Source organism: Solirhodobacter olei, assembly GCF_004010155.1.
GTDB classification, from domain to species: domain Bacteria; phylum Pseudomonadota; class Alphaproteobacteria; order Rhodobacterales; family Rhodobacteraceae; genus Solirhodobacter; species Solirhodobacter olei.
This window is the reverse complement of the sequence record NZ_RRYH01000013.1, coordinates 57,032-113,330: the sequence shown is the minus strand read 5'-3', so window position 1 is coordinate 113,330 and position 56,299 is coordinate 57,032. Positions and strand designations below refer to the sequence as shown.

The 56,299-nt window shown below is 64.4% G+C and carries 55 protein-coding genes and 2 pseudogenes (1 of these 57 only partly in view); 30 read left to right on the top strand and 27 right to left on the bottom strand.

The features are described 5' to 3' along the window. Nucleotides 1–55: 55 nt before the first annotated feature. Nucleotides 56–691 (bottom strand): sulfotransferase family protein, encoded by a 636-nt coding sequence (locus EIP85_RS11360; protein ID WP_127902299.1) that lies wholly within the window; start codon nt 689–691, stop codon nt 56–58. A gap of 113 nt (nt 692–804) precedes the next feature. Between EIP85_RS11360 and EIP85_RS11355 the strand changes: the two genes are divergently transcribed. From EIP85_RS11355 to EIP85_RS11285, 15 genes and pseudogenes are all read left to right on the top strand, one after another. After that, on the top strand, nt 805–1,776 hold the full coding sequence (locus tag EIP85_RS11355; protein WP_127902298.1) for a LysR family transcriptional regulator: 972 nt from the start codon (nt 805–807) through the stop codon (nt 1,774–1,776). A 371-nt stretch (nt 1,777–2,147) separates the two neighbouring features. Continuing rightward, nucleotides 2,148–2,585, top strand: a complete 438-nt coding sequence (locus tag EIP85_RS11350) for a hypothetical protein (protein ID WP_127902297.1) — start codon at nt 2,148–2,150, stop codon at nt 2,583–2,585. 555 nt (nt 2,586–3,140) lie between these two features. Then, nucleotides 3,141–3,434, top strand: a complete 294-nt coding sequence (locus EIP85_RS11345; RefSeq protein ID WP_127902296.1) for a hypothetical protein — start codon at nt 3,141–3,143, stop codon at nt 3,432–3,434. 552 nt (nt 3,435–3,986) lie between these two features. Next, nucleotides 3,987–4,304: an H-NS histone family protein gene (locus EIP85_RS11340; protein ID WP_127902295.1), complete on the top strand. Its 318-nt coding sequence runs from the start codon at nt 3,987–3,989 to the stop codon at nt 4,302–4,304. Between the two features lie 441 nt (nt 4,305–4,745). Next, nucleotides 4,746–6,086 (top strand): RNA polymerase factor sigma-54, encoded by a 1,341-nt coding sequence (gene rpoN / locus EIP85_RS11335; protein ID WP_127902294.1) that lies wholly within the window; start codon nt 4,746–4,748, stop codon nt 6,084–6,086. Nucleotides 6,087–6,316: 230 nt separating this feature from the next. Continuing rightward, nucleotides 6,317–7,831, top strand: coding sequence for an ABC transporter substrate-binding protein (locus EIP85_RS11330; protein WP_127902293.1), 1,515 nt, complete (start codon nt 6,317–6,319; stop codon nt 7,829–7,831). Between the two features lie 24 nt (nt 7,832–7,855). Further along, nucleotides 7,856–8,863: an ABC transporter permease gene (locus EIP85_RS11325; RefSeq protein ID WP_127902292.1), complete on the top strand. Its 1,008-nt coding sequence runs from the start codon at nt 7,856–7,858 to the stop codon at nt 8,861–8,863. Beyond that, nucleotides 8,860–9,753, top strand: a complete 894-nt coding sequence (locus EIP85_RS11320) for an ABC transporter permease (RefSeq protein WP_127902291.1) — start codon at nt 8,860–8,862, stop codon at nt 9,751–9,753. Before EIP85_RS11325 ends, EIP85_RS11320 begins: the two co-directional genes overlap by 4 nt. Continuing rightward, a complete protein-coding gene (locus EIP85_RS11315) occupies nt 9,750–10,766 on the top strand; it encodes an ABC transporter ATP-binding protein (protein WP_127902290.1) in 1,017 nt (338 codons plus the stop codon). Before EIP85_RS11320 ends, EIP85_RS11315 begins: the two co-directional genes overlap by 4 nt. Then, nucleotides 10,759–11,775 carry an ABC transporter ATP-binding protein gene (locus EIP85_RS11310; protein ID WP_127902289.1) on the top strand — a complete coding sequence of 339 codons (1,017 nt, stop codon included), beginning with the start codon at nt 10,759–10,761 and terminating at the stop codon, nt 11,773–11,775. The genes EIP85_RS11315 and EIP85_RS11310 overlap by 8 nt, the downstream gene beginning before the upstream one ends. Then, on the top strand, nt 11,772–12,863 hold the full coding sequence (locus EIP85_RS11305) for a C45 family autoproteolytic acyltransferase/hydrolase (protein WP_127902288.1): 1,092 nt from the start codon (nt 11,772–11,774) through the stop codon (nt 12,861–12,863). Before EIP85_RS11310 ends, EIP85_RS11305 begins: the two co-directional genes overlap by 4 nt. A gap of 14 nt (nt 12,864–12,877) precedes the next feature. Further along, entirely contained in the window at nt 12,878–13,885 is a 1,008-nt protein-coding gene (locus EIP85_RS11300) for a sigma-54 interaction domain-containing protein (RefSeq protein WP_241559973.1), read from the top strand. 152 nt (nt 13,886–14,037) lie between these two features. After that, on the top strand, nt 14,038–15,417 hold the full coding sequence (locus tag EIP85_RS11295; RefSeq protein WP_127902287.1) for an acyclic terpene utilization AtuA family protein: 1,380 nt from the start codon (nt 14,038–14,040) through the stop codon (nt 15,415–15,417). A gap of 13 nt (nt 15,418–15,430) precedes the next feature. Continuing rightward, nucleotides 15,431–15,757, top strand: coding sequence for a DUF4387 domain-containing protein (locus tag EIP85_RS11290; RefSeq protein WP_127902286.1), 327 nt, complete (start codon nt 15,431–15,433; stop codon nt 15,755–15,757). A 259-nt stretch (nt 15,758–16,016) separates the two neighbouring features. Further along, nucleotides 16,017–16,393, top strand: a pseudogene (locus tag EIP85_RS11285) (DDE-type integrase/transposase/recombinase); the annotation flags it as partial. A 56-nt stretch (nt 16,394–16,449) separates the two neighbouring features. Here EIP85_RS11285 and EIP85_RS11280 read toward each other — a convergent pair. From EIP85_RS11280 to EIP85_RS11250, 7 genes are all read right to left on the bottom strand, one after another. Further along, nucleotides 16,450–17,883 carry an amidase gene (locus EIP85_RS11280; protein WP_127902285.1) on the bottom strand — a complete coding sequence of 478 codons (1,434 nt, stop codon included), beginning with the start codon at nt 17,881–17,883 and terminating at the stop codon, nt 16,450–16,452. Nucleotides 17,884–18,031: 148 nt separating this feature from the next. Further along, complete coding sequence (locus EIP85_RS11275; protein WP_206615509.1) at nt 18,032–19,060, bottom strand: serine hydrolase domain-containing protein; 1,029 nt, start codon at nt 19,058–19,060, stop codon at nt 18,032–18,034. Nucleotides 19,061–19,287: 227 nt separating this feature from the next. Further along, nucleotides 19,288–20,316, bottom strand: coding sequence for an extracellular solute-binding protein (locus tag EIP85_RS11270; protein ID WP_164871707.1), 1,029 nt, complete (start codon nt 20,314–20,316; stop codon nt 19,288–19,290). 45 nt (nt 20,317–20,361) lie between these two features. Then, nucleotides 20,362–21,174, bottom strand: coding sequence for an ABC transporter permease (locus EIP85_RS11265; RefSeq protein WP_127902284.1), 813 nt, complete (start codon nt 21,172–21,174; stop codon nt 20,362–20,364). Further along, the gene (locus tag EIP85_RS11260; RefSeq protein ID WP_127902283.1) at nt 21,167–22,096 is read right to left on the bottom strand and encodes an ABC transporter permease; all 930 of its coding nucleotides are present in this window, start codon (nt 22,094–22,096) and stop codon (nt 21,167–21,169) included. Before EIP85_RS11260 ends, EIP85_RS11265 begins: the two co-directional genes overlap by 8 nt. Continuing rightward, complete coding sequence (locus tag EIP85_RS11255; RefSeq protein ID WP_127902382.1) at nt 22,096–23,214, bottom strand: ABC transporter ATP-binding protein; 1,119 nt, start codon at nt 23,212–23,214, stop codon at nt 22,096–22,098. The genes EIP85_RS11260 and EIP85_RS11255 overlap by 1 nt, the downstream gene beginning before the upstream one ends. Before the next feature lie 109 nt (nt 23,215–23,323). Then, the gene (locus EIP85_RS11250; RefSeq protein ID WP_127902282.1) at nt 23,324–24,994 is read right to left on the bottom strand and encodes an amidohydrolase; all 1,671 of its coding nucleotides are present in this window, start codon (nt 24,992–24,994) and stop codon (nt 23,324–23,326) included. A 122-nt stretch (nt 24,995–25,116) separates the two neighbouring features. On the opposite strand from EIP85_RS11250, the gene EIP85_RS11245 reads away from it, so the two are divergent. The 8 genes from EIP85_RS11245 to EIP85_RS11210 all read left to right on the top strand — a co-directional run bounded on the left by EIP85_RS11245 (nt 25,117) and on the right by EIP85_RS11210 (nt 34,355). Further along, nucleotides 25,117–26,148, top strand: coding sequence for a histone deacetylase family protein (locus EIP85_RS11245; protein ID WP_127902281.1), 1,032 nt, complete (start codon nt 25,117–25,119; stop codon nt 26,146–26,148). A 914-nt stretch (nt 26,149–27,062) separates the two neighbouring features. Then, nucleotides 27,063–27,188 carry a hypothetical protein gene (locus tag EIP85_RS23400; RefSeq protein ID WP_277749299.1) on the top strand — a complete coding sequence of 42 codons (126 nt, stop codon included), beginning with the start codon at nt 27,063–27,065 and terminating at the stop codon, nt 27,186–27,188. After that, the gene (locus EIP85_RS11235; RefSeq protein ID WP_127902280.1) at nt 27,188–27,565 is read left to right on the top strand and encodes a hypothetical protein; all 378 of its coding nucleotides are present in this window, start codon (nt 27,188–27,190) and stop codon (nt 27,563–27,565) included. The genes EIP85_RS23400 and EIP85_RS11235 overlap by 1 nt, the downstream gene beginning before the upstream one ends. Then, complete coding sequence (locus EIP85_RS11230) at nt 27,562–28,674, top strand: sulfotransferase (protein ID WP_127902279.1); 1,113 nt, start codon at nt 27,562–27,564, stop codon at nt 28,672–28,674. Before EIP85_RS11235 ends, EIP85_RS11230 begins: the two co-directional genes overlap by 4 nt. After that, nucleotides 28,671–29,942: an arylsulfotransferase family protein gene (locus EIP85_RS11225; protein WP_127902278.1), complete on the top strand. Its 1,272-nt coding sequence runs from the start codon at nt 28,671–28,673 to the stop codon at nt 29,940–29,942. The genes EIP85_RS11230 and EIP85_RS11225 overlap by 4 nt, the downstream gene beginning before the upstream one ends. A 689-nt stretch (nt 29,943–30,631) precedes the next feature. Further along, complete coding sequence (locus tag EIP85_RS11220) at nt 30,632–31,861, top strand: efflux RND transporter periplasmic adaptor subunit (RefSeq protein WP_206615508.1); 1,230 nt, start codon at nt 30,632–30,634, stop codon at nt 31,859–31,861. Between the two features lie 10 nt (nt 31,862–31,871). Then, nucleotides 31,872–33,983, top strand: a complete 2,112-nt coding sequence (locus EIP85_RS11215; protein WP_127902277.1) for an ABC transporter permease — start codon at nt 31,872–31,874, stop codon at nt 33,981–33,983. A 135-nt stretch (nt 33,984–34,118) separates the two neighbouring features. Further along, a complete protein-coding gene (locus EIP85_RS11210; protein ID WP_127902276.1) occupies nt 34,119–34,355 on the top strand; it encodes a hypothetical protein in 237 nt (78 codons plus the stop codon). Nucleotides 34,356–34,612: 257 nt separating this feature from the next. Here the strand turns inward: EIP85_RS11210 and dmdD are convergent, their stop codons facing one another. The 3 genes from dmdD to EIP85_RS11195 all read right to left on the bottom strand — a co-directional run bounded on the left by dmdD (nt 34,613) and on the right by EIP85_RS11195 (nt 38,212). Beyond that, complete coding sequence (dmdD, locus tag EIP85_RS11205) at nt 34,613–35,419, bottom strand: methylthioacryloyl-CoA hydratase (RefSeq protein ID WP_127902275.1); 807 nt, start codon at nt 35,417–35,419, stop codon at nt 34,613–34,615. Nucleotides 35,420–35,491: 72 nt separating this feature from the next. Next, nucleotides 35,492–36,592 (bottom strand): dimethylsulfoniopropionate demethylase, encoded by a 1,101-nt coding sequence (locus tag EIP85_RS11200; protein ID WP_127902274.1) that lies wholly within the window; start codon nt 36,590–36,592, stop codon nt 35,492–35,494. Continuing rightward, a complete protein-coding gene (locus EIP85_RS11195) occupies nt 36,593–38,212 on the bottom strand; it encodes an AMP-binding protein (protein ID WP_127902273.1) in 1,620 nt (539 codons plus the stop codon). A 152-nt stretch (nt 38,213–38,364) separates the two neighbouring features. Here EIP85_RS11195 and EIP85_RS11190 point away from each other — a divergent pair, with 152 nt between their 5' ends. Next, entirely contained in the window at nt 38,365–39,270 is a 906-nt protein-coding gene (locus EIP85_RS11190) for a LysR family transcriptional regulator (protein ID WP_127902272.1), read from the top strand. A 436-nt stretch (nt 39,271–39,706) separates the two neighbouring features. Further along, nucleotides 39,707–40,147: a hypothetical protein gene (locus EIP85_RS11185; protein ID WP_127902271.1), complete on the top strand. Its 441-nt coding sequence runs from the start codon at nt 39,707–39,709 to the stop codon at nt 40,145–40,147. 77 nt (nt 40,148–40,224) lie between these two features. Here EIP85_RS11185 and EIP85_RS23450 read toward each other — a convergent pair whose 3' ends face one another. The 3 genes from EIP85_RS23450 to EIP85_RS11170 all read right to left on the bottom strand — a co-directional run bounded on the left by EIP85_RS23450 (nt 40,225) and on the right by EIP85_RS11170 (nt 42,822). Then, nucleotides 40,225–40,545, bottom strand: a complete 321-nt coding sequence (locus EIP85_RS23450) for a dihydrofolate reductase family protein (protein WP_127902270.1) — start codon at nt 40,543–40,545, stop codon at nt 40,225–40,227. A gap of 724 nt (nt 40,546–41,269) precedes the next feature. Continuing rightward, a complete protein-coding gene (locus EIP85_RS11175; RefSeq protein ID WP_127902269.1) occupies nt 41,270–42,193 on the bottom strand; it encodes a hypothetical protein in 924 nt (307 codons plus the stop codon). 416 nt (nt 42,194–42,609) lie between these two features. Continuing rightward, nucleotides 42,610–42,822, bottom strand: coding sequence for a hypothetical protein (locus EIP85_RS11170; RefSeq protein WP_127902268.1), 213 nt, complete (start codon nt 42,820–42,822; stop codon nt 42,610–42,612). A gap of 17 nt (nt 42,823–42,839) precedes the next feature. Between EIP85_RS11170 and EIP85_RS11165 the strand changes: the two are divergent. From EIP85_RS11165 to EIP85_RS11150, 4 genes and pseudogenes are all read left to right on the top strand, one after another. After that, a pseudogene (locus EIP85_RS11165) lies at nt 42,840–43,013 on the top strand (IS5/IS1182 family transposase); the annotation flags it as partial. A 120-nt stretch (nt 43,014–43,133) separates the two neighbouring features. Then, the gene (locus EIP85_RS11160; RefSeq protein ID WP_127902267.1) at nt 43,134–43,373 is read left to right on the top strand and encodes a type II toxin-antitoxin system VapB family antitoxin; all 240 of its coding nucleotides are present in this window, start codon (nt 43,134–43,136) and stop codon (nt 43,371–43,373) included. Beyond that, nucleotides 43,373–43,789 carry a type II toxin-antitoxin system VapC family toxin gene (locus tag EIP85_RS11155; protein WP_127902266.1) on the top strand — a complete coding sequence of 139 codons (417 nt, stop codon included), beginning with the start codon at nt 43,373–43,375 and terminating at the stop codon, nt 43,787–43,789. Before EIP85_RS11160 ends, EIP85_RS11155 begins: the two co-directional genes overlap by 1 nt. Before the next feature lie 33 nt (nt 43,790–43,822). Continuing rightward, nucleotides 43,823–44,200 (top strand): LysR substrate-binding domain-containing protein, encoded by a 378-nt coding sequence (locus EIP85_RS11150; protein WP_338325349.1) that lies wholly within the window; start codon nt 43,823–43,825, stop codon nt 44,198–44,200. A gap of 40 nt (nt 44,201–44,240) precedes the next feature. Here EIP85_RS11150 and EIP85_RS11145 read toward each other — a convergent pair whose 3' ends face one another. The 4 genes from EIP85_RS11145 to EIP85_RS11130 all read right to left on the bottom strand — a co-directional run bounded on the left by EIP85_RS11145 (nt 44,241) and on the right by EIP85_RS11130 (nt 46,389). Further along, a complete protein-coding gene (locus EIP85_RS11145; protein WP_127902264.1) occupies nt 44,241–44,885 on the bottom strand; it encodes a 4-hydroxyphenylacetate 3-hydroxylase N-terminal domain-containing protein in 645 nt (214 codons plus the stop codon). A gap of 145 nt (nt 44,886–45,030) precedes the next feature. Further along, nucleotides 45,031–45,303, bottom strand: a complete 273-nt coding sequence (locus tag EIP85_RS11140; RefSeq protein WP_127902263.1) for a hypothetical protein — start codon at nt 45,301–45,303, stop codon at nt 45,031–45,033. A 61-nt stretch (nt 45,304–45,364) separates the two neighbouring features. Beyond that, the gene (locus EIP85_RS11135) at nt 45,365–45,742 is read right to left on the bottom strand and encodes a hypothetical protein (protein WP_127902262.1); all 378 of its coding nucleotides are present in this window, start codon (nt 45,740–45,742) and stop codon (nt 45,365–45,367) included. Nucleotides 45,743–45,807: 65 nt separating this feature from the next. Beyond that, the gene (locus EIP85_RS11130; protein ID WP_127902261.1) at nt 45,808–46,389 is read right to left on the bottom strand and encodes a hypothetical protein; all 582 of its coding nucleotides are present in this window, start codon (nt 46,387–46,389) and stop codon (nt 45,808–45,810) included. Nucleotides 46,390–46,758: 369 nt separating this feature from the next. Here EIP85_RS11130 and EIP85_RS11125 point away from each other — a divergent pair, with 369 nt between their 5' ends. Then, nucleotides 46,759–47,559 (top strand): tetratricopeptide repeat protein, encoded by an 801-nt coding sequence (locus EIP85_RS11125; protein ID WP_241559971.1) that lies wholly within the window; start codon nt 46,759–46,761, stop codon nt 47,557–47,559. On the opposite strand, the gene EIP85_RS11120 is transcribed toward EIP85_RS11125, so the two are convergent. The 9 genes in view from EIP85_RS11120 to cpaB are tightly spaced (at most 17 nt apart) and all read right to left on the bottom strand, a layout consistent with a single transcriptional unit that may run on beyond the window. Next, a complete protein-coding gene (locus EIP85_RS11120) occupies nt 47,556–49,295 on the bottom strand; it encodes a TadG family pilus assembly protein (protein WP_127902259.1) in 1,740 nt (579 codons plus the stop codon). The two genes, EIP85_RS11125 and EIP85_RS11120, sit on opposite strands and share 4 nt — an antisense overlap. After that, on the bottom strand, nt 49,285–49,710 hold the full coding sequence (locus tag EIP85_RS11115; protein ID WP_164871706.1) for a TadE/TadG family type IV pilus assembly protein: 426 nt from the start codon (nt 49,708–49,710) through the stop codon (nt 49,285–49,287). The genes EIP85_RS11120 and EIP85_RS11115 overlap by 11 nt, the downstream gene beginning before the upstream one ends. Nucleotides 49,711–49,720: 10 nt before the next feature. Beyond that, a complete protein-coding gene (locus EIP85_RS11110) occupies nt 49,721–50,662 on the bottom strand; it encodes a type II secretion system F family protein (RefSeq protein ID WP_127902257.1) in 942 nt (313 codons plus the stop codon). Further along, a complete protein-coding gene (locus EIP85_RS11105; protein ID WP_127902256.1) occupies nt 50,663–51,616 on the bottom strand; it encodes a type II secretion system F family protein in 954 nt (317 codons plus the stop codon). It lies immediately after the preceding gene. A gap of 1 nt (nt 51,617) precedes the next feature. Beyond that, nucleotides 51,618–53,153 (bottom strand): TadA family conjugal transfer-associated ATPase, encoded by a 1,536-nt coding sequence (locus tag EIP85_RS11100; protein ID WP_127902255.1) that lies wholly within the window; start codon nt 53,151–53,153, stop codon nt 51,618–51,620. After that, a complete protein-coding gene (locus EIP85_RS11095; RefSeq protein WP_127902254.1) occupies nt 53,150–54,310 on the bottom strand; it encodes a CpaE/TadZ family protein in 1,161 nt (386 codons plus the stop codon). The genes EIP85_RS11100 and EIP85_RS11095 overlap by 4 nt, the downstream gene beginning before the upstream one ends. 10 nt (nt 54,311–54,320) lie before the next feature. Further along, complete coding sequence (locus EIP85_RS11090) at nt 54,321–54,848, bottom strand: CpaD family pilus assembly lipoprotein (protein WP_164871705.1); 528 nt, start codon at nt 54,846–54,848, stop codon at nt 54,321–54,323. Further along, a complete protein-coding gene (locus EIP85_RS11085) occupies nt 54,848–56,158 on the bottom strand; it encodes a type II and III secretion system protein family protein (protein WP_164871704.1) in 1,311 nt (436 codons plus the stop codon). The genes EIP85_RS11090 and EIP85_RS11085 overlap by 1 nt, the downstream gene beginning before the upstream one ends. Before the next feature lie 17 nt (nt 56,159–56,175). Then, nucleotides 56,176–56,299, bottom strand: the 3' portion of a protein-coding gene (gene cpaB, locus EIP85_RS11080) for a Flp pilus assembly protein CpaB (protein WP_164871703.1). It continues 773 nt past the right edge of the window; the window shows 124 of its 897 coding nt (coding positions 774–897); its start codon lies off the right edge, out of view; it ends in the stop codon at nt 56,176–56,178.

Below are 56,299 nucleotides of genomic sequence, written 5' to 3'. Positions count from 1 at the left end.
AGCCGTTCCCGGCCCGCACCGGGATTCGCTCGTTGTTTGACTTCGCGGGATGCGTTCAGCTGGAGGCTTCTTCGACGCCGGACTTCACTGAAGCGAAGAACTCGGCACGGGGATTGGTCTTTGGATAGGGTTCGTCCGGCATCTCGACGCCCAGGAACCGGCAGAGCGGCCCCCAGCCGTCCCGCGCGCGGAACACCAGGGCGCGCCCCTCGGCGACAAGCTCGTGCGCCGCTGCCGCGTTCCCGCGGTAGGCAGCGAGGATGCCCTCGCGGTCACTCCGCCCACCAAGCGCCTTTCCGACAATCACGCGATCGATCATCTCGAACCAGGCGCGGCGGTCGTCCGGCCACGAAGTTCTGTCGAGGATGAGCGGCAGGATGGTCTGCGAGAAGCTTCCATACCAATCCTCCGGATCGCGGTCGGACAGAATGACCTTCGCACTGGGGGTCACCGCCAGGATGTCCTGCCAATAGGCCGATACCGGAAAGTCAACCGCCGAGCGGAAGCCGGCGAATATGCGAGCGTAGTCCGGGTGGCCCTCCGCAGCCTCGTTCCAGAGTCTTATCTGCACGGGATCGCCGATCACCTCCGACATGTGGTGGCAAGGCCCGAAACCCAGACGCTCGAGCGCCGCCTTCAACGAAAATGTACCGGTCCGTCCGAACCCGGCGCCGATGATTTCAAGTGCCATAGCCCCGGTTCTCCTCTATGAATGGGATCTATCGAGATTGCCTAAATGGCCTTTTATGGGATGATGATGGCGCTACATGCCTGCCTAAGTCGAACGAAACGTTTTCATAACTCATGAATGAGATTGATCTACATAATGTCGATCTCAATCTCCTCGTCGTCTTCGAGGTGCTCATGGAGACGCGGAGCGTCACCGCGACCGCCGAAAAAATCGGGCGCACACAGTCGGCCGTGAGCCATTCGCTTGCCCGACTGAGAGACCAGCTCGGGGATCCGCTGCTCGTCCGCGTCCGCGGGACCATGCAGCCGAGCCCGTTTGCCGAAATGATCATAGAGGACGTGCGCCCAATCCTTCGGAGCATACGCCGGGTGATCGCGCCGAGGACCCTGTTCGACCCGGCGACGAGCGACCGCGTCTTCCGGATCGCCATGCCGACGCTCACGAAGGTCATCGCGGAGGTCTCGACCCGGGTTGAGGCGGAAGCACCTAACGTGAAGATCGAATGGCTTCCCGCGCATCACGATGTCTACACCGCCCTGAGCGAAGGGCTTATCGACCTTGCGCACCTTGGCGGCGAGCCGCGCCTTCCAGAGGGCCTGGAGGAGCAGGTGATGGATCCGTTCTCCTGGGTGACCTTCGCCCGGCGGGATCACCCGGCTTGTGATGCCTGGGGGATAGAGGCATGGCGTCGCTACCCGCACCTGATGGTCAACGTCACCCGGTCCACGCAGAATCCGTTCCCAGTCGCCCCTCGGGGCGATGCCGGTGCACGACGCGTGAGCGCAATGATCGGGGATTCAGCGGGCGTCGCATCGCTTCTGGCGAAGTCGGACTTCCTGGCAACCTTCCCAGCCATATTGCTGGCCTGGGACATGGATGCGTTCGGTCTTCGCGCGATGAGGCCACCGGTCGATCTCGGCCCGGTCCTGGTCCGCTTCTTCTGGAGCGCGCGGCTTGCCAACGATGCCGGCGGGAGCTGGATCCGGTCCATCGTGATCGAGACCTATCGCCGTCTCCATGCCGAGGCGGAAGGGAAGCTGCATCCGGATGCCTTGATTCAGTCTTCGCCAGGCGTCGAACCGTAAAGACATGGCAGCAACACTGCGTGTTCCGGTCAGGCCGCCTTAAACCGGGGGGCCCAAAACGTCGACACTGCAGGCCTTGGTATCGAACCGGAGAACGGCAGTCCCCGCCCTTTTGGCCGTTCCTGACGACCTTTGCAAACGACAGCTTCCGGGCACTGCGCTACAGCACTCGGACGACCGGGATCGGGGCGCTTAATTGTCGCTCCGTCGACCTGAACGCCACCGCCCGAGGGCTGCCGAATCGGGCAGTTCACGCCAGATCACGGACTCGCGCGGAGTGTTTTTCCCCTGTGCCTTGATCGTGTGCGGAGGTCTTCCGATCTACGCCGCGGTGGCTGGAGGTCCGGCCGCCCGATGAGTGGAGAACGATCATGACAAGCATTCGAACTGCCGTCGCGGTCATGTCCGCTACGGTGCTGGTCGGCGCACCTGCCTTCGCTGATACATCGACGATCCAGCAAATCAACGTCGTCAATGAGCTGGGTGGCCCCGCCCCCAATACGAGTGAATGGGGCGCGGTATCGGGCGCGTTGAATGATGCGCTCGGCGCGAAGCTGGCCGGCTTGCAGTCGCCACACGGCAACATCTTGGAGGTTCGGATCACGGGACTTCGTGTCGCCGCTGCCGGCCCCTCGGAATTGACCGCTAGGGTCCTTCTGGAGGAACCGGCGTTTACCGCGGCCGGGAGCGGTGACACGATCCCCTCGGTCACGCAGGCCTACGACGTTAACGTACAGGCGAGTGGCGGAATGGCCGCGCCGCGCGACCTTGCAAATTCCGTGGCCAACTACGTAGCTGCTCACCTCTGATTGCTTAGACACGAACTGGGCGGGGGCCACTCACCAACCTCCGCCCAGCCCGCCCAAACGGGGATTGCCAAGCTGTTTGGCCGAAATCGGCATGGGCCTGAGAGGCGTTCGTCTGGTGCTCATTTCGAGGGTATCGGCGCCCCGTAGATCGAAGGCATCGGATCGGGCGTGTCGCCAGGAGAGAGCGGAGAGACGATAGCGGCAGGGTGTCAGGCATCTACATCCTCGTCACCTACGACAACGCCACCCCAGGAACAACTTGGCAATCCCGGACAGCCTGTTAGGCGCCTCGAACCAATGACCGTCGACCGTGGAGGGCCGTTCCGCAAGGTTGAGGGGCTTTTCGCCCCGCCTGTCGCGCGCAACTTGGTGCAACGGGCGGAGTCTCCCCTATTGAGAAGCTGCCGAGGTCGCCACTTGTCCGGTCCCGGTGGCCGAGCGTTCACCCCCCTGCCCTCTTACCACGCCCGCTTCCAGCGCCGCTTTGGAGGGTGTTTCTTGATATTGTTCTTGTTATGTTCTATACCTCTGGCAGAGCAGCGGAGGAGGATCACCATGGATGAGAGGCCCTTTCCCCTGCCCGTCACCGCCCGGCAGATCGCCTACGCGCGGTCGCTTGCGCTGCGCAACCGGACTAACCTCCCCTGGGAGGTTCAGCAGGATCGCCGCAGCCTCAGTGCCTGGATCGAGGATCAGGTCAAACTGCCGCCTGCGCCAATCAACCACCTGCCAAGTTCAAAGCAAGTGGCCTTTGCCGAACGCCTCGCCCGGATCAAACGGCGCACCGTCCCGGACGAATGCTTCCGCGATCGAGGGCTCATGTCGAAATGGATCGACGGGAATAAGTAGCCAAAGCGTCGAGGGGCCGATTTCAGGCCGCGGCGGGCTGGATCGCCGCGGGAATAATCACGACCAACCGAGTGGATAGCACCCTTCTAATTGCGCCGTCGGTACCGTTGAACTTCGGATCAGGCCAATCAATCGGCTGACGCTCATTTGAAAGGTGCGCGGATTTCACATCGTTCCTGCCCGTGATGGTGCAACGCGTCCGCGCTCGAGCCGCGGTGCCCTTCGCACAGGAAGGGCCAAGGCACGACCTCCCAGACTTATCCTCAGCTGTCATCAGGCCCAGAGATTGCGGGCGATCCGGGCGAAATACTTCAAATACCAGACCTTTGGCCTTGATGAGGCATTGTACGGCGCGCGACCGGGCGCTCGGCAGAGTTGGCGGCAGATGCGAAGTCTTCTGAAGGCCTATTGCCCGCTGCCCGCCTCGATCCAATTCCAATATCGCCGCCTGCAGTTTTCCACCGATCGGCGATTCATCGCAGTCGCACCTCAATCCGATTGCAGAGTCAGACGTTCACAGATAGGACAGCGAAATTCAGCCTGGAGACTCCTATGTCCAAACTCGACCTCAATACCCTCGATCTGCCCGAACTGAAGCAACTTCAAAAAGACGTTGCCAAGGCGATCGATAACTTCGAAAGCCGCAAGAAAGCTGAAGCCGTCGCCGCGCTTGAAGCGCAGGCGAAAGAGCTCGGCTTCTCCCTCGCCGATCTTGCCGGTGTGACCACAGGCAGGAAGCGCGGCGCTGGCGCTCCGAAATACCGGCATCCCGAAAATCCCGACCTGACCTGGACCGGTCGCGGCCGGAAACCCAAATGGATCGAAGCGCACATCGCCGCCGGGAAAGATATCAAAGAACTCGAAATGTGACAGAGCGTGGAGCGATGCGGCGCGTGCCCCTCTAACCGGGCGCGCGCCCGAGGGCCGTGCCGCATCTCGCGGCACGGCCAATGCATCGGGCCAAGACGCTGGGGAAAGACCGGCCTTCCAGGTTCTGATCAACCGTAGAGACACTTCTAATTGTCATGCCATTGACTTCTAATCATCATGCCCCCTGGTTCTGATGATCAGAGGGCGGTGACAGGCAGGTTCCGGTAAGAAGCCCGGCGAAGCGGTCGTTATTCGCGGTGGCGAATACCGTGGTGGCCCGGTCTGAAGCTGACTTTCGTGATGGTTGCCTAGGGGGTTAGCAAGGATTATCGGGCGGCGTAGAACCGGCGAAGGGAACCGCTGGGGTCGCGCCCCTCTGTGGCTTCCAACCCGCCCATCTGACAGCTACCCTGTGCCGGCGCTGACAGGAGGGGGCACCACATGGCTATGACGCCCTCACTGGGCATCTCGCAACGACGGACGCTGTCGATGACGACTTCGCTTCGTCAGGCAATCGGCCTGTTGAAATACAACAACGCCGAACTCCACACCTTTCTGGCCAAGACGACCGAGGCCAATGTCTTCCTGGAACTGACCCCGCCACCTGTGACGCCCCCTCGCCGGCCCGTCGATCCGGGGGGCCGGGCGATCGGGCGCAAGGTCTGGAACGGGACAGGCAGCGATGGCATCGACCTTCTGGGGCGTCCCGCGGCAAGCCTCGTGGAGCATGTCGCGCAGCAGATCTCCCTGTCGCTCGCCGATCCCGGGGACCGGCACATCGCCTTTGGTTTTCTGGAAGCTCTCGAACCCTATGGTTGGCTTGGCGAAACCGCCGAGGAGATAGCCGAGGCCCGCGGATGCAGCGTCGAGGCCGCCGAGCGGGTTCTAGATCGCCTACAGCTGTTCGAGCCGTCGGGCCTCTTCGCGCGGTCGCTAACGGAGTGTCTGCGCCTGCAGGCCCGCGACAAAGGCGTACTGAGCGATGACCTTGCGCAGATCCTCGACAATCTCGCGGTCCTTGCCGAGGACGGTCCGGACCGACTGGCCGAGGTGTGCGGCATCTCCCTTGAGGCCGTTCAAGACCACCTCGCAATCGTGCGCAGCTTCGACCCCAAGCCGGGCGCGCGTTTCCTCGAAACCGGAGAAGCGCCGATACGCCCCCCAGATCTCCTGACGGAACGCACGCGCGACGGCTGGCGGGTCGAGTTGAACGGCACCACCCTGCCCACGATCGTTGTGCGGGACGACCGGGCCACTGACAAGGAAACACGCACCCCCACCGAGGCCGAGGCCCTGACCTTCGCGCGAGACTTGAAGCGGGCCGTGGACCAGCGCAATGCGACGGCCCTTCGCGTCGCTTCCGAAGTGGTGCGGCGGCAATCCGCGTTCCTCTCCGATCCGCAGGCACCTCCGGCCCCCCTGTCGTTGCAGAACGTGGCAGAAGCCATCGGTATGCACGCCTCCACCGTAAGCCGCATCGTTCGGGGTATGACCATCGACACTCCGCGCGGTCTTCTGGAGTTACGCCGGTGCTTCGCGCGCGGCCTTCCTGCGGAGGATGGAAACAGCGCGTGGTCGATCGGGGCGCTCAAACGCCGTATCGGGGAGATGATCGGGGCCGAGGACAAGACCCGCCCGCTCAGCGACGCCGCGCTTTGCGCGGCGCTCCAGGCCAACGGCATCCGGGTCGAGCGGAGAACCGTCGCCAAATACCGTGACGAGTTGGGGCTGCCCTCTTCGGTCGCGCGCGCCGCAGCGGCGCGGCGGAGACCCCGGGCCTGACGCGTGCGTTTCGTTCATCTGGCGTGATACTCACGCAAGAGGTCGAAAGCGACCGGCGAGACTCCGCCGACATCCCTGCAGCCGCCCTGAGATGATTGGTTTTTTTAGCCGCCGCCTGTGGTTTGAAATGTTGGCACCAAATTTGCATGTATCCAGCTGACGGCGTCTCATATCAGAGCCGACGTTCAAGAGCGAAAACGCCTACAAGTCCAAACACGGGAGACTGACCCATGAGAAAGCTCACCAGCGCCGGTCTGGCCGCGCTGATCGCCTTTGGCGCGACAAGCCAGACCGTTGCCGCGAAGGACCTGGTGATCGGCTTCAGCGCGGATGCCGCCACGCTTGACCCGGCCAACCACCGCGACACGAACACGGAAACAATCATCCGCGAGATGTACGACGGCATCCTGACCCGCGATCCTGCGATGCACGTCGTGCCGCAGCTGGCCGAGTCCTACAAGCAGATCTCGCCCACGGTCTACGAGTTCAAGATCCGTAAAGGCGTCAAGTTCCACGACGGCAGCACGATGACCGCCGAAGACGTGAAATTCACGCTCGATCGGATCTGGGAAAAGGGCGGACTTGGCGACGGCCAGACCAGCCCGCGCCAAAGCCTGCTTGGACCGATCAAGTCCGTGGACGTGGTGAACGGGGATACCCTGCGCGTTACCCTGTCCGCGCCCTGGTCGCTGCTTCCAGCCATGCTACCCTTCCAGGAGGTCGTCTCGAAGGCGTTCGTCGGCAAGGTCGGCACGGCCGGCATGGCCACGCAGGAAGACGGCACTGGTCCGTTCCAGCTTGTTCAGTGGAACAAAGGTGACTCGGTCGTGATGAAGCGTTTTGACGACTACTGGGGCGGCAAGGCCTGCGTCGATCGCGTGATCTTCAAGACGATTCCGGAATCCTCCTCGCGCGTTGCGGCGCTTCTGGCCGGGGACGCGCAGATCATCGACCACCTGCCCCCTTATGCCGTGTCGCAGGTGAACGCGAGCGGCAATGCCAAGGCAGTCTTCGTCAACGGTACCCGCAGCTATTTCATAGCGATGAACCTGACGGAAAAGCCGTTCACCGACATCCGGGTGCGCGAGGCGATCGCCCATGCCATCGACAAGCCGCTGGTCATCAACAAGATCCTGGGCGGCCATGCAGTGGCGATCAACGGCATTCTCAGCCCGGACGCCTTCGGCAAGAACAAGGCGCTGAAAGGCTTGGCCTACGATCCCGCGCTGTCGCGCAAACTGCTGAAGGAAGCGGGCTATCCCAACGGCATCAAGGTCACGATGGATGTAACCGGCCCCGACAAGGACACGGCGGAAGCCGTTGCCTCGCTTATGGCGAAGGGCGGCATCACGACCAAGGTTCAGGTCGGCGAAAGCGCTATGCTGGGCTCGAAGTGGCGCACCATGGGCAAGCCGAAGACGGGCGACATGTACTTCACGTCGTGGGGCAACGGTTCGCTTGACCCGCAGGGGATCTTCATGCCGACGCATCACACCGATGGCCGCGGCAATTCCTCGGGCTATTCAAACCCCAAGGTGGACAAGCTACTGGACGGCGCAGCCGTGGAGGTCGATCGTGCCAAGCGCGCTGCGATGTATGAACAGGCCGAGGCGATCGCTGCCAAGGATGTCGCCTACATCTACCTTTGGGTGCCTCAGGACATCTATGGCGTTTCGAAGCGTCTGAGCGGCTGGCAGCCAAGCCCCGACGGCCGGCTGAACCTCGTCAAGGCCTGCCTGAAGTAAGCCCGCTATATCGGAGACACCGGCATGTCCCTCACCAAACTCGTGGAACGTCTGGTGCAGCTCGTGCCGGTGCTTCTGGGGGTCAGCGTCATCGTCTTTCTGATGATGGCAATGACCCCCGGCGACCCCGTTCAGATCATGATCGGCGACCAGAACGTGTCCGCGGCACAGGAAGCCCAACTGCGTCACGATCTGGGGCTGGATCGTCCCGCCTACGAACGCCTGGCCCTGTTCATCGGCCATGCCGCGACAGGCAATTTCGGTGAAAGCTTTTACTACAAGCGGCCCGTCGCGCAGGTGATCGCCGAACGCCTGCCGGCCACTATCGAACTCAGCGTGGTAGCGCTTCTAATCGCCCTCATGACGGCTATTCCGCTTGGCGTTCTGGCCGCCGTCAAGAAGAACTCTGTGCTAGACAAATTGGCGACGGTCGGATCGCTTCTGGGGGTCTCGCTACCCGGCTTCTGGTTCGGCATCCTGCTGCTGATGCTCTTCGCCGTGCAGTTGCACATCCTGCCCGTTTCTGGCCGGATGGGGTTCGCGACCAGCATCAAACCCATCACCGGTTTCCTTTTGATCGATACGCTGTTGCGCGGCGATCCCGCGGCCTTCCTTGATGCCCTGAAGCATATCCTGCTGCCCGCCATCACGCTTGGCCTGCCGATGACGGCCGTCTTGATGCGCGTCACGCGCACCTCGATGCTGGAAGTGCTGCGGCAGGACTACATCACCTTTGCCGAAGCAAAGGGTCTGTCACGGACCCGCATCCTGATCCGCCATGCCCTGAAGAACGCGCTGATCCCGACCGTCTCGGTCGCCGCGATCGAGACCGGTTCCCTGCTTGGCGGCAACATGATCGTCGAGACGGTCTTCGGCTGGCCCGGGCTGGGGCGGCTGGTGGTCGACAGCATCTTCGTTCGGGACTACCCGCTCGTCCAGGCGGCGGTGCTGCTTTATGCGGTCACCTACGTGCTTCTGAACTTCGTCGCCGACATCCTCTACACCTTCCTGAACCCGCGGGTGAAACTATGAGCGATGCCGCAGTGACCCGTCCCACCCCGTCCCAATCGCTGCTGCTGCGCAACCTCGCCGTCTTCGCAGAGAACCGCCTTGCCGCTGGCAGCGCGATCCTCGTTCTGATCTTCGTCGCGCTGGCGCTCTTCGCGCCGCTCATCGCGCCGCAGGATCCGAACGCGACGGACCTCTTCCGCCGCCTGCAACCGCCGGCCTGGCAAGCGGGCGGCGACTGGGCCCACGTGCTGGGTTGCGACGCCCTTGGCCGCGATATCCTGTCGCGCATCATCTATGGCTCGCGCGTGTCAATGCTCGTGGGGGCAACGGTGGTCTTCATCGCGACCAGCATTGGCATCCTTGCCGGCCTTGCCGCGGGCTATCTGGGCGGCTGGGTCGACACGATCATCTCGCGCACTGTAGATATCCTGCTGGGCTTTCCCTACCTGATCTTCGCGATCGGCCTGATGGCGATGATGGGCGCCGGGTTGGGCAACATCATCCTGGCGTTGGTCTACAAGGAATGGGTCATCCCCTGCCGCGTTGTCCGGGCAGAGACACTTGCCACGCGCGAACAGGAATATGTCGAGGCCGCGCGGGCACTCGGTGCCTCGAACCGTCACATCATGCTACGGGAAATCCTGCCCAACATCCTGTCACCCGTTATTGTCGTGTCGACCATCCGCATGGCGAACGTGATCATCCTTGAGGCCAGTCTCAGCTTTCTTGGTCTCGGGGTGCAGCCACCGACCGCGTCCTGGGGCGCGATGGTGGCGGACGGGCGCGCCTTCATCATGCAGGCGTGGTGGGTGAGCACCTTCCCCGGCCTGGCCATCCTGCTGCTTGTGCTGGCGCTGAACGTGGCGAGCCAGGGCCTGCGCGATGCCTTCGACCCGAGGTTCCACGAATGACCGCGCCCCTTCCCGGATACCTTCTTGAAGTCGCGGGGCTGCGCACCGCCTTTCATACCCGAGCGGGCGCTGTGCGCGCCGTCGATGGCGTCGACGTCATCGTCCGGCGGGGCGAATGCCTCGGGGTCGTGGGGGAGTCCGGCTCCGGCAAGAGCGTCACCTTCGCCTCGGTCATGGGACTGATCCGGCCACCAGGGCAGATCGAGGCGGGAACCGTCCGCTTCGACGGGCAGGACCTGCGCACGCTATCGCCCCGGCAGATGCGGGCGATCCGTGGCCGGGACATCGCGATGACGATGCAGGACGCGCTGACCGCGCTGAACCCCGCGCTTACCGTCGGCGAACAGATCTCCGAGGTGCTGGAAGCGCATGACGAGGGCCTGCCCCGTCGCGGTCCGGCACGCCGCCGGGCGATCACCGACCGCGCGGTCGAGATGCTGCGCCTCGTCGGCATCCCCTCCCCCACCGAAAGACTGCGCCAATACCCGCACGAATTCTCGGGCGGAATGCGGCAACGCATGATGATCGCTATCGCACTCTCCTCGCGCCCGAAACTCCTGATTGCGGACGAACCCACCACCGCGCTGGACGTGACAATCCAGGCGCAGGTTCTGGAACTGATTGCCGATATCCGTGCAAAGCTGGGGATGAGCGTCGTCTTGATCACCCATGACCTTGCCGTGGTGGCCGAGCATTGCGACCGGGTGATGGTGATGTATGCCGGCGAGGTCGTCGAAGAGGGACCGACGCAGGCCGTCATCGGTGATCCGCGCCACCCCTACACGAAGGGCCTTTTGGCATCGATTCCACGTCCCGCCCTGCGGGGCGAGAAGATCCACCCGATCACGGGACAGGTGCCCGAACTGATCAACCTGCCGGAGCAATGCCGCTTTCATTCCCGCTGCCCCGAGGCCGGTCTGGGCTGCCTTGCCCGCATTCACATGCAAAGCTCAGGCCCCGGCCGCAAGGCCCGATGCATTCGCCTTCACGATGGGGGAGAGGCTCATGGCTGAACCGCTGCTGTCCGTCACGGGCCTGACGAAAGTCTACCGCGGCACACCCAGCATCGTCGGCCGTCTGATGGGCCGGCCGACGCTGGAGGTGAAGGCCGTCAGCGATGTCAGCCTGTCCGTCGAGCGGGGCGAGATCCTCGGCCTGATCGGAGAAAGCGGCTGTGGAAAATCGACGCTAGGCCGGACAATTCTGCGGCTGCACGAGCCCACGCGAGGCGGCATTCGTTTCGACGGCATCGACGTATCGTCCCTCCCACCGCACGAGATGAAGGCGATGCGGCGGCGGATGCAGATCATCTTCCAGGACCCATATGCCTCTCTCAATCCCCGGCGCACGGTCGCCGATATCGTGGGTCTGCCTCTGCGGCTTCACGGCCTCGCCAGGGGTAAGGCCGAGACGCGGGACATGGTCGCTGCGATCATCGAGAAGGTCGGCCTCAAGACCGCGCATCTGGACAGGTATCCACACCAGTTCTCGGGCGGTCAGCGCCAGCGGATCGGCATCGCCCGCGCCCTTGTCAGCCGTCCGGAGTTCATCGTCTGCGACGAACCTGTCTCGGCGCTCGATGTGTCGATCCAGGCCCAGATCATCGAGCTCCTGTCCGACCTCAAACGTGACATGGGGCTGACCTACCTCTTCATCTCGCACGACATTTCGGTGATCGGCTACCTCAGTGACCGCGTCGCCGTGATGTATCTGGGAGAGGTGGTAGAGATCGGCCCGGTCCAGGCAATCCTCGAACGGCCGCGACACCCTTACACGCAAACGCTGATGTCCGCAGTGCCCAAGGTCGAGGCACAGGGCGGGCGGCACCGTGTCAGGCTGATGGGCGATCTTCCCTCGCCGCTCGATCCACCCAGCGGGTGCAAGTTTCACACGCGCTGCCCGCTGGCGACCGACCTCTGCCGCAGTCAGTCTCCGACGTCGCAGACGCTCGGCATCGGCCACCATGCATCCTGCCACCGACTGGGCGAAGACCTCAACCTGCAGGAAGAGGTGACTGCATGAGCACGTGGCCTCCTGCGGATGCCGAACCCTTCGCGCTCGAAGGGACGCCCTTCCAACGGGGGCTGGCTCAGGCCGCCGCCGGGCGTGCAGCCTGCGATGCGGTGCGTCGGGTCACCGCCGACCGGCTGACGGAGGCCGAGACCAAAGGACTGCTGACCACCCGGGCTGGTCAGTTCCTCGATGCACAGATGGCCTTCGCCCGCAGTAGCTGCATGCCGGAACTGGAGGAGCTCTCTGGCGTCGCCGAGGGCTTCGGTATACCCGTTGATCGCCTGTTCGCCGCCCTGCACCTGGGGATCCTGCATGATCTATCCGCGGTGCCGGACGGTCTTTCGGACGGATGCAGCGCTTGGGCGGTCGATGGCGGCAAGGACGGTCCGATCGTCGTCAAGAACCGCGATTTCTCTGGCGCCCATTCTGGCATTCAACGTGTCTTTCGGCACGAGGGGCCGGATCTGGCACAAGGCCCGATGTTCTGCTTGGGCAGCCTTGGCAGCCCCGGCGCATATTCCAGCGGGATGAATGGCGCAGGCCTCGCCATAGTGGACACGCAGATCGGTACCCACCGGCATCGCCCCGGCTGGCTACGCTATTTCCTAATGACCCGGCTGCTGTCGCAGTTCGCGTCGGTCGCGGATGCAGTCCGATTCATCCGCGCGCAACCTCACGTTGGCGGCGGCAGTCTGGTGATGGCGGATGCGCAGGGCGACGTTGCAGCGATCGAGTTGGGCACCACCGCGGTCGCCGTCGAGATGGCGCCGCGGGTGTGTCGAACGAACCATTTCACTTCGACGATGCTTGCACTGGAAACCCTGACCGATCCCGTAAGCACGATCGAGGATACGTCGCATGACCGACGTGCGTTTCTTGATCGAACCGTGCCCGGTGCCGAGTGGTCGGCACAGAGGGCAGCTCGGCTCATGGCCACGCATCGCGGGGATGCTTCGCAGGCGGGGCCACTCTGCCAGCACCCGGATGCGGGCGGCACGCGCACGATCTCCAGCGTCGTTTATTGCTGCGCGTCGCGGCTCATGTATGCTTGCCTCGACAACCCCTGCACCGGCCCTTGGCACCTCATGCGCCTCTAGACCGCGGGGGCCGCATGGACAGGGAAATGGCGCAATACAACGACGGCCTGATCGGTCAGCACGAGAGCATCCGCACCCTGCGCAGCCTGATCGAGCGGGTGGCGAAGAGCCCAGTGCGGACAGTCCTGATCTATGGCGAGACCGGCACCGGAAAGGGCCTGGTGGCGCGGATGCTGCATCGCGGGTCATCCCGCGCGAAACGCGAATTCGCCGAGATCAACTGTGCCGCCATCCCGGCGGGCCTGATGGAGTCCGAGCTCTTCGGCCATGAGAAGGGCGCCTTCACCGGGGCGATCGAACGCAAGATCGGCCTGATCGAGGCGGCCGACGGGGGCAGCGTATTCCTCGACGAGATCCGCGAGATGGAGCTGACGCTACAGGCGAAGTTGCTGACGCTGCTAGACACGCATCAATTCCGCCGCGTTGGCGGCGTGCGCGCGACCACCGTCGATGTGCGCTACATTGCGGCGACCAACAAGGTCCTTCTGTCCGAGGTGAATGCCGGACATTTTCGCGAAGACCTCTACTACCGGCTCCAGGTCGTCGCCTTGAATATCGCGCCGCTACGCGACCGGGGGGACGACGTGCTCATTCTCGCACGGCACTTCATCGACAAGTTCAACCGCCAATATGACCGCCGGATCAGCGGACTGAGCGACGAGGTTGCGCAGATCTTCCTGCAGTACCCATGGCCCGGGAACGTCAGGGAGCTTGAGAACCTGCTGGAGCGGATATTCATCCTGGAAGATGACGACGTGGTACTTCCCACACATCTGCCCGACCGCATCCTGCGCACCGTTCGCGCGGGCGGGCCATCCTCTTCGACCGGCGGCCATGCCTATTCGGCCGCCCTGCCGCCCGAGGGAGGCTTTCACGATGCGACGGCGGCCTTTCAGAGGGAGCTGATCGTCCGGGCGCTGAAGGACGCGGAGAACAATCTGCAGAAGGCGGCAACAGCGCTGAAGATCAGCCGCCACGCCCTGCGCCACCAGATGTTGAAGCTCGGCATTCTGGACGCGTGAAAATCCCTTCATGACGCGCGCAATCCGCGCAGGCGACGGGCCACCCCACCCGCCGTTCATATATTATCATTTTATCACAGCATGTTATGTTTCCGATCCGAACTGGCACGTAACTTGCATGTATGTTGATGACGGAATTGCTGGAGAGCCCCATGAAGTCGCTCAAGATCATCTGCCCGAACGGCCACCTGGGATTTGCCCCCCTGAAGGTTGAAAGCTTCCGGCTCGGCGTGGCGGCTAAGCCCGATTACATCGCCGCCGATTCCGGCAGCGACGACATCGGGCCCGTGCCGCTCGGGACGGATACCTGCGCAAGCCCCGCGGCCTGGCAGGAACACGACCTGGAACACATGCTGCTTGCCGCGCGGGAACTGGGCGTGCCGATGCTGATCGGATCGGCTGGCGACACCGGCACCAATTCGCGCGTGGACATGTATGTCGAGATGATCCGCAAGATCGCACGGCGTCACGACCTGCCGCCATTCCGCATCGGCTGGTTCTACTCGGAAGTCGACCGTGAGCTCGTCCGCGCCCAGATCAGCTCCGGCCATGCCGTTGCCGGCCTCGACGCCCGCCCGGACCTGACCGAGGACGAACTCGACGCGACGACGCGCGTCGTCGCCATGGCAGGCGTCCACCCCTTCGTGGAGCTCCTCGCACAGGATTGCGATGTCATTATCGGCGGCCGCAGTTCCGACAGCGCAATCTTCGCTGCCCCCGCGCTTTTCCACGGCTTCCCCGAGGCGCAGGCCTACTACCTCGGCAAGGTTCTGGAATGCGCGTCCTTCTGCGCCGAACCCTATGGCGCCAAAGAAACCGTTCTGGGCGAGATCACAAACGACTGGGTGGAAGTCACCGCGATGCATCCCGGCCAGCGTTGCACCGTCGCCTCGGTCGCCGGTCACGCGATGTACGAACGCTCCAACCCCTACCACGAATACGTAGCGGGCGGGCTGCTGGACATGACCGACTGCCACTATCAACAGGTCTCGGAAAAGACGACCCGCGTTACCGGCATGCGCTTCGTTCCGGCGACTGAGCTGCGGGTGAAGCTGGAAGGCTCCGGCAAGGTCGGCGAGCGCTTCGTGGGCATGGCCGGCATCCGCGATCCCTACACCATCGCCAACGTGGACGAGGTCATCGCCTGGAGCCGTGCTCAGGTCGTCGAGCGGTTCGGGCCCGAGGGCTGGGAGCTGCACTACAACGTCTTCGGCCGAGACGGTATCATGGGCCCCCTGGAACCGCTCCGCGACCAGCCGGGGCACGAGCTGCTGGTCGTGGTGCAGGGCCTCGCCCCCACGCGCGAAATGGCAGAGGAAGTCACCATGACCGGCACCCGGCAGCTGTTCTACGCCCGCCTTCCCGATGTGAAGGGAACCGCGGGCGGCGTGTCCTTCGTTCTGGACGAGGTGCTGCCGGCCAGCCCGGCCCATCGCTGGACGCTCAACCACACGATGCGGATCGACAACCCGCTCTCTCTTTTCCCGACGCAAACCGCGACCATCGGCGAAGCCGCCACCTCGGACGCTTGAGACAGGACACGCCATGACCACAATGAAGCTGAGCGACCTCGCCAAGACGATCCGAAGCAAGAACGCCGGAACGGACAAGATCACCTTCGACGTCATCTTCCGCGAGGCCGCGGCCTATGAACAGGTCAAGCGCTCCCGGGCGCTGACCCGCCAGAGTGTCAGCCAACTGCTGAAGATCAATCCGAACCGGATCACCGACTTTGTCGAATACGACCCCGCCTATGCGATCAAGTTCACGATCCTGCGCGACCGCCCAAGCGGCAGCGCCGGGGACGGCGATATCTTCGGAGCGCAGCAATATGCTCCTCTGCTGGACGTTGAGATCGAATTGGACAACTGAGGCCTCGGTCGCGCCGGGCAACGCCCGGCGCACTTGCTGACTGTCGGCTTTTGGGGGAACGTTAAGGACACTGCTGTCATTCACCGCCACACGACCAATCACCATTTGTGGCCCGTTCCCAACTGTCCCACCGCATCATATACAACGGTCGGCGGCCGGGCGCCTTTCTCCCCTCGTACGTTTGTCTTTGGTTGCGCGGCATCCTTCGGGGCGCCTGGTTACACCGGCTTTCGATCGGCCCGACCACGACACCCCCGCGCTCTTGGAGCGCCCCAATCTGGCCGCCGCACGGCGGTTCTTCAAGCGGGCGATCTGCATAACGGCACGCCTGACCGGGTCGTCATCGACAAGAGCGCTGCCAACCTGGCCGCCTTTCAAGCGGTGTACGTGATCCTGAAATTCACCGCCGTCGCGCGCACAACCGAAGTCCGGCAGGTCAAATTTCTCACGGATAACATTCTCGAACCGGACCAACGCCTCATCAAGCGGATCACCCGCCCGATGATGGGCTTCAAGGCCTTCCACTCGGCCGCCGCTGCCATCGCCGGGATCCAGACCGCGCATATGATCCGCACGGGGCAGATACCCGCCAATGGAGACATGCCCTTTCAGGTCTTCGCCGGGCTCGCAGGATAATTGTGTCCGCTGCAGGGGCGTAATCAGAAGCCGGAAGAATTTGCGACGGAACCGGATCAAGCGTGGAGGGGCGGGCGACGTTGGGCCCAGGGCGCCGCGAGCTCCAACTCGGCACACAGACTGATTAGCTCCTCGTCGGCACCGAACCGCGCGGCAAGGTGAATGCCGATGGGCAGGCCCTGCGCATTCATGTGGAGCGGTACGGAGGCGGCAGGCTGGCCGGTGGCGTTGAATGCCGCGGTATAGGGGGAATAGGCGAAGACGCCGTCGGGACCGGTGCGGAACGCGACGTAATCGTCGCGGCTGTGGCCGAAGCGGCCGATCTTCGCAGGGGGCTCTGCAAGCGTCGGGGTCAGCAGGATGTCCCAGTCCTCGAAGAAGCCGGCCATCTGGCGGCCGTAGGCATGGACGATGCCGACGGCCTCCAGGTAGCGGGTGCCGCGGATGGTGGCGGCATGGGCAATGGCGCTGCGCGAAACCGGCTCGATCTCATCCGGGCCGAGCGGGCGGCCCTTGAGGGCCTTTCCAATCGAAAGCGCCGTGCCACAGGCAACGATGTCGGTCCAGGCGCGCATCATCGGCTCGGTGTCGACTTCCGGACGCGCGTGCTCGACATGGTGGCCGAGGCTGGAAAGCAGCTTCGCCGCCTCGTGGGCAGCTGCCCGGCAATCGGCGTGGACCGGGGCGCCGGTCAGCGTCGTCTCGCATAGCGCGACGCGAAGACGGCGCGGGGGGCGGGAGATCGAGGCGGCATAGCCGCGCCCGAGGGGCGGCGCCCAGTACGGTGCGCCAGGGTCGGCCCCCTCGCAGGCGTCGAGCAGGAGGGCCGTGTCGCGAACCGAACGGGTGAGAAAACCGTCGATCGCCATGCCGGCCCAGCCTTCACCGGCAAACGGACCGTCGGGAAGCCGCGCACGGGTCGGCTTGAAGCCGAAGAGACCGCAGGAGGATGCCGGGATGCGCACCGATCCGCCCCCGTCCGATCCGTGGGCTGCCGGGACGATGCCGGCCGCCACCGCAGCGCCAGAGCCGCCGGAGGAGCCGCCGGAGGTACGGTCGAGATCCCACGGGTTGCGGGTCGGGCCGCCGTAGACGGCCGCCTCGGTCGCCGGGCCGATGCCGCCCTCTGGCGAGGTCGTCCGCGCAAAGGGAACGCAGCCCGTGCCCCTGATGCGCTCGAAGATCGCGCTATCACGAGAGTAGCGCGTATTCATGAACAGGCGGGAGCCGTTGTGCGAGGGAAAGTCGACTGCCTCGCAGCCGAGGTCCTTGATCAGGAAAGGAACCCCGTGCAGCGGGCCGCGCGGCAGACCCGCGCAGATCGCGGCGCGGGCCACGCTCTCCTGGATCAGCACGACCGCATTCAGCTTGGGGTTCAGCGCCTCGGTCGCCTCAAGCGCCGAGTCCAGCAGTTCGTCAGGCGTCACCTCGCCGCGGGCGACCAGCGCAGCCAGTGCCGTCGCGTCCATCTCTGCATAGCCTTCGATCATCGGCGCCTCCCTTGATTGCAGCCACACTATGCGGCGGGGCTGTGGTGTCTATAGGTGCTGTCGGAAGACCCCAGCCCTGGGTCGGGCGGAGGACGGCGCTACTCTGCCTGCCAGACGCCGCCTCTCGCCGGAGCGAGGAGGCCCGCCCCTAGCTTAGCGCCCGCGCGATCGCCCGCACGGCACCGCGCGTCGCCGCTTCCAGCGACGGGCTGAGAAAGTCCGGCCAAGTCGACAGCTTCGCCGCGACGAGGTCATGGGCAAAGTCGATGTAGATCAGCTGTCCAAACACACCGCGCGCCATCAGCACGCTTCCGTCGCCGCCGTTCCAGATCATGTTGCGGTAGGCACCGCCCGGCAGGCTGTCTTCGGCCTCGGGCGGATAGAGCGCATCGTTGCGCTTGCGGCTGTCGGCGATCCAGTCCACCGGAACGACGCCGCCGTCGAGCCACAGCTGGCCGAGGCGGGCATAGTCGCGCAGGGTTGCGTTGAAGCCCCCGTCTGCGAGGGCGTAGCCCGCCGGATCGACGGTGAAACAGGCACTCTCTTCCGCCCCCATCTTCTGCCACAGCTCCTCGGAAACGATCCGCGCAAGCCGGCGGCCGGTCGCCCGCTCCATGCAGAAGGCCAGCACATCGGTCTCGATCGAGCGGTATTCGAAGCGCATGCCATGTGGGCGGGTGGTTTCCGTCAGCCCGAGGATCAGGTCCCAGACATGGGCCGGCCAGATGAAATCCGGGTCCGCCCCGCCGGGCACCGGTTTCCAGCCGGAGGCGACGTCGACCTGGCCGATGTCCGAATAGGGGTCGGTATAGGCTTCGCCAAAGCGCGTCCCCGAGGTCATGTCGAGCACATGCCGGAGTTTCGCCCCACGCCAGCCGGTCGCTTCCAGCTCGGGCAGATAGCGCGTCACCGGCGCTTCAGGATCGAGTATCCCCTTACCAACGAGAATACCCGCTGTCGTTCCGACTACGGTCTTGGCAACCGACTGTGACAAATGGAGCGAACGCGGCGTCATGTGGTTGAAGTAGCGCTCGAACAAGATGGCACCGTCCTTCAACACGATGAAGCCGTCTGTGTAAGTCTCGTCCAGAAGCTCGGCGAGGCTGCCCGTCTCGCCGCCGGTCAGCGTCACCTCGAGATCGTCCAGATCGCGTTCGGCACGCGGTAGCTCTCGCACCGGGCCACCTCCGCGCCAGACCTCAACCGTGGGCAAAAGCTCACGGATGTGCTGGAAAGCCCAGCGGTTCCAGGGTGGCCGGTCCCAGTCGGCGCGGGGCACGATCAGACCGGGCGGAGACCCCTGCATGATCGCGGGCGGGGGATCCGAGTTGCGATAGGACGGTGGTGACATCGGGCGTCCGGAAAAGTCCGGAGGGGCATCCCCCTCCGGCGCGTTTGCACGGTCTACTTGCGCAGGTTGGTCCAGATCTGGTTGTAGATCTTCACGACGTCCGGCGGGCAGGGCTGAACGAATTCCGGCGTCGGCGAGCCCGCGGGCGGGGTGATTTCAGGCGCGTCGGCGAAGTCGGGCGGAAGATATTTTAGGCTGCCCTTGATGCCGTTGGCGTAACCCGCAAATTCGGAGATCAGCGCAGCGTTCTCCGGCTCCATCAGGAAGTTCTGGAACAGCTTGGCGTTCTCCATGTTCTTGGCGCCCTTCAGCACCGCGACATTGTCCATCCAGCCCTCGATCCCCTCCTTTGGATAGGCATATTTGACCGCAGGGATCTTCTTACGCATGCGGAAGGCCGCGCCGTTCCAGGTCTGGGTCACTATCACGTCGCCCGAGGTCATCTTGGTGATCGTGTCGTAGCTGAAGGTCTTCCAGTAGGGCTTGGCCTTTTCCAGAAGGTCGTTGACCTTCTTGAGGTTCGCCCGGTCGGCCCCGCAACGCGGTAGGCCGAGGTAGCGCTCGGCCGCGTGCATGATCGAGTTCATATCGTCGAGCATGTTGATCTGGCCGCGCAGCTCGGGCGGCGGATCAAACAAGATCTTGTAGGTGTTGATGTCGCCCTTGTATTTGTCGGTGTTCACCGCGAAGGCGGTGGTGCCGAACTGCCAGGGAACCGTGTAGTGGCGGCCCGGGTCCCAGTAGATGTTGACGAACTCGGGCTTGACGTTCTTGAAGTTCGACATCTGGTCAGGCTCGGTCTTGGCGAGGAGCCCGTCCTGGATCATGATCTTCACCGTGTAGTCCGACGGCACGACGACGTCGTAGCCGCTGTCACCGGCGCGCACCTTCGACAGCATGGTCTCGTTGGAATCATAGCTGTCCAGCGTGACCTTGACATTGTACTGCTTCTCGAACTTCTGGATCAGCTTGGGGTTGGTGTAATCGCCCCAGTTGTAGATGTGCAGCACACCATCGGCGAAGGCCGGCGCAGCGGCGAGCAGCGCCGCAGCCGAGAGTCCCAGTATTACTCTCCGTTTCATTCTATCTCTCCTCTGTTGGACTTCTGTTATCGTTATTGAACAGTCTTATCTCCGGCGCCGCGTGATCAGGAACGAGACCGCGACGAGAAGGATCGACACCGAAAGCAGGATGGTCGAGATAGCATTGACTTCCGGCGTCATCGGTCGCCGTATCTGGTTCCAAATGAAGAGCGGAAGCGTCGTTTGGCCAGGGCCGGCAACCAGCTGGGTGATGGTGAAATCGTCGAACGAGACGATGAAGGCGAGTGCCGCGCCTGACATGATCCCGGGCACCAGAAGCGGCAGGGTGATCCGCCGGAACGTCTTCCACGGCGGCGCATAGAGATCCGCCGCAGCATGGTCGAGCGTCAGGTCCATGTCCTCGAGGCGCGCGCGGATCGGCATATAGGCGAAGGGGATGCAAAACACGGTATGGGCGATGATCAGGTTGCCGATGCCGAGGTTGATCCCGAAGGCCCCCGCGATTAGCGCGAAGAAGGAGAGCGTGGCCACTGCGGTCACGATCTCGGGCACCATCAGCGGCAGGTTGATCACCATGAAGGCGGCGGTCAGCCCCTTCCAGGGGCGTACCCGGGTCATCCCGATCGCGGCGAGCGTCGCCGCTGCGGTGGAGACGACCGTCGCGGTGACGGCGATGATCATGGTGTTCTTCGCCGCGCTGTGGAAATCGGCATCCTGGAAGGCGACGGCGTACCAGTGCAGGCTGACCCCCTCCCAGTGCATCACGATCTTGCCGCTATTCAGCGAGAACACCATGAGCACCAGAATCGGGCCGTAGAGCAGCACCAGGCAGATCGCCGCCATCGTGGCGAACCCGGGCTGCTGCTTGGTGTCGACGGGCGGGCGCGTCCTAGCCATTGGTGGGCTTCCCGGTCGTGTTGCGGACATAGGCGAAAAGCGCGATCAGCACCGCCGCCATCAGAATCAGCGCCTGCGACGAGCCGAGCGGCCAGTTCCTGCCGGAACCGAACTGCTGGGCGATCAGGTTACCGATCATCATGTGCTTGCCGCCACCGAGGATCAGCGGCGTGACATAGGCCCCAAGCGCCGGAATGAAGACCAGCAGGCAGCCCGCGACGATTCCCGGAAGCGACGCCGGGATGACCACCCGCCACAACACGCGCCACCGTGTCGCGTAGAGATCGTAGGCCGCCTCCACCAGCCGGAAGTCCAGCTTCTCGAGACTGGCGTACAGCGGCAGCACCATGAACGGCAGGAAGGCGTAAAGCAGCCCCAGCTCAATCGCGAAATTGGTATAGAGCATGGTGATCGGCCGGCTAATCAGATGCAGTCGCATCAGGATGTCGTTGATCAGTCCCTCGTCGCGGATGATGAACATCACCGCGAGGGTGCGGACGAGGAGGTTGGACCAGAACGGGATGGTGATCAGCAGCACCCACCAGTTGCGCTGATGCTGCGGCCGCGTCGCCATGAAATAGGCCGTCGGGAAGCCGAGGATCAGGCAGACGACCGTCGTCGCCAACGCAAACAGGACCGAGCGCAGGTAGATAAGCAGGAACGCCGGCGCGAAGGTCAGCGCGCCCGAGAAAATGTCCTGCTGGAACAGGAAGTTCACATAGGCGTCGGTCGAGAAATGCCAGACCACGCCGCCGTAAGGCCCCGCCTCCAGGAACGAATAGACGAGGATGATCAGCAGCGGCACGATCCCGAACAGCGCGATGATCAGGATCGCCGGAGAGCTTAGCAGGCGGTTGCGGCGGGCGGCGTCCTTCCGTGCCTCGGCTTCCAACGATCCCGCCTGAACCGGAAGATCCACCATCAGTCCCTCAACACCCGCGCAGCTTCTTCATCGACCCGGATGCCCACCCGTGTGCCAATCGCAAACTCCAGGGCCCGGCGGCTATTCTGCTGGCGGACCATGAACTCATCACCGCTGTCGAGGGTGACGTAGTAATGCGTGTCAGTGCCGAAATAGACGACGTTCGAGATCTTTCCCGCGAAGCTCGACGCCGTGCCATCGGCCACCACCTGGGCATGTTCGGGCCGGATGACGATGGTCACCCGGCCCTCAGGCGTGAGGCCTTCCGGTTTTCCCGCCGAGAGCGTGGCGCCGGAGGTGAGCCTAACCTCGAGCGCCCCATTCACCTCACCAGCCACCTCGCCTTCGAGAAAGTTCGTCTCGCCAATGAAATTCGCCACGAAGCGCTCGGTCGGCTTATCGTAGATCTCGTGCGCCGTGCCGATCTGCAGCACCCGCCCGCCGGACATCACCGCGATCCGGTCGGACATCGTTAGTGCCTCTTCCTGGTCATGGGTGACGAAGATGAAGGTGATGCCGGTCTCGTGCTGCAGCCGCTTCAGCTCGATCTGCATTTCCTTGCGCAGCTTGTAGTCGAGTGCCGAGAGCGGTTCGTCGAGCAGCAGGACCTTCGGCTGGGGGGCGAGCGCGCGCGCCAGGGCCACCCGTTGCTGCTGGCCGCCAGAGATCTCCGAGGTCCGACGGTTCTTCAGGCTCTCCATCCGCACCAGCCGGAGCATCTCGTCGACGCGCGCGGCGACCTCGGCTTTCGGCCGGCCCAGCATTTCGAGCCCGAAGCCGACGTTCTGCCCGACGGTCATGTGCGGAAACAGCGCGTAGTTCTGGAACACGGTGTTGATCGGCCGCTTGTACGGCGGCAGGCGGGCGATGTCCTCGCCAAACAGCCGGAGTTCGCCTGAGGTGGGATAATCGAAGCCGGCGATCAGGCGCAGCAGTGTCGTCTTGCCGCAGCCCGAAGGGCCGAGTAGGGTGAAGAACTCGTTCTGACCGATGTCGATCGCGACATGGTCGAGCGCCGTCACGGCGGTTTCCCCGGCCCCGAAGATCTTGCTTACGTCGCGGATCGAGATCACGGACTTGCCGCCCACCTCGGCCGTGACCCCCAAGGCCTCCGTCATCTCACGGCTCACGATTGCGCTGTCCATCTCACACCCCCGTGAAATCCGTACACAGTCCGACTGACCTGTCAATTGTCACGTCACTGCTCCGGCGGCGGCCGGTGACGGTCTAGGGTCGGCGGTAGCTGACCCGGCCTCCGCAAATCGTGACCACCGGCCGAAGCCCCGCCAGTGCCTCTGGCGGCACCGCCTCGACATCGCCGGAGATGACCACCAGATCGCCCATGAAACCGGCTTTCAGCTTGCCTTTTCGGCGCTCGGCAAATTCGGCATAGGCTCCCTCGACAGTATAGCCGGCAATCGATTCTTCCAGGGTCACGCTCTGGTCCGGCAGTCCCTCGGCCCAAGGCTTGCGCGTCACCGCCGCCTGGATCCCGCGCATCGGGTCGATGTCGGAAACCGGCCAATCAGAGGCGAACGGCATCCGCGCGCCCGCATCGCGCAGCCGACGCCAGGCATAGGCGAGCGGCCAGCGGTCTCGCCCGATGCGCGAGATCGTCGGCTCGATCGGCAGGCCCATCTGGCCCGGCGGATGCGGCGGCTGCATCGAGGCGAGCACCCCGAGCTTGGCGAAGCGCGGGATATCTGCCTCGGTCGTCACCTCGATATGTTCGATCCGGTGGCGGCTGTCGCGCGGGCCGTTAGCACGGCGGGCAGCCTCATAGCCGTCAAGTACCGTCCGCACCGCCCAGTCGCCAATAGCATGGACAGCGATCTGCAGGCCGCGGCGGTCCGCCTCGGTGGCGATCTCGGCGAAGCGTGCCGCCTCGAACAGCGGCTCGCCACTCCAGTCGGGACGATCGCCATAGGGTGCAATCATCACGGCGGTCCAGGATTCCAGCACCCCGTCCATGAACAGCTTGACGAAGCCCGATGACAGAAACTCCGAGCGGTAGTGCTCGGCCATGTAGCTCGCCTTCTCCAGCGCCTCCAGCCGCATGAAGTTCTTGAAGTGGAACGGCACCCGGGCGCGGACCGGCAGGCGGCCATCCTCACTCAGTTCATCGAGCAGTTCGAGCTGGTAGAGATTGCCGTCCATGTTGTGTAACGAGGTGATCCCGTGCTGGGCGGCGTAGTCGAGCCCGCGCGCCATGATCGCCCGATCGGCGGCGCGTTCAGCGGCGGTCGGGGCCGGATCGGGCTCGCCCCCGGTCGCGAGGCCAAGACGAATCCGCGACTCCCCCGCCAGCGCATCGACCGGCCCCATCGCCTCGCTTTCGCGCAACTCGCCGCTGGCAAGCCCATCTGGCCCCATGACGATCTCGTTGGCCGGGCCGAGCTTGCGGCCGTGCAGGATGCCAGCCATCTCCAGCGCCTTGGTGTTGGCCCACATCGTGTGATGGTCGAACGCCGCCATCGCGAAGGGCCGGTCGGGCAGGATCCGGTCGAGATGGTGGCGCGTCACCGGCTCGTCAGCCGAAAGAATGGTATAGTCGGCCCCCTGGGCCATCAGCACAGGCTTGTCCGGGTGCTGCTCGGCAAAGCCGCGGATCGCCGCGCTCAGGCGGTCGAAGCCCGATACGCCGGCAAGCTGCAGATGAGCGAGCTCCGCCGCGCCGACGAAGAGGTGCAGGTGGCTTTCGATGAACCCCGGCAGCACCGAGCCGCCCTCGGCATCGACGATCTCGGTCGTCGGCCCCTTCAGCGCGGCGACGTCTTCGGCCGGGCCGACCGCAACGATCGTGCCTCCCGCAATCGCGACGGCTTCGGCACGCGGCAGGTCCGGGTCCATCGTCAGCACGCGGCCATTGGTGACGATCATTTCGGCGGCGGGGGGCATGCCGGACTCCATCTCAGGCAACCGGCCGAGTGAACCATGGAGCCCGCCCCTCAGCAACGCTCTTGTAGCGCGCTTGCACTTGCTCCTAGTCTCCGTCCGAACTGCAACCGGCGAGGGCCTCGATGCGCACGATCTTCTCTCCCAAACATGCCGGCCATGCCGGTCATCTCGAACTGATCTCGGGCAAACTAGTGTCTGGGTTCGAGAAGCCCGAGCGCGCCCAGTTCATCCGCGCTCGGATCGACGAGGTCGGCCTCGGCCCGGTGGACGAGCCCGAAAGCCATGACCTGAGCCATGCCTGTCGTGTCCACCGCGCCGACTTCATCGACTTCCTGCCTCAGGTCTGGCCAATGTGGGAAGCCTCGGGCCGGACCATGCCGACGCTGCCCTTCGCCTTTCCGACCCGCGGGCTGCGCGGCGACAAGCGCCCAGAGGGGATCGACGCTCTGCTCGGATTCTACGCCTTCGACGCCGGCGCGAGCTTCGTGGCTGGGACTTGGGAAGCGGTGAAATCCTCCTACGACACGGCGCTGACCGCCGCCGCTCTGGTCCAGGACGGCGCGCGCGCCGCCTTCGCCCTCTGCCGCCCGCCGGGCCACCATGCCGGCACCTCCTTCATGGGCGGCTATTGCTACATCAATAACGCCGCCGTGGCCTGCCAGTGGTTTCGCGACAAGGGCGCCGCGCGGGTCGCCGTGCTCGATGTCGATTACCATCATGGCAACGGCACCCAGGAGATCTTCTACGAGCGCAGCGATGTCGCCGTGTTCAATCTCCATGCCGATCCGATGGTCGAGTTCCCGTATTTCCTCGGCCATGCCGAAGAGCGTGGCGCCGGCGAGGGCGAGGGCTTCAACCACAACTACCCGATGCCCTTTGGCACCGGCTGGGAGGCCTGGAGCGCGTCGCTCGAGGATGCCTGCCAGAAGCTCGCCGCCTACCGGCCCGACGTAGTGGTCGTCTCGCTCGGCGTCGACACTTTCGAGAAGGACCCGATCAGCCAATTCAAGCTGAAAAGCGAGCACTACCCCAGGATTGGCGCCCGGATCGCCGCGCTGGGCCTGCCCTCACTCTTCGTCATGGAAGGCGGCTACGCGGTGGCGGAAATTGGCGTAAATGCAGTTGGCGTGCTGACCGGCTTCGAAGAGGCGTAGCACATCGGGCGCGGCACCAACACCAGGCCTTAGCCCTTCCGACCCAGAATGGTCCAGTTGCCCCCTGCAACGGGCTGTTTGCGTGTCTGCTTCCGGCAAACGGATAGAGCCGATGTTACGACTGACATGAGGGCGCATTGCAGTTGCTGCGACAGCGCGCGGCCGAGGGCTGCGACGAGCCCCTCATCTGCTGTTGAGCTTGCCTGGACGCGACACCTGAGATGGTCTCCTGAACAAGGCTCGGGCGCGCGCCCTCTCTCCAGTCCGGGCCGTATCGCACGTACAGGGCAACGAACGGCATCGAACCGTCTGTTCAAGCGATCGCACAAGGATTGGTTGCGTCATCCGCTCGGAATGGAGGTTCCCAATGCTGCTATCCGCATCGATCCACAGCTTGAGGCGGCGCGCCAAGCTCATGGTTCGCGATGAAGCCCTCAAATCGCCAGCCATTGCTATGTAGCGCTACTCGATCTGTTGGGCGGTCGGTGACCCTAACCGTTCATCTCGGGGAATTGACCGCCGCTGCGAAGTAAATTTTGCGCGCCGTCAATGGCGGGCCGGCCCGGAAGTTCGACGCTCTTCCCAAATTCGGTCAGGAGGGCGCAATGGAGACTTCAGAGGCGCAACTTCTCCAAAATCTGATCGATGGCGCTCGCACGCGGAACTGCTGGCGCAGCCGGAATCGCCGCATATCTCGCCGTTCGGGCTCGAGAGGCGCTGAAGCACCGCCGCAAGGCCCGACTGCGCGAGTGGATGTGGAAGGCCGGTGGTACGCGAAGCCATCCGCTCCAACCTGCGTCGGGCGCCGAAGCCTCGGCTTCTCGCTTCTCGCTGCAACAGCTCTTGCGCTCTGCGCTACGCCCGCCGCCGCCTATGTCGGGCCCGGAGCCGGGCTAACCGCCATCGGGACCATTTTGTCGCTGTTTGCGGCGGTGGCGCTCGCCGTTGTCGGCTTCGTCTGGTACCCGATCAAGCGGCTGCTGCGGAGCTTCGGGCGCCATCCTCGGCACCGAGACGGCGAGATCGCCGGGCGAAAGTGATGACTGCCGCCGCGCTCTTGCTTGGGGTTGCGGCCTTCGTCGTCGCAATCCGGTACTCGCAGGCTCCCGATGCCGGAGCGGAGGCGCTTGCGACGGCGTGGAGCGCGATCGGGGCGATGGCGGACAGGACGCTCTCCGACGACGAGAAGGAGCAGTTCCTCCGCCGCGCCTCGCTTCGGCTCTTCGCGGACTTCTTCCGCATCTCGCTGTCCGGGGTGCTCGCCTTGGCTGTGCCAGCCGCCATCATCTGGGCCGGAATTGCGGCCGGGCTGTTCAGTCCCGAGGATGTTGCGAAGACCGCGCTGAGCTGGCCGTTCCTTCTGGGGTCCAGCGCAGGGTCGGTAATTGCCTGGCTTGCGCTTACGTGGTTGACATGAGTGCTCCCCAATCACGCGCGGAGGTACCCTACGGGGCGTTCGACCGCCTGCTTCATCGCGTGGCCTTCGCCTATCCGGGCACACAACTCGCGTTGTCGGATATCGAGGACCGTCTCTACCGCGCCCGGATCGACCCCAACGCGACACGCCGCCCGGTCTTCATCACGTCCTTACCCCGGGCCGGAACCACTATTCTTCTCGAAGTGCTCTCGACCCTTCCCGAGTTCTCTTCCGCCACCTATCGCCAGATGCCGTTCACCATGCTGCCATTGCTCTGGGGCAGCATCACCGCAGGCCTCAGGCGCGAGAGTCGATTGACCGAGCGGGCGCATGGCGACGGCTTGATGGTCAGCTTCGACAGCGCGGAGGCGTTCGAGGAAGTCGTCTGGATGGCCTTCTGGCGCAGCCACTATGCGGCGGATCACATCCAGACCTGGGCCGCGGACGAGGTGGACCCCGAGTTCGTCGAGTTCTTCCGGGCCTATATCTGCAAGGTCGTCGCCGCAGGCGGCGGGCGCCGGTACCTCTCCAAGAACAATGCCGACATCGCGCGGCTCGGCCTGCTCGCGCGGCACTTCCCCGACGCGCGGATCGTGATCCCGATCCGCGATCCCTGGCGCCAGGCCGCGTCGCTCCTGCGTCAGCACCTGCGGTTTCTCGACCTCCACGCGAGGGAGCCGTTCACCCGCCGCTACATGGAGGACATCGGCCATTTCGAATTCGGCGAGGCGCATCGCCCGATCGCCTTCAACGGCGCCTGGCGCGATCCAAGCGGCGCGACGGAACCGGAGTACTGGCTGCGGTACTGGGCCGACGCCTATGAATACGTGCTGACAGAGGCCGGACGGCAGGCCATTTTCGTCGATCACGACGCGATGTCCGCCGATCCCGAACCGCATCTGGCGGCCCTCGCGGCGGCGCTGGATGTGGCCTCGCCCGGGGCGCTGGTCGCCACTGCGCCGAGGTTTCACACCCAGCCGCCGGTCGAACGGCCCGATGTGCCCCCTGCCCTCGCCGCCCGCATCGCGGAAACCCACGCCGCACTTCTGGCCCGCTGCCTCGGCCCGGCCCGCCCCACCGGCACGGGAAGAAAGGAGGCGGCGGCATGAGGGACGCGCGCGCCCGTGCGGTCTTCGTGCTTTCCGCCATCGTGCTTGCGGTGCTGTACGGGACGGAGGCGGGGCGCTCCAACTGGTTTCCGAACCCCCAGATTTCTCTGGCGATGACCACGGTGCAGGACGTGAGCCGGTACTGGCAGAACGACCTCGGGCTGAAGCCGACGCGGCACCTCGTTCCGGCCCGCAATCCCGGCCGGCCGAAGGGTGACACCGGGTTTCGGATCCTTCGGCCGGACGAGATCGAGCCAGGATACGTCGCCATCGCCGGGCTAAGCGCCGAGCAAAAACGCTCCGCCTTCTCGGTCACACTCTACGACATGGCTGGCAAGGTGCTACACGTGTGGCCGGTGAACTACCGCGCGCTCGACCCCACCGGGCCTGGCGGGCTCAACGTCATGATCCACGGGATGGAGCTGTTTTCCGACGGCTCCATCGCCGTCGCCTTCGACGAGGGCCGGGTGATGGCGCGGCTCGACGCCTGCGGGCGGGCAATGTGGATCAGCAAGGGCGCCTACAGCCACAGCGTCGTCTCCGATGGCCAGGGCCACCTCGTCAGCTGGCGCAACTACAAGATCACGTGGCTCGACGCGGCGACGGGCAAGAAGATACGAGAATTGGGCCTGCTGAAGCAGATCATCCCGCAGGGCGGCGACCAACTCGGCATCTTTTCGATCCTGTCGCACGTCTATTCCGAAAGCGGCAAGGTCCAGTATCTGGTCGATCCGTTCCACCCCAACAGCGTAAAGCCGCTCGTTCCAGCCATGGCAGCCGCCTTCCCCGAATTCAAGGTTGGAGACCTCCTCATCAGCCTACGCGAGCCGGACCTCGTCGCCGTCATCGACCCGGTGACGGGACATGTGAAGTGGTGGCAGAACGGGCCTTGGTACAAGCAGCACGATCCGGAGTTCGAGGCAGACGGGACGATCACGGTCTACGACAACCACCCCTCCTCCGGCGTGTCCCGGATCGTGAAGGTCGACCCGAAGACCCACGGGACCACGGTGCTGTTCCAGGGCAGCAAGCAGATCCCGTTCTACAGCTGGCAGCGCGGCAAGCATCAGGTGCTGACCAACGGCAACATCCTCATCACCGAGCCCGAGCACGGCCGGGTATTCGAGGTCGATGCGCAGGGGCGCCTAGTCTGGGAGCGCGAGATGGTCTGGGACAGCAATCAGAACTTGATCGTCACCGAGGCCCGGCACCTGGCGCCGGATTTCTACACGCACGGGCTTCCCACCTGTGCGATGGACGGAAAGTGAGACGGCCGGGTCTGGCCAGGCGATGGTGTGGACCATCACACGACAGAATTGGGACTACCCTGACGCGGTGGACGAGGGTTCCTGAGCGGCACCACTATTCTACGTCTCGACCTCACTTCGGGAATCTTTGATCGATTGCAACGGCAGACAAATTGACGGAGCTCAATGCAGCCTAGGCTAGGACGCCTAAGACCGCTCTGGCTCCAGCAGCGGATGTGAGTCGATTGGCCGAGGACATTTCACAACCGAAGAACCCAGAGTCTGCTCATGCAGAGGAGAAGGGAGCCCTGCCAAAGGCACCTCTCGTCATGCCGCGCCAGGTGCTGGAACATCCTGGCGGCCGTCTGGTTTGGCTCCGCTCTCTCTTGGAAGCCTGGATCAATTCTCATGTGCATGTTGATTGAGCCACACAACCGCATCCGGTCGTGCGCCGCATTCCTCTGGAAAAGATGCAGGGGGTCCTTCGCGAATTTTGCCTGCTTGATCGCGAGATCTCGTTGCCCCGTCCTTCGTCTTGGCAACGGGTTTTGGGAGCCGCCGTTGGACAGCGTGACATCCAATCATCTGCCTATGAAGCACATCGCAATCCGCCTGATCGACCCGACGGAATTTCCCTCTGGCGGCGTTAGCTGGGATGAGATGTCAGGGAGTGCAAAGCGTTGGACCGCGTGACCGGGAAGGAAGCGGAAGTGGCCGTTTCAAGCGTATCGCGGAAGGCGCGGCGCCTGGGGCGCTGGGTTTTCGGACTATTGCTGATCGCGGTGGTGGCGGGCGCCGCTTTCTGGTGGCAGACCCGCCCGACGACCGCGACAACCTATCTGACCCAACCTGCAGACCGGGGGGCAGTGGCGCGCACAATCTCGGCCACCGGCACGGTGAACCCTGTTCTGACTGTCACCGTAGGCTCCTATGTTTCCGGCGTCATCGAGCAGGTGCTCTGCGACTTCAACGACAGCGTCACGCAGGGGCAGGTCTGCGCTCGGATCGACGACCGCGCCTACCGCTCGGCTGTGGCGCAGGCCCATGCCAATCTCGATCTTGCAAGGGCGCAGCTCGCCAAGGATCAGGCCGGGCTCGAATACGCCAAGGCGAGCTATGACCGGAACGTTCAGATGGTGAAGTCCAACACGGTTTCGCGGGATGCCGCGGACCTCGCAAAGAGCACCTATGATCAGGCGCAGGCACAGATCCAGGTGGACCAGGCGACCATCGAACAACGTCAGGCGGCACTCGACGCGGCCAACATCGACCTCGACTATACCCAGATCAAATCTCCGGTCGCCGGCACGGTGATTCTACGCAACGTCACCGCCGGGCAGACGGTGGCGGCGAGCCTTCAGACGCCGACACTGTTCCTGATCGCCCAAGACCTCAGGCGGATGCAGGTCGACGTGAACGTTTCCGAAAGCGATATCGGGCAGGTCAAGCCGGGCGAGGCTGCGACATTTACTGTGAACGCCTATCCGGGGCGGACATTCACCGGAAAGGTCACCCAAGTCCGCCAGTCGCCGCAATCGGTGCAGAACGTCATCACCTATGACGTCACCGTGGCGGTCGCCAACGCCGACCTTGCGCTGAAGCCGGGCATGACCGCCGCAGCGCATATCGTAGTGGACTCGCGGACTGACGTGCTGCGGGTGCCTTCGAAGGCGCTGCGCTACCAACCCTCAGCCGCCGCGAGGGCAAGCGCTGGCACGGGTGGCACCAACGCCGGGCAAGGCCGCATCTGGGTACTGCGGGACGATAAGCCCGTTCCGGTTTCCGTTCGCATCGGGCTCGACGACGGCATCTGGGCTGAAATCACGGGCGGTCAGCTGGCGGCCGGCGACAAGGTGATCCTCGGCGAGGGCTCCGGCGCGGCTCGCCGAAGTGGCAGCCGGACCAGCAGCCCCGCCGGAGGTTTCGGGTTCCGAGCCTAGGGACAGTGCCATGACCGCGCCCGCCTCCTATTCCGTGATTGACGCGCCGGCCGCTATCGAGGTGGAGGATCTCACCCGCACCTACCGAATGGGCGATACCGAGGTGCACGCCCTACGCGGCGTGACGCTGACGATCCGGCAGGGCGAATTCGTCGCCATCATGGGGGCGTCCGGGTCCGGCAAATCGACACTGATGGCGATCCTGGGCTGCCTCGACCGTCCGACCTCCGGCCGCTACCGCTTCGAGGGACTCGATGTATCTCGGCTGTCGGAAGGGGCGCTGGCCGAGATCCGCCGCCGTCGCCTGGGCTTCGTGTTCCAGAGCTTCAACCTGCTGCCGCGAACCTCGGCGTTGGAGAACGTGGCATTGCCGCTAATATACGGCGGCAGCACAGCCGCAGGTCGCGCCGGCCGGCAGGCAAGCGCACGAGCAGCGTTAAATCTTGTCGGGCTTGCGGAGCGCGAGGCGAATTCGCCGGGCCAGCTATCGGGCGGCCAGCAGCAGCGCGTCGCTATCGCGCGTGCGCTCATTAACCAACCGGGGCTGCTACTCGCCGACGAGCCGACGGGCAATCTCGACACGAAGAACTCCACCGAAATCATGGAAACGCTAGCGCGGTTAAATCGCGAGAACGGGGTGACCGTGGTCGTGGTGACGCACGAGCCAGACATAGCCACCTTCGCCGACCGCACCATCACGATGCGGGATGGTATGGTGATTTCCGACACATCCCGGGAATCAAACACGAAGTTGGCGCGCGGGGCGCCTCTTCCGGGCGGTTTCGCGTCAGAGGCCGCCGCTATCCAAAGCCCTTGGGCCTTTGCCGCCATGATCTTCACTGTTGCTATGCAGTCGATCTTGCGCAACAGCGCGCGGTCCTTCCTGACAATGCTCGGCATCTTCATCGGGGTGGCCGCGCTCATTACGATGGTTGCCGTTGGACAGGGTGCCTCTGAGGCCGTGGCCAAGCGGATTGCGAGCCTCGGCACGAACCTTCTCGTCGTGCAGCCCGGCACCACCACATCGGGCGGAGCCAGAGCGGGGTTTGGCAGCGCTTCCACCCTCACTGCCGCCGATGCCGATGCCATCCGCGCCGAGGACCCCGCCGTCGCCTCGGTCAGCTACCTGATCCGGCAGTCCGGCCAAGTGATCTACGCCGACCAGAACTGGCAAACCCAGATCCAGGGGGTGAGCCTCGACTACCCGGCAGCCACCAACTGGACCGTTGCGGAGGGCCGCGGCTTCACCCAGGCGGACATGGCCGACGCCGCGACGGCGGCTCTGATCGGCCAAACCGTCTATGCCCAACTCTTCCCGCCGACTGAGAACCCGGTGGGCGCCCATATCCAGGTGAAGGGTACAACGATGGAGGTTATAGGCCTTCTGGACGCAAAGGGGCAGACCGGCTTCGGTCAAGACCAGGATGACGTCGTAATGATCCCCTATTCCACCGCGCAGCGCCGCGTGCTCGGCGCCGCCACACCGAACTCGGCACAGGTACCGATCGGCTGGATATACCCAACTACGCCCAACCCCTATGGACTGCCCTCGCGGCTGCTCGGCTACGTGAACCAGATATACGTGCAGGCGACCGGCCCCGGCCAGGTACAGGCCGCCTTGGACCAGGCGAAGGCGACGCTGGCGACACGGCATCACATCCTGCCAGGTCAGCCGGCCGACTTCTCGATCCGCAACCTCAGCCAGATCGCCGCCGCGGCGCAGGGCTCAAGCGAGGTGCTGGCGCTGCTACTCGCCGCGGTTGCCTCGATCTCGCTCGTGGTGGGGGGCATCGGCATCATGAACATCCTACTAGTCTCGGTCACTGCCCGCACACGCGAGATCGGGCTGCGCATGGCGATCGGCGCGCGCCGGGTACAGGTGCTCTTGCAGTTCCTCGCCGAAGCCGTGCTGCTATCGGTGATCGGCGGTGGGGCCGGTGTCGTAATGGGCATCGTCGCCTCTCTGACGCTCTCCCACTTCGCCGGTTGGCCGGCCCCAGTCTCCCCCCTGGCGGTAGCCGGCGGTTTCGCGTTTTCTGCCACGATCGGAGTTTTCTTCGGCTACTACCCAGCCCAGAAGGCCGCCCGCCTCGATCCAATCGAGGCGCTCAGATACGAGTGAATGCCCGGCCACCCGGCCCGGCTACTGGTTGATGTTAGCGTCCAGGTTTCCGATGTTTGAGACCACCCTCCAAACAACCACGCGATGCACGAGACGCACAGATGCGCCTCTCACACCCCCTTGAAGGACCAAGCCATGACCCAGTTCTGCAAACTCCGGGACCGCTTCTTCATCGACGGCGGGCCCCTTCAGCGTTACAACGGCCAACCCTTCCGGATTCTAGGCCTTGATGTGGAGAGCGACGCTGGCGGCCAGCCGGACTGGCATTTCCAGGTTCGTTTCGCAGATGGTTCCGTCCACGATCACATCAACGCCGAGTTTCTCTTCAGCGATCTCGACGCCGAACTCGATAGTCTGACGGCCGTCCTCTAAGACAACCGATCAGCTCGATCCTCTCGGGATACGTGCTACACGGGCCAGCCCTACGTCGACGGGGCAAGGCAGGCTGCTACACATCGGACAGAAGGTTCAACGGGGCATCTCGAACATCTCGGCGCCGACATAGTTGTCTATCTGAACGTTCATGACTTGGGCGACCTGATGACGCTGATTCCAGGGGATTTCGACGTACCCGAGGCGATGCGCTCTGGGCGAGACCAATGCAGCACCGAGCGTTTAGCGGCGCGCCCTCAGCCCTGCGGTCGCACCCTTGCGGCGGTCTTGTTGGCGAAGGCCTCGAGCCGTTCGCGCGCGGCGGGCTGGGTGTTGACGACGCCGGCGACGACGGCCTCGGCATAGGCGGCATCGAGCGCGGACATGTTCTGCATGTGGCTGATCGCCGAGCAGATGGCGAAATTGGTGAGCGGCAGGTTCGCGGCGGCGCGGTGGGCCAGCTCCATCGCCTTGTCGAAACTCGAGCCCTCGGTGAGGTATTGCGCCAGCCCGATGTCGATCGCCTCCTGGCCCTGGTAGACGCGTCCGGTGAGCATCATGTCGATCATCCGCGCCTTGCCGACGAGATCGGCGACCCGGATCGTCGCACCACCGCCGGTGAAGAGGCCGCGCTGGCCCTCGGGCAGGGCGAAATAGGTCGTGGCGTCGGCGATGCGGATATGGGCGGCGGAGGCAAGCTCCAGCCCGCCGCCGACCACGGCGCCCTTCAGCGCGGCGATGACGGGGACGCCGCCGTATTCCATCTTGTTGAACGCCTCGTGCCAGCGCAGGCAGATATGCATGAAATCGGCGGGGCTGCGGTCCTCGCGGTGATGTTCCACGAGATCCAGCCCGGCGCAGAAATGATCCCCCGCGGCGGCGAGGACGATGGCGCGGACCCCGGCGCGGGGCGCGGTGTCGAAGAGGCGCACCATCTCCTCCACCGTCGCCGCGTCGAGCGCATTGCGCTTGGCCGGGCGGTTCAGCGTGGCGACGAGGACGCCGTCCTGCTGCAGCTCCAGCGCGATGTTGGCGAGGTCGAGACGGGCGATGTCGGCAGGCATTCTATCGTCTTCCTTCTTTTCGACTGCACCGACCGGGCCCGGCGCGGGCCGGAGGCCGGTCCGGTCATCTGCTCAAAGCCAGAACTCTTCCTGCACGACCGCGTTTCGGGGCCCATCCGAGGTGTGCACCGTGAGGGCCGTCCCGGCTTCCCAATGGGTCATCCGAAGCATGCCGATTGCGACGTTGATCCCGAAATCGGGGCTGCTCGCCGCGGAAGTGACTTGTCCGACCCGCTTCGCGCCATCCGTCACCGGCCAGGCCTCGAGGCAGGGCGGCAGATCGCCGTCGATGCAGATGGGGCGGATCTGCCGGGTCGGCCCGTCCTTCGCGACCCGCAGAAGCGCGTCCCGGCCGACGCAACCGATCGCCGTCTGGGTCGAGCAGAACCGACCGAGCCCGCATTCGTGCGGCGTGTTGTCCCGCGTCATGTCGTTGCCGTAGCTCAGCAACCCGCCCTCGATCCGCTCGATCAGGTTCGGACAGCCCGCGCGGACATCGAGATCGCGGCCCGCCTCCATCAGCGCGTTCCAGAGCGGCATGCCGCGCTCCGCCCCTTCCACGTAGATCTCAAAGCCGCCCTGCTTGGAATAGCCGGAGCGCGCCACCAGCATCTGAGACCCGTCGAAATCGAAGAACCCGTAGCGGAAGAAGCGCAGATCCCGGACGGCATCGCCGAAGACCCGCGCCGCCAGATCGTCCGCCTTCGGCCCCTGAAGAGCGAGCGGCGAGACATCAGGTTCGTCGACAATCACGTCGAGGTGCCAGGCATAGGCCAGGCCCTTGACCCAGAAGAGCAGATCGCTGTCGGCGATAGAGACCCAGTAGCGGTCCTCGGCCAGCTTCACTGCCACCGGGTCGTTCAGCATGCCGCCGGTCTCATCCACCGTCGGCATGTAATAGCACTGGCCTGGCAGCATCCCCCGAAGGTCGCGCGGGGTCAGCATCTGCATCAATCGACCGGCATCCGGCCCGCGCAGCTCCACCTGGCGCTCGCAGGCGACATCCCAGACCTGCACCGCCGCCTTCAAGTGGCGGTAGTCCTCCTCGATCGAGTGGAAGACCGTCGGCAGCAGCATGTGGTTGTAGACGGTATAACCCTTGACCCCGGCGGCTTCGACCCCGGCGGAGAACGGTGTCCGGCGCAGGCGGCGGGAGGGGGAGATCATCGGCATTCAGGCACCCAATGTCTTGGCGGTTTCACGAAGAAGGAACTTCTGGATCTTTCCTGTGGAGGTCTTAGGCAGCTCGCCGAACACGACGCGCTTCGGGGCCTTGAAACCGGCAAGATGGTCGCGGGAGAAAGCGATGATCTCGGCAGGATCCGGGGCTGTGCCCGCGCGCAGTTCGACGAAGGCGCAGGGCACCTCGCCCCATTTCGGATCGGGCATCGCGACTACGGCCGCCGCCTGGACCGCCGGATGGCGATAGAGCACGGCCTCAACCTCGACCGAGGAGATATTCTCCCCTCCCGAGATGATGACATCCTTCAGCCGGTCCGTGATCTGGATATAGCCGTCCGGCTGGACGACGGCGGCATCGCCCGACCAGAACCAGCCGTCACGAAACGCCGCTTCGGTCGCGGCCGCATCCTTGTAATAGCCCGTCATCACAGTATTGCCTCGGACGGCGATCTCGCCCTGTGTCCGGCCGTCGCGCGGCACCGGCTGGCCGGTCCCGCTGTCCAGCACCGCCACCTCCTCGACCATCGGAAAGGCGATCCCCTGCTGGGCCTGCCGCCGTGCCTGCTCATCTTGCGGCAGGTCGTTCCAGTCCTCCTGCCAAAGGCATTGCGAGATATGGCCGTAGGTCTCGGTCAGGCCATAGACCTGCATCACGTCAAGGCCCATCCGCCGGGTCTTCTCCAGCACCGAAGGTGGTGGCGGGGCGCCGGCGGTCAGCACACGGATCGGCGGGTCGAACGGAACGGCCCCCTCGGTCTCTGCCAGCATCTGCAGGATGATCGGGGCGGCCCCGAAATGGGTCACTCCATGCTCGCGGATCGCCGAAAGGATCTTCGGCGGGGCGGGCTGGCGGATGAAGACCTTGGTTCCCCCGACCAGCGCCAGCAGCCACGGGTGGCCCCAGCCATTGCAATGGAACATCGGCACGACCGAGAGGTAGACGGGATGATGCGGCATCTGCCAGGCCGCCACCGTGCCAAGCGCCATCAGATAGGCCCCGCGGTGATGATAGACCACGCCCTTCGGCCGCCCCGACGTCCCAGAGGTGTAGTTGAGCGCGATGGCCTGCCATTCGTCATGCGGCATGCCCGAGCTGGCCTCGAGCGGGCGGGAGGCGGCGAGGTCCTCGAAATCCGTCCCGCCGAGCGTTTCATCCGACGGCGCGGCAGGGTCGCTGACCTCCACCACCGGCACGTTTCGCCCAAGACGATCGAAGGCGGCGCGGAGCAACGGGATCAGCTCCCGGTCCACGATCACCAGCCGGCTGTCGGCGTGATTGAGGATATAGGCGATTGTCTCCGGCTCGAGCCGGGTGTTGATCGTATTCAGGACCGCGCCGGCGAGCGGAACCGCAAAATGCAGCTCGAAGAGTTCGGGAATATTCGGGCAAAGCACCGAAACGGTATCGCCCTTACCGACCCCTATAGCCCCAAGGCCGGCGGCGATGCCCCGCGCCCGCTGGCCAAAGGCGAGCCAGCTGCGCCGCAGGTCGCCGTAGATGACGGCGGGCCGGTCCGCGTAAAGTGCCTCCGCCCGGTTAAGGAAGGAAACTGGAGACAGGGGCACGTAGTTCGCGGGGGTCCTCCCCAGACGCTCGAAGTCTTCGTTCACCACTCTCCTCCCCAGGAGCCGAAACCGCCAAGGCGGCAAGACGCCCGGGGGCCGGGCACAAGCGAGGTCCGGGGCACTTCGGGCCGCCTGAACGGGCCCGATTTTCTCGCCTCTATTTTGTTTCCTCGAGTCTTAGTATCCTGAAAAGAAACATGACTGGATTGAAAAATTCGATGGCTAACGATCTCCCCAGTCTCAAGGGCCTTCAAGCGTTCGAAGCGGTCTGCCAATTCAACAGCTTCACCGACGCGGCACGCGCTCTGAACGTTCAGCAACCGGCGATCAGTTACCAGATCAAGACCCTTGAGGACGAGCTTGGCGTAAAGCTCTTCGACCGGCGTCAGGGCCGCCTCGCGCCCACTGCGGCCGGGGAAATTCTGTTCGAGGCCGTCTCCCGCTCCTTCGACTCTCTGCGCTCCGTCTCTCGCCGTCTCAGGACACAGGCCAGACCGGTCACGACGATCGCGACCTACCCAGGGGTCGCAACTCATTGGCTTACCCCGCGCCTCGCCCAGCTCTCGCAAAAACTCGGGACGGCCCCGCGGATCATCACACTCGTCAAGGACGCCGATCTCCTGCGCGAAAAGGCCGACTGCTGGATCCTGTTTGGCGCCGGGCGGTGGCCGGGTCTCGAAGCGCGGTTGCTGCTCAAGGAAGAGGTGTGTCCGGTTGCCGCGCCAGCGGTCGCGGACGGGATAAGGGCTTCAGGGAAAGGCGGGTTGCCGGCCGATGCTGTCATCATTGAGCAGGAGGATCCAGAACGTCGCTGGCTCAGCTGGGATGACTGGCTGCGTCTCACGCCCGAACAGGTAGGACTTGATGGTCCCCGGATAACTGTCAACGATCATGGCCTTGCCCTCCACATGGCACTCACCGGGGCCGGGGTCACGCTGGGCTGGACCGCCGTCATTCAGGATCTGCTGACCGCCGGGAGCCTTGTCCGGGTGTCCGAGCACAGCGTTGCGTCGGAGGCCGGATACTGGCTTGTGGCCAGGCCGGGGTTCTTTGATGCGCAGGTCGGGGCAGCGATGCTCGGATCCCTCGACGCAACGGGTTGAACCCGATCGAAACCCTAAATGCAGGTTTTCTGATGGAGATCACGAAAGGAGGTTCGTGCAACGGACGTAGAATAGGACCACGAACAGGATTACATCCGCCAGGAAGGGACACCCGCAGTTGCCGGTCCCGTCCTAACCCCACACAGTCCGGCCGTTCCGACTCACGCCGTAATATCAAAGATGGCCCGGTGGCACTTGGTCCGACGCACACGATCGATGGAGTGGCCATTCCAATGGTAGCAATAATGATCGACCTGCCTGAGCGCCGAGACAACTTTCGGCCAGAATAGGGCGATGCAAGCACGCTCGGGGCGGCGGCCCCCCGGAGAAACAGAGCCGTTTACCCCTCGACCGCCGTTCTGCCGCGAAGCCCTGCGCGAGCGCATAGCGTGTTGGTTCGGGTTTAAGATAGGCACCTTCAGGAGCGAACCAAGTCATGTCAAAAAAGAGCCCACCCCGAAATTTGACACCCGGCCTTTGTCAGCGCGTCCAGCTCGAAATGCTCCAAGCGTGCCGTGAGGTCGCGGCAAAGCATGGCTTGGCCGTCGAAGATAAGGGCCTGAGCGACATGGACCTTCGCTGGGGGTTTGAAATCGCCGTAAGGATATCCATCCCGCCCCCTGATGGGAGCACATTGGATCCGGAACAGCTCATCTTCGAGGCGCTGGCTGAGGCGTATGGGCTATCGCCCGACGACTTCGGGCGGGAATTCACCACCGGGCGCGACGTCTTCCGGATCACTGGCATTGACCCGCGGCGGCCCAAATATCCCGTTTCGGTAGAGCGCGTGTCTGATCGGCAAGGCTACAAGTTCACCAGCGAACAGGTCAGGCTGCTCTTACAGGCCTGGATGAAAAACGTAACACCGCGCGAGTAAAGACACGAGCGTCAGTGCTCCAACGAGGCCTGCCTCGCCGTTGAACTTCCGTTAGGCGGGCGCATATTCGCCGCCGATCAAATTGCGCCGATCACGTGTCGCCTGCTTTGAACCAGGCGCCATCGGCGAAAAGCAAGATGGACGGTGCCACTTTCCGCTATCTCTGACTTCGACGCATAACCGCTTCCCAGCCCTCGCAGGCCCTCCAAGGGACGGAAGCCGCAGCCCAAAAAGATCGGCGCGATGGCCACGTGGAGACAGTCAATGAGCCCGGCCTTGAGAAAGCCCGTCACGACACTGGCGCCACCGCCGATCCGGACGTCCTTTCCCTCGGCCTTACGAGGCTGCGCGAAAGGTCTGGGCCGTAGCGCGTCGGATCGCCGCGACGTCCGTACCATTGGGAAGTACGAGTTGTGGCCGCCGGCTGTGGAATGTGGCCGTAGTGGACCGCCCCGCCAAGGGAAGTGGTGGTGCCGGGAATTCTCCGCAATTGGGGCAGGCCATGCCCAGGTCGGCTCCCCGTCGCCCTCCACACCATTCGCAGAACTGATCGTGCATTGCGTCCTCCTGTCTTGACAATTTCGCTCCAGATATAGCGTATTCACTCAGGCTGGTCACAACATACGGTACCACTTCTGTCTGAGTCGTGCTATGGTTTCTCAAGGCGTCATTTTCTTGGGTTCACCATGGACGCCTCAGAGCTTGTGCTCGAGGCTAACGTGCACGATCCACCGCCTCTGCACCCCACCGGAAAGCAGATCCGCTTCGCCAGGAAGATTGTAGAGCGCGGCAAGCTTGCCTTGCCCTGGGACGTGCGGCAGCATCGCCGGGTGCCTAAATGTTCAGTCCCGGCAGCAGCCCGCCAGCTTGGGGGGCCTCCAGCAGACGAGCCCTTTATGAAAATGGTCTGCCGAAGCGGGCATCAATCTGAACGATGTGGCCCGGTGTAAACCAGCATCATGTTGGCAGCCATTGCGGTGACCACGGACCGAAGCATGTACCCGGGGCGATCTCAGACGAAGGCAGCGGCCGTACAATGACGGATCAAACAAAGCTGATGCGAAAGCCGCACCTCAGCGCCCGGCGCCTTGTGTGCGAAATGGCTTGACCGGGACAACCCCGTTACCAAAGTCTGGAGCCCAAACCATCTGACGACGGACAGTCACGTGCTGCCAGCATTGGCCCATTCTCGGCGGCAGTGCTGCTCAGCATGGGAACGAAGCGGGCCTCGGGCGGCAATAGCCCGTTCACTCGATCCAGCGCATTACGGTTCCGTTCCCAGAAGGCCCGCTCGACCGCGGCGCAAGGGCGCAGATGCGCAGCGGCGCGGTTCGGAAAGAGTTGGCAGACCCAGTCCGCAAAGAGATTCCCGGATTGACCCAGTAGGCGGTTCATCGCCCGCTGCACGCGCAGTTCTCTTTCGGTTAGGCTCCGATTCACCACCGGGTGCTTCGGACGGGTGAGAAAGCTGGGTTCGATGCCAAGCCAGTTCTCAAAGAGGAACAGCAATTCATGTTTTCGGCGAGAGTAGTTGTATACTGTGAGCCGCAGCCCCGGGTAGCGGCTCAATTGTCCCAGTGTGGTCGCGAGGCCGCTGATGTAGTCGTTGCTCTCCAGATAAGCGTCGACGCTGCCAGTATAACCATGCCGCTTCACCTCCTGCTGATAGGCTGAAACGGCAAAGTCTACCGGATCGCGGACGAAGAGCAGGGCATGGATCGCAGAGAAGTCGCGGCGTAGCCGCTCCATCGAGGCCGATGCGCCGCGCTCGTCACCGATCTCATGGAACAGGCTCTCACTGGAAAACAAGACCTTTTCGGCGTCCGGGATGTTGATACTCACTCCCTTGCCATAGCGGCTCAGTAGGCCACCGCCGTTGCCGGAGTTGATGCGAGCATGATTGCGCTCGATGCGCGCGCGTTGCGCCGGCGGCAGTGGATATGCAATGCCTGCGTCGAAGAGGCGGTCAGCACTCAATGCCAAGGCGTTTTGGATATACGTGGTGCCGGTCTTGCCGTGACCAAGGTGGATAAACAGTTCCGCCATCAAGCATTATCCTCGCGTTCATACCAAGCAAATGCACAGCCAAGACAACTTATGCGTGTCTACAGCAACTAGCACACCTAGTACACGGGATGATTGCGAGACAAATATCCGGCAGATACAATAAGGGCACAAGGGGTCAGTCGCAGACTCTTCCGGATGCCGGAGTTCCTGGCCTTCCTGCGACGTATCTACCCAGCTGTTTTAAGGTCACGCAACGTTCACATCGTGCTCGAGGACTATGCGACCCACAGGACGGCAGAGGTGACGGCTTAGCTCGAGAAGAACCCGAGCCTCAAGCTGCCCTTCACGCCTACCAGCGCATCGTGGATGAACCTGGTCGAACTCATCTTCGCGGCGAAGAATCCGGAGCCCTCGCGAGCTGCAGTCCCGTTAGCTGGGTTCTCGCCGCTCTTGCCTTACCAAACCTGTATCGGCTGGCGGGTTTCGAGGCGGTCGTGGATCGCGCGGATCACCTTGAGATCGAGGATCGCGCTCTGGACATCGACCGGATTGTGCGGCTCGACGCCACGGACGTGGCGGGCGAATGCGCAGACCTCGTTCTGGTAGGAATTGATCTGTGGGACATGGACCCGCGCCTCCTCGCCGCTGGCGCGGTCGAGGACCCACAACTCAGGAAACTGGAATGGCAGGCTATCACGTCCGAAGTCGGGTCGAGGCCCAGATGAATTGCCTGAAGCTTTTCGGCGAGCGGATCATGTCACGAAACCCCGATCGACAGACCGCCAAAATCCAGATCCTCATCGGCATTATGAAAGCCTTCTCCGCCCTTGGCACGGCGGAAATCGAAGCCATCGCCTGAACGACTATGGGAAGGGGCCTACTCAGCCCCAACGCCGACTTGCGTAACATCGCTACGATACGCCTCTTGCCCAAGTATATGTAAGGACGTATATATCGCATATACCAGACAGGATATACGATGGCGCTCTACATCAAGAACGAAGACGTTGCGGCATTGGCCGCGAGGGTTGCCCAGGATCTTCACGTTGACAAGACCGAGGCGGTGCGCCGTGCCCTGCTGCTGCAGTTGGAAGCGCTGTCCGCCCGCGAGAGCCTGCCTGAGAAAATCGCCCGCCTACAGGCGCAGGTAAAGGCAGACGGCTTCAGGCGTCTACCGGATGAAAAGGCGTTCATGGACGAGTTGTCGGGGGGCATTTGATGTTTATCGATAGCTCGGCCTTCATGGCGATGCTGCTGGGAGAGGCGGAGGCGGGCGATCTGCTGCTGCGCCTGACGGAGCACAGGCGCAAGCCAGTGACAACGCCGATCGCGCGGTACGAGGTTGTGGTCTCTCTTGCGCGAAGCCGGGCCGAAGGCCGGGCTATCGCGCCGGAGGATCTTCGCCTTGCGGAGGAACGGTTTGATACGCTGCTGGAGATTCTTGGGTGTAGTGAGATCATGGTAACGGCGAAGATCGGCCGCATGGCGATTGAGACCGCAGCAACCTACGGGAAGGTTGCTGGCCACCCGGCCAAGCTGAACATGGGCGACTGCATGAGCTACGCCGCAGCGAAGGCGTCGGGGATACCGCTGCTCTACAAGGGTGAAGACTTCGCGCAAACTGATCTGGGGTAGATCCGGGGGTTCCGTCGCAAATTATTCCGGAAGTTGGCTACGCCCCTCGAGCGGACACAATTATGCAGCGAGCCCGCCAACCTGTTGAGTCAGGAAGCAGATGTGGCCCTACGTATGGTCGCGCCGCGGCAGGGCGCGCTGGTCGCCAAGAAGGTCAGTCCTGTCGCGATCGGCCTCTACGCCGCTTTGGACTACCTGGACCGGCGCGGCAACCCGGCCACGATTGAGGACCTCGCGGATCATGACCTGATCGGGTCCGACCGTGGCCGCGCTGACCTGGCCCTAGCCGAGCCGCTCGGCCCCAGTTTCGCCCGCGAGAGGTTCGCGCTCGCAACCGATAGTCACCCCGCCCAGGTCGCGGCCGCGCGCGCCGGAGTCGGTATCGCGCCGGTGCAAGTCCCGATTGGATAGCGGGACCCTGCCCTTCAGCGCGTTCTGCCCAACGTCACTCTCACCAAGTTTGACATCTGAGGGTCACACACGAGAACCTGCGCGCCGTCCCCCGGGTCGCCGCAGTGTTCGACGCGCTGGTCCAGGCCTTCTCACCTTGACACGCGAGCCGCGGCCATTTCATTGATGTCTTCGGTCGGAAAGCTTTCGCTGTTTTGGCACATAGGAAAGGGCCTTCACGGCATCGCGCGAAGGCCCCGCCGTCGTCCTCATGGGGCGGTGCGCAAATGCGACGACTGCGGAAATCAACATGAGCGCGGATGTTGGGCGCAAAGTTCGGGTCGATTGCCGCCAACGCCTCGGTCGCATCGAGCAGCGACCACATCTCTCCGACCGTCTCGTCGCCCACGCACGTGACGCCGCCGCCGATCCGGTCCATCACCATGTCCGTCGCCCGGCGTTTGGGCCACCACTCTGCCTGGCTGAAGGGAAGAGCGTTGCCCACCGCTACCGGTACACCGTCCTGCTGGACAGTCATGATTCCGCGAGTCTCGAGATCGTGTTGCATGTCATAGATTGTGGCGCGGATCTCGACCAGCGGACGGAACATCGGATGGCTGGTACCGTCCTTGACCCGCTCGCCATTGATGTAGACCTCCCGCCGATCGCGGACGGACTCCATGTATTCTGCGCCTGTGCGGATCATTGGACGCACCCCCGAGGTTCGTGTCGAAGAACAGCCTGGCGCATCCTGGATTAGTGAAAAAGAAATTCCTTTGTCAGCATTGATTAGGCTTAGCCGAAGCAAGAGACATGTCGAAAATATGGAATCCAGACCAACACGTCAGGCCTCAAGCCTTGAACTGGCGTTCCACATGCCTCTGGAATTCACCGGCGACGGCGGAGATCTGATCCTCGATCCGGCGCGGGCGCCGGGCAACGAGGGCGAGCATAAGGACGCTGCACAGCACGCCGGAGAGAAGCCCGAGGCTCGCCAGAATCTGCAGCACCTCGTAGAATTCCCAGGGGATGAACGGCACCCGGATCAGGAAGACGTCGGCGACAAGACTGAAGACGAAGAAAGGGCCGCCCGCGGCCTGGATCAGCAAGACTAGGATGAGCAACACAACATAGGGCCATCGAAGTCCAAGTAACTGAATCCCTGAGCGCCCCCACAACACAAAATCACTTGGTTCTGCCGTCACCGGATTTCGACGGCGTAATCGATGGCAGCGGAATGAAGGTCCGCGAGTCAGGCTTGGACTTCGGCAATGGCTGCGGGTGACGCACGATAGCGTCACGCAGAATATCGCCTGTGGCCGGGCTTACGACGATCTCTCGAAGCACATATTCATTCGTCGCCCGAATAAGTACCCGGTTGAGCCAGGTCGTATTCACGCTGACGATCGTATAGCCATGCTTCTTCAACGCTCCGATGACCGGCTGCGCCAGTGCAATCGCCTCATTTCCGTTGGCAGCATGCGCCGCGGGGATATATGTCCCCGCGACGCAAGCCGACAGAAGAAGAGCTCGTAGCACCTTCATTCCACGTCTGAGCTGCATAATCTCCGCCTCAAGCGATGCTCGACAATCCCCGAGAATCCCAGGCGGAGTTTCCTGAAAGACCCTTAGGAGATATGCAGCATCCGCTTGTTGTTTTCTTGGGCCGCCTTGAAGACTGCAACCATGGCCTCCGGCGTGCTCGGCGTCCGCAGCGAGGCATCCGAGATCGCGAAGCGTTCCTGGGTCATGTCATCCTCCACGAAATACCGCGAGCCTGCAATCACAACGACGAACGGGTTGCGACGACGGAAATTCATCAGAAGATCGATGGTTTGACCCATTATGCGGCGGTTATCTACTTGAACCGTCACGAATTGCTTGCGTGTGGCATCGATGGAGATTTGCGACAGGCCTCGCGGCACGTTGACATCGAAGGACACATTGGCTGCAATTGCCTGAATGACACTTGCGCAGCCGAGGATCTGACCATCGACATCCCCGAGAATGTGCAGGTCGCAGCCCTTCAACTCGTCCGGGATCGCCGGTAGGTCAGACCAGAGCCGCGACTCCGCCGGTCGAGCCGCGTTTGCCGGATACCGACGGGAGCGGAAGACGGGGACGTCCGTGCGCTTTCGGAAATGGGTAGGGATCGCGTATTCACCGGCCCCATCGACGCCGCTGAATTCCATACGTTCCATAAGATTCATTGTGTCTCTCCTGCCCACCCCAAACACACATCCCGCAGGCCCGAATGACCTCAGAAGTCGCGTCTAACCGGGGTTGTGCCGGATTGCGGATGACCGCGCCATCCGACGGGAGGGCTAAAGTCGCGACCTCGTACCAAGGTAGGAGGCCGGATTTGCGGATTGATTTTGGCCCCTTCTGCTTCGTCCCGCCTCACCCTTTGAGACTAATGCCGCCCATCGCGCCCAAAGGACTACCGGTACCCGCCCCGAATCAGCAAAGCCACAGAACACAGAACAACTTACCGAAGTTGTGGTCCACAACTCATGTGCGATGTTGCAAATTGCGGCATGAATCTATTGGCTGGACACGACGGACAGAAGGACCCGCACATGCCCAGTTTTCCGATTTTCCGTGCGGCGCTGCCCGCAACGCTCGCCCTCACCCTCGGCGCCTGCTCCATGCCCATGCTTCAGGGCGCAGGCGGCGGGACGGACGGCACACGCTCCGCCACGCTGCAGCTCGCCCGCGCCAACGAGGATGCCGGTAATTACACCGAGGCCGCGAAGCTCTTCGAACAGGTCCTCGCCACCGATCCGAACTCAGTCGCCGCACTTCTGGGCGCGGGCGAAAGCTACGGATCGCTCGGCCAGACACTGCGGGCCGAGGATGCACTCAAGCGCGGTCTGAAGCTCGACCCCGGCAATGTCGACATCTTGAACCAACTCGGCCGGATCCGGCTGGCAGAGCATGACTCCGCGGGCGCCATTGCCTATTTCAACCGTGCGCTTAACGAGTCACCGCGCAACGTCTCGGCCTTCACGGGCAAGGCGGTGGCGCTGGATTACGCCTCGCAGCACCGTGCGGCGCAGGCGGTCTACAAGCGCGCGCTCGCGATCTACCCGACGAATTACATCCTGCTCAGCGACTACGCCCTGTCGCTCGTCGTCACCGGGCAGCAGGAGCGCGGCATCCGCATCCTGCAGGACCTGATCCGCGACCCGACCGCGGCCAAGCACGTGCGCGGCAACCTTGCGCTGGCCTATGGCCTTGCCGGACGCGACACTGATGCGCGGGCGACGCTCAAGACAGATTTTTCCGCAGCAGAGATCAAACACAACATCGCCGTCTACCACTCGCTGCGGCGGCTGATGGCAGAGGGCAAGCCAATTGGCGCGCTGGTCTTCGGCTAGCGGACCAGCCGGACCGGGCCGCAGCCCGTGGCATAAAGCTTCAGATCCGCCTGCCCAACCCCAAGGCCGAGGTCCTGCATAAGCGCATCGATCGCGGTGTCGAGCGTGCCCGCCAGCGAACCGACCATCGTTGTGGGCAGGCTCGAGAGCAGCGGATTGACGACGGCGCCCACTAGCGCACCGACAGGCGTGGCCGGGCTGATCCGCAGGCTGAGGTCGCCCAGCAGCGTGTCGATCGACGAGGACAGCAGATCACCGGAGGTCACGGTCTTCACTGTCCCGTTCTGCATATCGGTCACGGTGAAGCTGGTGGTGTCGGAGGTCGACTCGCCCACCGCGACAAAGGACTTGCCTTGGATCGTCACCGAGACCCCGAGGACCGAGAGCGTCAGCAGATCGGCGTAACCGAGCTGATCGACCGTCAGCGGCGCCCCGGTATTGGTGAATACCGAACTGTCGAAACTGCCGATGTAGAGGTCCGCCACATGCGTACCGTCCACCCCGTCAACGCCGGTCGCGAAGCTGGCGGCGGTGTCCCCCGGCTGGCTTGCGGCACAATTGACCGAGGAAAGCGTCGCCGTGGCCGAGGCGAGCTCCATGTAGATCGGTAGCTGGATGGAGGCGACGGTCGCCCCGACGAGCGACAGGAGCGAGGCTGAAAGTTGCGCGGAAACCATAAGCCGGGTCTGCGCGGTGTGGATCGTGGCCCCGGGCGATCCCAGGCTCACCCAGCCTGACAGCAGCGCCGGCTCGCCCACCAGAAGGTTTGCCGAGACGCTCGTCACCCCCGGAAGCGAGCCGTCGAGCGACAGCGTCACCTGCCGGTCGCGCGTGACCACGTCCGCCGCCGCCGCAAGGATATCGAGCGCCGATACGTTGACCTGGGGCAGCACGTCCCCCGCCTGGGTGAGAAGCGCATCCCCCTCCGGCTCGATCAGGTCAGAGGCGCCGAGCGTGGCCGCGCCGGTCATGTTCACCAGTGTCGTCAGCGGCGCCGATGCGCTCCCCGCCCCCGCCACGTCCAAGAGCGCGCCGACGACCTGGTTGTAGGTCACCTGCCCGCTCTCGAGGTTCTGGAAATCGTCAAGCGTCAGCCCCGCCCGCGTCCCGAGCGCCTGCGAGAAACTCAGCAGGTTCACGTTGGTCGAGGCGAGGCTCTGATAATCCGCCAGGCTCAGGTTGACGCTGGTGCCAAGCGCGGCGGTCAAGAGCCCGTTGAGCGCCCCGGCATTGAGCTGCGCCAGCCGCGAGCCAAGCGAAAAGGCCGCCCAGGCCGGCCGTGTCGCTGTGGCCGAGGCGGAGAGCGTGATCGAAGACCGTCCGGTCAGCACCCGCGCGAAGTAAAGGGGCGAACTCTGCTGCAGCGTCACCGCCACGGCATTGGTCTTCGGGTCGCTCTGCACACTGGCTGTGAAGCGGGAGCCGATGGCAATCGACGGATCCGGTTGGTAGGTGCCGTAATCGAGTGCCGTCAGCGCGCTTGACGGCAGCCCGTTCCCGGCCACAGTCGCGTCCACAGCTGCGGTGGCATCCGGCACATGCCCCGCGCCAGACACCGCGGCGAGGTCGGCCTTCGCCTGCAGCCCCCGCTGGTCGGCGTAGAGCGACGCGACATCCACCCCCAACGCGGCAAATCCGATTAGCACCACGAGGAGCAGGCCCACCACAACCGCCGTCACACCGGCCTCGTCCCGCGCGAAGCGCAGGACATGCCTGGCCGCGCGGTCAATAGACAAGGTAGGCGCTCCCCTTCAGCTGGCTTATCGAGATTCCGAGGAGGGATGACGCGATCCCGACGATCGAGCCGCTCAGGCTGTAATCCACGTCGAGCGAAAGCGCCGCGTTGCTCCCCGAGGTGAAGGTCGGCGCGTAGGAGATCCGGCTCTCCTCCAGAAGGACATACTCGGTGGAGGCCTGCTCCATGTAGGTCTGAAGGATCGATTGCCGCTCGGTGGTGTTGAGCCCCGCGACGGTGGCCCGCGCCGCACCGGCGGCAAGCTCGCGCAGGCTGTTCTGCAGAGCGAAGGCATAGCCGAAGGCGCTGATCCCGAAAATCAGCGCCAGCAGAAGCGGCGCGACGAGGACGAACTCCAGCGCCGCGGCGCCCGCCTCGCTCCGCATCGCCTTTCCGCTTCGGCCGATCCAGTCCACTCCGCCCCCGTCACTGCTTGACGATATTGTCAATGATCGCCAGCGCAGCGGGCCCGATCAGGATGATCAGCAGCACCGGCATGATGAAGAGGATGAGCGGCACCGTCAGGATCGCCGGCAGCCGCGCCGCCCGCTCCTCGGCGCGCAGCAGAATATGCGCGCGCATATCCGTCATCAGTGTGCGCATGGCGGTGGCGAAGGACGTGCCGAAACGGTCCGCCTGCTCCAGCGTGTTCACGAAAAGCGTCACTTCCGCCAGCGGCACCCTCTCCTCGAAATTGGCGTAAGCGGTGCGGCGCTCGGCCAGCATGTTCAGCTCCACCACCAGCTGACGCAGCTCGGCGCCGAGGACCGAGCCGCCGTCGTCCAGCTCGCTCGCCACCCGGCGCATCGCGGCCAGCGGGCTCAGCCCGGATTCGCTGGTGACCACCAGCAGCTCGAGCATGTCCGGAAAGGACCGGCGGATCGCATCGGCGCGCCGCCGCGCCACCGCCGATAGGATCCAGTCCGGCGCTTTTGAGATCGCGATAGCGGCAGAGATTACGATCAGGGCCGAAAGCGCCGGCGTCCCCCGCCCGATGCCGGTGAACCAGAGCCAGGGCGTAGCGAGCACCACCAGCCCGACCGGCAGCACCAGCTTCAGAAACGAATAGATCAGCAACGCATCGCGGCTGCGAAATCCGGCGGAGGTCAGCAGCACCGCCGATTTCTCCGCTTCGGCGCCGCTCAGGATCGCCGCGCGCTCGGCCGTCAGAACCAAGATCCGGCGCAGCGCGCTGATCAGCGCACGCCCGGGCTTCCGCCCCGCCGCCACAGGCGCCGCCGCCGGCCCACCCGAGGCACGCGCGATCCGTTGCCTCCGGCGGCGCTGCCCGTCCCATTGAACCACCGCCAGCTGCGCGGCGACCAGCAGCGCGAAGGCGGAGAGCGCGACGATAAGGACATGGGACATCTAGATCTCGATCCTTCCCAGCCGCCGCATGCTGAGCACGCCCAGAAGAAGGCTCGCCGCGGCGAAGCCCAGCATCGCATGGCCGCGCGGATCGGTGACCAGCGGGCGCAGGTAGCGCGGGCTGAGAAACAGGATCACGCCGCCCACAACGAACGGTAGCGTGCCCAGGATCCAGCCACTCACCCGCGTTTCAGCCGCCAGGGCCCTGATCTTGCGCCGTAATTTGCGCCGGTCCCGGATCAGCGAGGCAAGGTTGTCGAAGGTCTCGATAAGGTTGCCACCGGTCTCCGCCTGCAAGCCGATCGCCATGGCGATAAACCGCGCTTCCGCGGTGCCGACCCGGCGGGAGATCCCGTCGAGCGCCGCGGCAAGCGACATGCCGACGCCGATCTCGCGCGAGCAGCGCTCGAACTCCTGCTGCACCCGGCCCTCAGCCGCCCCGGCCACGAGGCGGATCGAATCCACCACCGGCCGCCCGGCGCGCAGCCCGCGGGCAAACGTGTCGAGCGCGTCGGGCAACGCATCGGTGAAGGCCTGCGCCCGGAACTCGGCGCGGGCCCGGATTACACCGATCAGGATCAGCCAGCCGCCGGCCAGCCCAATCACAGGCGCGGCGACGGCCCCTGCTCCGGTGAAGCGCGCGGCCCAGAACGACAGGGGAAGGGCGACAAGGCCGAAGACCGCCACGACCACCTCCGGCCGGGCCCCGATCCCGGCCCGCTCCAGATCCCGCGCGAGCCCAGTGAGCCACCGCCGCCCCGGCGCGCCATGGCGCGACTGCGACCGCTCCCGCCGCACAGCCGCCGCGACCCGCTCGGCGGAGAGCACCAACGAATAGCGGCGCAGCCTCGCCCGGCGCTTGCGCATCTGCCGGTCCGCAAGGATCAGAAGGCCAAGACCCAGGGCCGAGAAGCCGAAGAAGGCCATCAGGAAGACAACCAGCGCCGCCAGCATCCTAAGCCCCCATCCCCAGGACCTGTTCGAGCGCCTCCACCAGCCCGTATTCCTGCGCGCGCCGCGTGAAGGCCGGCCGAGCACCGGCGAAGGTGAAGCGCCCGACGACACCCTTGGTCTCGCTCACGGTCTCCTGCCGGTAGGCGAAAAGTTCCTGCATCGTTACGCTGTCGCCTTCGAGCCCGACAAGCTCCGAAATCGAGGTCACCCGCCGCACCCCGTCCTGCATCCGAGCGATCTGCACGATCAGCTGGATTGCGTCTTTCAGCTGCCCGCGCACGAAATCGGTGGAAAGCTGCACCCCCGACATCGCCACCATGTTCTCCATCCGCGTCAGCGCCTCGCGCGGGGTGTTGGCGTGAAGCGTGGACATCGAGCCGTCATGGCCGGTGTTCATCGCCTGCAGAAGCTCGATGATCTCCTCGCTGCGGACCTCGCCGATGATGATCCGGTCGGGCCGCATCCGAAGCGCGTTGCGCAAAAGCGTGCGGACGGTGACCTCGCCCTTGCCCTCGATGCTGGGCGGGCGCGTCTCCAGGCGCACGACGTGGGGCTGTTGCAGGCGCAACTCAGCCGCGTCCTCGATGGTGATGATGCGCTCGGTTCGCGGAATCGCCTGCGAAAGCGCGTTCAGAAGTGTCGTCTTCCCCGCGCCGGTGCCGCCGGAGATGACGACGTTGAGCCGGAGCTTGCCGACCAGTTCCAGGAACGAGGCCATCTGCATCGAGAGCGTGCCGCGCCGGACCAGGTCGCGCAGCGTGATCTCCTCTTCCGGGAATTTCCGGATGGTGATCGCCGGCCCGTCGATGGCCAGCGGCGGGACGATGACGTTCACGCGGCTCCCGTCCTTCAGCCGCGCGTCGACGAGCGGCTGGGTCTCGTCGATCCGCCGCCCGGCCTCGGAAACGATGCGCACCGCGACGTTCAGCACATGGGCATTGTCGCGGAAGCGCAGACCCGTCAGCTCAATCTTGCCGAGGCGCTCGACATAGACCTCCTCGGCCCCGTTCACCATGATTTCGGCGATGCTGTCATCGGCCAGGAGAGACTCCAGCGGGCCGTAGCCCAAAAGGTCGTCGGCGATGTAATCAATCAGGTCGACGAGCTCGCGCCCGTTGATCTCCAGCCGCTGCTCCACGCTCGCTGCGCGGACGATGCGGCGGATCTCCTCGCGTTGCTCGCGGGCGTCCATGGCGGCGAGCGCGCCGAAATCGAGGGCCTCGAGCACGGCAGGCGTCACCGTCTGACTCAGCTCGATCAGCCGGGAGGAACGGGTCGAACCGCCCGCTGCCGCCGCGCGCCCGGCCGGCACTGCACTTGCGGGCGCGCTGCTCTCCAGCAGGCCCAGCACAAGATCCAGCAATTGCCTCTGCTCGGAGAGCGAGAGCGCCACGCCCTCCTGCCGCATCAGCCAGTCGATGCCTTCGCTTGCGGCATGTACGGGGTCGGCGGGCTCCGGCGTCCCGGCGACGCGGCTGGCCACCCGCTCGGCCTGAAGGGCGAGGTTGGTCTCCAGCTTCAGCGCCACGCTGGTCATCGCGCGAGCCCGTACCAGCCGCGTTTCGCGCGCTGCGGCGCGCCGAGCAGATCCCCGGCCAGCCGCGTCACCTCCCGCACCGCCGGGTTGCGCGGCTCGCGCGCCGCTAGCGGCCGCCCCGCGATCGCCGCGCGCGCCAGCGCCCGGGATTGCTGCGGGATCAGCCGCTCGATCTTCTCGCCAAGTGCGGCGCTCAGTTCCTTGCGGGTCAGGCCAGCGTCGGTCCGGACCTGGGACAGCACCGGGTGCAGCGTCACCTCCGGCGCCGATTTGGCAAGCCGCTGCGCGAGCCGTGTATAGCCGCGCGCGACCGCCAGCCCGGGCGAAAGCAGTATGACGAGATCGTCCAGCGCCGCCACGATCTCGGGATGCGCCAGCGCAGCCTCACGCGGCAGATCGACGAGAACGGCGTCGCTCTGCGCCTTCAGTCGCTCGATCAACGCCGGCGCGCCCTCGAGCAGTTCGTCCACGTCCCGCCCCATCGGTCCTTCCGCGGAATAGAGCCGCAGCCCATCCCCCGGTGTCGCCAGCGTCGCGGCAAGGTAGGTATCGTCCACCCGTTCGGGATCCAGCAGCGCTTCGATCAACCCGGGCGTCGGATCGCTGTCAAAGTCCACCGCCTGCGTTCCGAAGCCAAGGTCGAGATCCAGCAACAACGCCTGCCGGTGCATCCGCGCCTGCGCGATCCAGGCGAGGTTGGCGGCCACGAAACTCGCCCCGCCGCCGCCGCGCACCGAGGTGACGCCGATCACCCGGCCCTTGGCCGCGGGATCCGATGGCTGGCCCACGGGACGGTTCAGCGCCGCCGCCAGCTCCGGCGCCGTGACCGGCAGGACGAGGTAATCCCGCGCCCCGGCCTGGATCATCCGCCGATAGGTCGCCACGTCGTCCCGCTCGCCGAGAAGAACGACGGAGACCTCAGCCTCCGCCAGCGCGCGCAACGCCTCCTCCGCGCCCTCGCCCGTCATCGTGCCCAGTTCGGCGATGATGCTGCGCGCGCCGCCGGTGCGCCCGGCCACCCGTGCCGCAGTCGCCAGGCCGCCCTTGTGCATGTCAAGGGCCGGCCAGGGCATCCGCTCCGCCACCCCGCGCAGCGCCGCCTCTGCGGCGGGAGTCTCGAGATAGGCCGTCATGGCCGGCATGGCGATCTTGTTCATCGCTCCCCCCTCAATGGGCCGCGGTCCCGGTCTGCGCCGGCGCCAACACGTCTCCCGGATCGGCGATCATCGCCGCCAGGTTGCTGGCCGTCGCGCAGCCGAGGTTGTGGTAGGACGGCTGTCCGCAATCGGCGGTCACGCCATCGGCCCGCAGCACGCGCAGGATCCCGCGCCCTGCCCCGCCCGGATGCGTGTCGAAGCTCGCGGCCGGCATCAGGATCTGCACCTTCGCCCGGCGCAGGGCGAGCAGCCCGCGCAGATCCCGGGCCCGCTCCGCATCCGTGCGCGGCAGGCCACTGGCCGGAACCGTCGCGATGATCTCGTCCGAGCGGGTGAGGTCAAGGCTCCCGAGGAAGCGGATCATCCGCGTTCGCTCCGCCACTGAAAGGTGCCCGGCGCCTCGGGCGAAAGCGAATTCGAACTGTGCCTCGGAATAGTTCGGCTTCAGCGTGGATTGCACCTCCGGGATACCGCCCACGTCCGGCGCGCAGGCCGACAGCGACAGCCCGAGCAGCAGCAGCGTTGCGACCCGTCCCATCATTGCAGCATCGCCCCCGCCGCCCCATTGAGCGCCCTGACCGAGACGCCGGTCTTTCCCTCCGGCACATCCGCGCTGAGCTGGCCGAGGAAGGCGCGCCCGACGAAGGACGAGGCCTTGAACTTGTCGACCGGCGTCTTGACCTGACCGGGAGAAACCGGATGGACGATGTAGGGTGTCACCACGACGACCAGCTCGCTCTCCCCCTTCTGGAACTCGGTCGACCGGAAGAGCGCGCCCAGAACCGGCAGGCTTCCGAGACCGGGCAGTTTCGCCACATCCTGCTGCGTCTTGGTGTCGAAAAGCCCGGCGATGGCAAAGCTCTGCCCGGACCCGACCTCCACCGTCGTCGACGCACTCCGCTCCAGGATCAGCGGCACCGATTGCGTCTGCGTCTTGGAGCCGTTGGAAAAGTCGAGCTCCCGGATCGAGGTGTTGACGGCCAGGCTGATCTGGTTCGGGCGCACCACCACTGGGGTGAACTTCAGCTCCACCCCGTAGGGTTCGAAGACGACCGAGGACGCCGTCGTCGCCGTCCCCCCGGTCTGGTACGGGAACCGGCCGCCCGCGAGGAACGAGGCCGTGTCACCCGACCGCGCGGTCAGGTTCGGCTCCGACAGGATGGTGATCAGACCCTCCTTCGCCAGCGTGTCGATCATGTAGTTCAGCTTCGCGTTGCCCTTCAGCACTGATCCGGTCAGCGAAAAGGAGCCACTGAACTGCCCGTCCGAATTCAGCCCCCCGCTACCGGTGCCGTTGAGGCTGACGCCCAACTCATTGCCCACCGTGCGCGAGACCTCTGCGATGCGCACCTGGAGGTTCACCTGCGCTGGCGTAATCAACTGCAGATTGTCGACGACAACGGCGTTCTTTCCAGCGAGGCTCTTGACGACCTGCATCGCCTTCGTGGCATCATCGGCCGTATCAACCGTGCCTTTCAGCACGAGCGCCCCGCCGGCATTCAGCACCGAAATCCGGCCCGCCGAAACCACCGACCGCGCCGCTTCGGACAAGGCGCTCAAATTGGGTGATACATTCACCGTCGCGCTATAGTTGACATTGCCGCTGGAATCCAAAACGTAAAGTGTGGTCTCGCCCGAAGCCTTTCCGTATATGTAGATGTATTTCGCCGATTTGACCGCGACATCCGCAATGTCGGGATTGGCGAGGAAAACATTGTCGACCGCGTTGTCGAGCTTGATCAGCTTGCCCTGCCCGATATAGAGACCCAGCTTTGCGCCATCCCCCCCGATCACGGTCGCGGCACGCCCCTGTCCCCCCGTCACCCCCAGGAAGATCAGGAATACCACCAACCACCCTGCTCGCATCAACCGCCCCCCTTGCCCGCTCCGGACGTGACCGCGGGCGTGATCCGGGCCACGCCCGCCCCGCGCACGATCTGCACATCTGCTGCCGACCACGCCCGGGCGCGAACCGGCGTGCTCGTGTGC

Excerpts from the sequence above, each read along its gene's own strand:
- EIP85_RS11135 (WP_127902262.1), bottom strand. The coding sequence starts at position 45,742 with ATGCAGCTCAGACGTGGAATGAAGGTGCTACGAGCTCTTCTTCTGTCG.
- EIP85_RS11325 (WP_127902292.1), top strand. The coding sequence starts at position 7,856 with ATGTCCCTCACCAAACTCGTGGAACGTCTGGTGCAGCTCGTGCCGGTG.
- EIP85_RS11160 (WP_127902267.1), top strand. The coding sequence starts at position 43,134 with ATGGCGCTCTACATCAAGAACGAAGACGTTGCGGCATTGGCCGCGAGG.
- EIP85_RS11265 (WP_127902284.1), bottom strand. The coding sequence starts at position 21,174 with ATGGCTAGGACGCGCCCGCCCGTCGACACCAAGCAGCAGCCCGGGTTC.
- EIP85_RS11300 (WP_241559973.1), top strand. The coding sequence starts at position 12,878 with ATGGACAGGGAAATGGCGCAATACAACGACGGCCTGATCGGTCAGCAC.
- EIP85_RS11295 (WP_127902287.1), top strand. The coding sequence starts at position 14,038 with ATGAAGTCGCTCAAGATCATCTGCCCGAACGGCCACCTGGGATTTGCC.
- EIP85_RS11090 (WP_164871705.1), bottom strand. The coding sequence starts at position 54,848 with ATGGGACGGGTCGCAACGCTGCTGCTGCTCGGGCTGTCGCTGTCGGCC.
- EIP85_RS11200 (WP_127902274.1), bottom strand. The coding sequence starts at position 36,592 with ATGCCGATGATCTCCCCCTCCCGCCGCCTGCGCCGGACACCGTTCTCC.
- EIP85_RS11125 (WP_241559971.1), top strand. The coding sequence starts at position 46,759 with ATGCCCAGTTTTCCGATTTTCCGTGCGGCGCTGCCCGCAACGCTCGCC.
- EIP85_RS23450 (WP_127902270.1), bottom strand. The coding sequence starts at position 40,545 with ATGGTACGGACGTCGCGGCGATCCGACGCGCTACGGCCCAGACCTTTC.
- EIP85_RS11105 (WP_127902256.1), bottom strand. The coding sequence starts at position 51,616 with ATGCTGGCGGCGCTGGTTGTCTTCCTGATGGCCTTCTTCGGCTTCTCG.
- rpoN (WP_127902294.1), top strand. The coding sequence starts at position 4,746 with ATGGCTATGACGCCCTCACTGGGCATCTCGCAACGACGGACGCTGTCG.
- EIP85_RS11100 (WP_127902255.1), bottom strand. The coding sequence starts at position 53,153 with ATGACCAGCGTGGCGCTGAAGCTGGAGACCAACCTCGCCCTTCAGGCC.
- EIP85_RS11215 (WP_127902277.1), top strand. The coding sequence starts at position 31,872 with ATGACCGCGCCCGCCTCCTATTCCGTGATTGACGCGCCGGCCGCTATC.
- EIP85_RS11305 (WP_127902288.1), top strand. The coding sequence starts at position 11,772 with ATGAGCACGTGGCCTCCTGCGGATGCCGAACCCTTCGCGCTCGAAGGG.
- EIP85_RS11310 (WP_127902289.1), top strand. The coding sequence starts at position 10,759 with ATGGCTGAACCGCTGCTGTCCGTCACGGGCCTGACGAAAGTCTACCGC.
- dmdD (WP_127902275.1), bottom strand. The coding sequence starts at position 35,419 with ATGCCTGCCGACATCGCCCGTCTCGACCTCGCCAACATCGCGCTGGAG.
- EIP85_RS11260 (WP_127902283.1), bottom strand. The coding sequence starts at position 22,096 with ATGGTGGATCTTCCGGTTCAGGCGGGATCGTTGGAAGCCGAGGCACGG.
- EIP85_RS11225 (WP_127902278.1), top strand. The coding sequence starts at position 28,671 with ATGAGGGACGCGCGCGCCCGTGCGGTCTTCGTGCTTTCCGCCATCGTG.
- EIP85_RS11340 (WP_127902295.1), top strand. The coding sequence starts at position 3,987 with ATGTCCAAACTCGACCTCAATACCCTCGATCTGCCCGAACTGAAGCAA.
- EIP85_RS11330 (WP_127902293.1), top strand. The coding sequence starts at position 6,317 with ATGAGAAAGCTCACCAGCGCCGGTCTGGCCGCGCTGATCGCCTTTGGC.
- EIP85_RS11280 (WP_127902285.1), bottom strand. The coding sequence starts at position 17,883 with ATGATCGAAGGCTATGCAGAGATGGACGCGACGGCACTGGCTGCGCTG.
- EIP85_RS11270 (WP_164871707.1), bottom strand. The coding sequence starts at position 20,316 with ATGAAACGGAGAGTAATACTGGGACTCTCGGCTGCGGCGCTGCTCGCC.
- EIP85_RS11345 (WP_127902296.1), top strand. The coding sequence starts at position 3,141 with ATGGATGAGAGGCCCTTTCCCCTGCCCGTCACCGCCCGGCAGATCGCC.
- EIP85_RS11350 (WP_127902297.1), top strand. The coding sequence starts at position 2,148 with ATGACAAGCATTCGAACTGCCGTCGCGGTCATGTCCGCTACGGTGCTG.
- EIP85_RS11315 (WP_127902290.1), top strand. The coding sequence starts at position 9,750 with ATGACCGCGCCCCTTCCCGGATACCTTCTTGAAGTCGCGGGGCTGCGC.
- EIP85_RS11230 (WP_127902279.1), top strand. The coding sequence starts at position 27,562 with ATGAGTGCTCCCCAATCACGCGCGGAGGTACCCTACGGGGCGTTCGAC.
- EIP85_RS11290 (WP_127902286.1), top strand. The coding sequence starts at position 15,431 with ATGACCACAATGAAGCTGAGCGACCTCGCCAAGACGATCCGAAGCAAG.
- EIP85_RS11145 (WP_127902264.1), bottom strand. The coding sequence starts at position 44,885 with ATGATCCGCACAGGCGCAGAATACATGGAGTCCGTCCGCGATCGGCGG.
- EIP85_RS11245 (WP_127902281.1), top strand. The coding sequence starts at position 25,117 with ATGCGCACGATCTTCTCTCCCAAACATGCCGGCCATGCCGGTCATCTC.
- EIP85_RS11210 (WP_127902276.1), top strand. The coding sequence starts at position 34,119 with ATGACCCAGTTCTGCAAACTCCGGGACCGCTTCTTCATCGACGGCGGG.
- EIP85_RS11255 (WP_127902382.1), bottom strand. The coding sequence starts at position 23,214 with ATGACGGAGGCCTTGGGGGTCACGGCCGAGGTGGGCGGCAAGTCCGTG.
- EIP85_RS11190 (WP_127902272.1), top strand. The coding sequence starts at position 38,365 with ATGACTGGATTGAAAAATTCGATGGCTAACGATCTCCCCAGTCTCAAG.
- EIP85_RS11185 (WP_127902271.1), top strand. The coding sequence starts at position 39,707 with ATGTCAAAAAAGAGCCCACCCCGAAATTTGACACCCGGCCTTTGTCAG.
- EIP85_RS11110 (WP_127902257.1), bottom strand. The coding sequence starts at position 50,662 with ATGTCCCATGTCCTTATCGTCGCGCTCTCCGCCTTCGCGCTGCTGGTC.
- EIP85_RS11155 (WP_127902266.1), top strand. The coding sequence starts at position 43,373 with ATGTTTATCGATAGCTCGGCCTTCATGGCGATGCTGCTGGGAGAGGCG.
- EIP85_RS11360 (WP_127902299.1), bottom strand. The coding sequence starts at position 691 with ATGGCACTTGAAATCATCGGCGCCGGGTTCGGACGGACCGGTACATTT.
- EIP85_RS11175 (WP_127902269.1), bottom strand. The coding sequence starts at position 42,193 with ATGGCGGAACTGTTTATCCACCTTGGTCACGGCAAGACCGGCACCACG.
- EIP85_RS11095 (WP_127902254.1), bottom strand. The coding sequence starts at position 54,310 with ATGAACAAGATCGCCATGCCGGCCATGACGGCCTATCTCGAGACTCCC.
- EIP85_RS11235 (WP_127902280.1), top strand. The coding sequence starts at position 27,188 with ATGACTGCCGCCGCGCTCTTGCTTGGGGTTGCGGCCTTCGTCGTCGCA.
- EIP85_RS11320 (WP_127902291.1), top strand. The coding sequence starts at position 8,860 with ATGAGCGATGCCGCAGTGACCCGTCCCACCCCGTCCCAATCGCTGCTG.
- EIP85_RS11130 (WP_127902261.1), bottom strand. The coding sequence starts at position 46,389 with ATGAATCTTATGGAACGTATGGAATTCAGCGGCGTCGATGGGGCCGGT.
- EIP85_RS11355 (WP_127902298.1), top strand. The coding sequence starts at position 805 with ATGAATGAGATTGATCTACATAATGTCGATCTCAATCTCCTCGTCGTC.
- EIP85_RS11250 (WP_127902282.1), bottom strand. The coding sequence starts at position 24,994 with ATGCCCCCCGCCGCCGAAATGATCGTCACCAATGGCCGCGTGCTGACG.